Source organism: Xanthobacter sp. 126 (assembly GCF_000526175.1).
GTDB lineage: Bacteria > Pseudomonadota > Alphaproteobacteria > Rhizobiales > Xanthobacteraceae > Xanthobacter > Xanthobacter aminoxidans.
The window spans coordinates 3,978,057-4,033,505 of sequence record NZ_JAFO01000001.1; the positions used below are offsets into that span (position 1 = coordinate 3,978,057).

General features: G+C 66.7%; 61 protein-coding genes and 3 pseudogenes (2 of these 64 running past the window's edge). 23 read left to right on the forward strand and 41 right to left on the reverse strand.

The annotated features are described in order from the left end of the window. The 4 genes in view from XAN126_RS0118890 to XAN126_RS0118905 are tightly spaced (at most 7 nt apart) and all read right to left on the reverse strand, a layout consistent with a single transcriptional unit that may run on beyond the window. Positions 1-107, reverse strand: partial view of a TolC family protein gene (locus XAN126_RS0118890; protein WP_245272291.1) — the 5' portion only. The gene continues 1,489 nt to the left of window position 1, outside the view; the window shows 107 of its 1,596 coding nt (coding positions 1-107); its start codon is at positions 105-107; its stop codon lies off the left edge, out of view. A 7-nt stretch (positions 108-114) separates the two neighbouring features. Beyond that, positions 115-2,028 carry an FUSC family protein gene (locus tag XAN126_RS0118895; protein ID WP_024280138.1) on the reverse strand — a complete coding sequence of 638 codons (1,914 nt, stop codon included), beginning with the start codon at positions 2,026-2,028 and terminating at the stop codon, positions 115-117. After that, complete coding sequence (gene mdtN / locus XAN126_RS0118900) at positions 2,012-3,061, reverse strand: multidrug transporter subunit MdtN (protein ID WP_024280139.1); 1,050 nt, start codon at positions 3,059-3,061, stop codon at positions 2,012-2,014. The genes XAN126_RS0118895 and mdtN overlap by 17 nt, the downstream gene beginning before the upstream one ends. Positions 3,062-3,064: 3 nt before the next feature. Further along, positions 3,065-3,349, reverse strand: coding sequence for a YtcA family lipoprotein (locus XAN126_RS0118905; protein ID WP_024280140.1), 285 nt, complete (start codon positions 3,347-3,349; stop codon positions 3,065-3,067). Between the two features lie 250 nt (positions 3,350-3,599). Between XAN126_RS0118905 and XAN126_RS0118910 the strand changes: the two genes are divergently transcribed. From XAN126_RS0118910 to XAN126_RS27290, 7 genes and pseudogenes are all read left to right on the forward strand, one after another. Next, the gene (locus tag XAN126_RS0118910) at positions 3,600-4,700 is read left to right on the forward strand and encodes a linear amide C-N hydrolase (RefSeq protein WP_024280141.1); all 1,101 of its coding nucleotides are present in this window, start codon (positions 3,600-3,602) and stop codon (positions 4,698-4,700) included. Between the two features lie 112 nt (positions 4,701-4,812). Beyond that, positions 4,813-4,956, forward strand: a pseudogene (locus tag XAN126_RS29165) (IS3 family transposase); the annotation flags it as partial. A gap of 378 nt (positions 4,957-5,334) precedes the next feature. Beyond that, entirely contained in the window at positions 5,335-6,138 is an 804-nt protein-coding gene (locus XAN126_RS0118920; protein ID WP_155982456.1) for an ABC transporter ATP-binding protein, read from the forward strand. Further along, a complete protein-coding gene (locus tag XAN126_RS0118925; protein WP_024280143.1) occupies positions 6,131-7,030 on the forward strand; it encodes an ABC transporter permease subunit in 900 nt (299 codons plus the stop codon). The genes XAN126_RS0118920 and XAN126_RS0118925 overlap by 8 nt, the downstream gene beginning before the upstream one ends. Positions 7,031-7,070: 40 nt before the next feature. Continuing rightward, entirely contained in the window at positions 7,071-7,955 is an 885-nt protein-coding gene (locus tag XAN126_RS0118930; protein ID WP_024280144.1) for an MBL fold metallo-hydrolase, read from the forward strand. A 104-nt stretch (positions 7,956-8,059) separates the two neighbouring features. After that, entirely contained in the window at positions 8,060-9,076 is a 1,017-nt protein-coding gene (locus XAN126_RS0118935; protein WP_024280145.1) for an ABC transporter substrate-binding protein, read from the forward strand. 146 nt (positions 9,077-9,222) lie between these two features. Further along, entirely contained in the window at positions 9,223-10,008 is a 786-nt protein-coding gene (locus XAN126_RS27290) for a GntR family transcriptional regulator (RefSeq protein WP_024280146.1), read from the forward strand. A gap of 69 nt (positions 10,009-10,077) precedes the next feature. Here XAN126_RS27290 and XAN126_RS0118945 read toward each other — a convergent pair whose 3' ends face one another. The 7 genes from XAN126_RS0118945 to XAN126_RS0118975 all read right to left on the reverse strand — a co-directional run bounded on the left by XAN126_RS0118945 (position 10,078) and on the right by XAN126_RS0118975 (position 17,512). Next, positions 10,078-10,785, reverse strand: coding sequence for an ABC transporter ATP-binding protein (locus XAN126_RS0118945; protein WP_024280147.1), 708 nt, complete (start codon positions 10,783-10,785; stop codon positions 10,078-10,080). After that, positions 10,782-12,536, reverse strand: coding sequence for a branched-chain amino acid ABC transporter ATP-binding protein/permease (locus tag XAN126_RS0118950; protein WP_024280148.1), 1,755 nt, complete (start codon positions 12,534-12,536; stop codon positions 10,782-10,784). Before XAN126_RS0118950 ends, XAN126_RS0118945 begins: the two co-directional genes overlap by 4 nt. A gap of 10 nt (positions 12,537-12,546) precedes the next feature. Further along, on the reverse strand, positions 12,547-13,443 hold the full coding sequence (locus tag XAN126_RS0118955; protein WP_024280149.1) for a branched-chain amino acid ABC transporter permease: 897 nt from the start codon (positions 13,441-13,443) through the stop codon (positions 12,547-12,549). 116 nt (positions 13,444-13,559) lie between these two features. Further along, positions 13,560-13,925, reverse strand: coding sequence for an OB-fold domain-containing protein (locus XAN126_RS27295; protein ID WP_024280150.1), 366 nt, complete (start codon positions 13,923-13,925; stop codon positions 13,560-13,562). Between the two features lie 43 nt (positions 13,926-13,968). After that, positions 13,969-14,763 carry an enoyl-CoA hydratase-related protein gene (locus XAN126_RS0118965; protein ID WP_024280151.1) on the reverse strand — a complete coding sequence of 265 codons (795 nt, stop codon included), beginning with the start codon at positions 14,761-14,763 and terminating at the stop codon, positions 13,969-13,971. 32 nt (positions 14,764-14,795) lie between these two features. Further along, positions 14,796-15,959, reverse strand: a complete 1,164-nt coding sequence (locus XAN126_RS0118970; protein WP_024280152.1) for a beta-ketoacyl synthase N-terminal-like domain-containing protein — start codon at positions 15,957-15,959, stop codon at positions 14,796-14,798. Next, the gene (locus XAN126_RS0118975) at positions 15,956-17,512 is read right to left on the reverse strand and encodes an AMP-binding protein (RefSeq protein ID WP_024280153.1); all 1,557 of its coding nucleotides are present in this window, start codon (positions 17,510-17,512) and stop codon (positions 15,956-15,958) included. The genes XAN126_RS0118970 and XAN126_RS0118975 overlap by 4 nt, the downstream gene beginning before the upstream one ends. A 165-nt stretch (positions 17,513-17,677) precedes the next feature. Between XAN126_RS0118975 and XAN126_RS0118980 the strand changes: the two genes are divergently transcribed. After that, entirely contained in the window at positions 17,678-18,358 is a 681-nt protein-coding gene (locus tag XAN126_RS0118980; protein WP_024280154.1) for a TetR/AcrR family transcriptional regulator, read from the forward strand. 56 nt (positions 18,359-18,414) lie between these two features. On the opposite strand, the gene XAN126_RS0118985 is transcribed toward XAN126_RS0118980, so the two are convergent. The 17 genes from XAN126_RS0118985 to XAN126_RS0119065 form a co-directional block, all read right to left on the reverse strand. Continuing rightward, entirely contained in the window at positions 18,415-19,584 is a 1,170-nt protein-coding gene (locus XAN126_RS0118985; protein WP_081762702.1) for an ABC transporter substrate-binding protein, read from the reverse strand. 357 nt (positions 19,585-19,941) lie between these two features. After that, the gene (locus tag XAN126_RS0118990; protein WP_081762703.1) at positions 19,942-21,738 is read right to left on the reverse strand and encodes a sigma-54-dependent Fis family transcriptional regulator; all 1,797 of its coding nucleotides are present in this window, start codon (positions 21,736-21,738) and stop codon (positions 19,942-19,944) included. A 97-nt stretch (positions 21,739-21,835) separates the two neighbouring features. Then, a complete protein-coding gene (locus tag XAN126_RS0118995) occupies positions 21,836-22,837 on the reverse strand; it encodes a 2Fe-2S iron-sulfur cluster-binding protein (protein WP_024280157.1) in 1,002 nt (333 codons plus the stop codon). A gap of 17 nt (positions 22,838-22,854) precedes the next feature. Then, the gene (locus XAN126_RS0119000) at positions 22,855-23,847 is read right to left on the reverse strand and encodes an aromatic/alkene monooxygenase hydroxylase subunit beta (protein ID WP_024280158.1); all 993 of its coding nucleotides are present in this window, start codon (positions 23,845-23,847) and stop codon (positions 22,855-22,857) included. 16 nt (positions 23,848-23,863) lie between these two features. Next, positions 23,864-24,178 (reverse strand): MmoB/DmpM family protein, encoded by a 315-nt coding sequence (locus XAN126_RS0119005; protein WP_024280159.1) that lies wholly within the window; start codon positions 24,176-24,178, stop codon positions 23,864-23,866. Between the two features lie 114 nt (positions 24,179-24,292). Then, positions 24,293-24,628, reverse strand: a complete 336-nt coding sequence (locus tag XAN126_RS0119010) for a Rieske 2Fe-2S domain-containing protein (protein ID WP_024280160.1) — start codon at positions 24,626-24,628, stop codon at positions 24,293-24,295. A 6-nt stretch (positions 24,629-24,634) separates the two neighbouring features. Next, positions 24,635-24,895, reverse strand: a complete 261-nt coding sequence (locus tag XAN126_RS0119015; protein ID WP_024281450.1) for a toluene-4-monooxygenase system B family protein — start codon at positions 24,893-24,895, stop codon at positions 24,635-24,637. Positions 24,896-25,012: 117 nt separating this feature from the next. Continuing rightward, on the reverse strand, positions 25,013-26,509 hold the full coding sequence (locus XAN126_RS0119020; protein WP_029877423.1) for a YHS domain-containing protein: 1,497 nt from the start codon (positions 26,507-26,509) through the stop codon (positions 25,013-25,015). Between the two features lie 526 nt (positions 26,510-27,035). Further along, on the reverse strand, positions 27,036-27,743 hold the full coding sequence (locus XAN126_RS0119025) for an OmpW family outer membrane protein (RefSeq protein ID WP_081762704.1): 708 nt from the start codon (positions 27,741-27,743) through the stop codon (positions 27,036-27,038). A 71-nt stretch (positions 27,744-27,814) separates the two neighbouring features. Then, on the reverse strand, positions 27,815-28,870 hold the full coding sequence (locus tag XAN126_RS0119030) for a 2Fe-2S iron-sulfur cluster binding domain-containing protein (protein WP_024280162.1): 1,056 nt from the start codon (positions 28,868-28,870) through the stop codon (positions 27,815-27,817). A gap of 10 nt (positions 28,871-28,880) precedes the next feature. Continuing rightward, on the reverse strand, positions 28,881-29,249 hold the full coding sequence (locus tag XAN126_RS0119035) for a phenol hydroxylase subunit P4 (protein ID WP_024280163.1): 369 nt from the start codon (positions 29,247-29,249) through the stop codon (positions 28,881-28,883). A 62-nt stretch (positions 29,250-29,311) separates the two neighbouring features. Continuing rightward, complete coding sequence (locus tag XAN126_RS0119040; RefSeq protein WP_024280164.1) at positions 29,312-30,826, reverse strand: aromatic/alkene/methane monooxygenase hydroxylase/oxygenase subunit alpha; 1,515 nt, start codon at positions 30,824-30,826, stop codon at positions 29,312-29,314. A 22-nt stretch (positions 30,827-30,848) separates the two neighbouring features. Continuing rightward, positions 30,849-31,121, reverse strand: coding sequence for an MmoB/DmpM family protein (locus XAN126_RS0119045; protein ID WP_024280165.1), 273 nt, complete (start codon positions 31,119-31,121; stop codon positions 30,849-30,851). 26 nt (positions 31,122-31,147) lie between these two features. Beyond that, the gene (locus XAN126_RS0119050; protein WP_024280166.1) at positions 31,148-32,137 is read right to left on the reverse strand and encodes a hypothetical protein; all 990 of its coding nucleotides are present in this window, start codon (positions 32,135-32,137) and stop codon (positions 31,148-31,150) included. Between the two features lie 103 nt (positions 32,138-32,240). Beyond that, positions 32,241-32,591 (reverse strand): phenol hydroxylase subunit, encoded by a 351-nt coding sequence (locus XAN126_RS0119055; RefSeq protein ID WP_155982352.1) that lies wholly within the window; start codon positions 32,589-32,591, stop codon positions 32,241-32,243. 156 nt (positions 32,592-32,747) lie between these two features. Further along, positions 32,748-33,578: an alpha/beta fold hydrolase gene (locus XAN126_RS0119060; RefSeq protein ID WP_029877427.1), complete on the reverse strand. Its 831-nt coding sequence runs from the start codon at positions 33,576-33,578 to the stop codon at positions 32,748-32,750. Between the two features lie 130 nt (positions 33,579-33,708). Beyond that, on the reverse strand, positions 33,709-34,428 hold the full coding sequence (locus XAN126_RS0119065) for a GntR family transcriptional regulator (protein WP_024280167.1): 720 nt from the start codon (positions 34,426-34,428) through the stop codon (positions 33,709-33,711). Between the two features lie 390 nt (positions 34,429-34,818). Between XAN126_RS0119065 and XAN126_RS28765 the strand changes: the two genes are divergently transcribed. The 9 genes from XAN126_RS28765 (at position 34,819) to XAN126_RS0119110 (ending at position 41,922) form a co-directional block, all read left to right on the forward strand. Next, positions 34,819-35,148, forward strand: coding sequence for a 2Fe-2S iron-sulfur cluster binding domain-containing protein (locus XAN126_RS28765; RefSeq protein WP_024280168.1), 330 nt, complete (start codon positions 34,819-34,821; stop codon positions 35,146-35,148). A 66-nt stretch (positions 35,149-35,214) separates the two neighbouring features. Continuing rightward, positions 35,215-36,135, forward strand: coding sequence for a catechol 2,3-dioxygenase (locus XAN126_RS0119075; protein ID WP_024280169.1), 921 nt, complete (start codon positions 35,215-35,217; stop codon positions 36,133-36,135). A 7-nt stretch (positions 36,136-36,142) separates the two neighbouring features. Beyond that, positions 36,143-36,565: a heme-binding protein gene (locus XAN126_RS0119080; RefSeq protein WP_024280170.1), complete on the forward strand. Its 423-nt coding sequence runs from the start codon at positions 36,143-36,145 to the stop codon at positions 36,563-36,565. A 41-nt stretch (positions 36,566-36,606) separates the two neighbouring features. Next, entirely contained in the window at positions 36,607-38,118 is a 1,512-nt protein-coding gene (locus tag XAN126_RS0119085) for a 2-hydroxymuconic semialdehyde dehydrogenase (protein ID WP_024280171.1), read from the forward strand. Between the two features lie 18 nt (positions 38,119-38,136). Then, positions 38,137-38,940, forward strand: a complete 804-nt coding sequence (locus XAN126_RS0119090; protein WP_024280172.1) for a fumarylacetoacetate hydrolase family protein — start codon at positions 38,137-38,139, stop codon at positions 38,938-38,940. Between the two features lie 46 nt (positions 38,941-38,986). After that, the gene (locus XAN126_RS0119095; RefSeq protein WP_024280173.1) at positions 38,987-39,928 is read left to right on the forward strand and encodes an acetaldehyde dehydrogenase (acetylating); all 942 of its coding nucleotides are present in this window, start codon (positions 38,987-38,989) and stop codon (positions 39,926-39,928) included. Further along, entirely contained in the window at positions 39,928-40,962 is a 1,035-nt protein-coding gene (dmpG, locus tag XAN126_RS0119100) for a 4-hydroxy-2-oxovalerate aldolase (RefSeq protein WP_024280174.1), read from the forward strand. The genes XAN126_RS0119095 and dmpG overlap by 1 nt, the downstream gene beginning before the upstream one ends. Then, on the forward strand, positions 40,959-41,729 hold the full coding sequence (locus tag XAN126_RS0119105) for a fumarylacetoacetate hydrolase family protein (protein WP_024280175.1): 771 nt from the start codon (positions 40,959-40,961) through the stop codon (positions 41,727-41,729). The genes dmpG and XAN126_RS0119105 overlap by 4 nt, the downstream gene beginning before the upstream one ends. Before the next feature lie 4 nt (positions 41,730-41,733). Further along, positions 41,734-41,922 carry a 2-hydroxymuconate tautomerase gene (locus XAN126_RS0119110; RefSeq protein ID WP_024280176.1) on the forward strand — a complete coding sequence of 63 codons (189 nt, stop codon included), beginning with the start codon at positions 41,734-41,736 and terminating at the stop codon, positions 41,920-41,922. Positions 41,923-42,210: 288 nt separating this feature from the next. Here XAN126_RS0119110 and XAN126_RS0119115 read toward each other — a convergent pair whose 3' ends face one another. After that, positions 42,211-43,149, reverse strand: a complete 939-nt coding sequence (locus XAN126_RS0119115; protein WP_024280177.1) for a GlxA family transcriptional regulator — start codon at positions 43,147-43,149, stop codon at positions 42,211-42,213. 94 nt (positions 43,150-43,243) lie between these two features. On the opposite strand from XAN126_RS0119115, the gene XAN126_RS0119120 reads away from it, so the two are divergent. Then, positions 43,244-43,930, forward strand: a complete 687-nt coding sequence (locus XAN126_RS0119120; RefSeq protein ID WP_024280178.1) for a DJ-1/PfpI family protein — start codon at positions 43,244-43,246, stop codon at positions 43,928-43,930. 15 nt (positions 43,931-43,945) lie between these two features. Here XAN126_RS0119120 and XAN126_RS0119125 read toward each other — a convergent pair whose 3' ends face one another. The 11 genes and pseudogenes from XAN126_RS0119125 to XAN126_RS26535 all read right to left on the reverse strand — a co-directional run bounded on the left by XAN126_RS0119125 (position 43,946) and on the right by XAN126_RS26535 (position 50,663). Continuing rightward, complete coding sequence (locus XAN126_RS0119125; RefSeq protein ID WP_024280179.1) at positions 43,946-45,160, reverse strand: FAD-dependent oxidoreductase; 1,215 nt, start codon at positions 45,158-45,160, stop codon at positions 43,946-43,948. Positions 45,161-45,206: 46 nt separating this feature from the next. Beyond that, entirely contained in the window at positions 45,207-45,830 is a 624-nt protein-coding gene (locus XAN126_RS29320) for a GTP-binding protein (RefSeq protein WP_197024064.1), read from the reverse strand. Positions 45,831-45,844: 14 nt separating this feature from the next. Further along, positions 45,845-46,135 carry a GTP-binding protein gene (locus XAN126_RS29325; RefSeq protein WP_155982353.1) on the reverse strand — a complete coding sequence of 97 codons (291 nt, stop codon included), beginning with the start codon at positions 46,133-46,135 and terminating at the stop codon, positions 45,845-45,847. Further along, positions 46,128-46,592, reverse strand: coding sequence for an amidohydrolase family protein (locus XAN126_RS29390; RefSeq protein WP_348550914.1), 465 nt, complete (start codon positions 46,590-46,592; stop codon positions 46,128-46,130). Before XAN126_RS29390 ends, XAN126_RS29325 begins: the two co-directional genes overlap by 8 nt. Positions 46,593-46,610: 18 nt before the next feature. After that, positions 46,611-47,648, reverse strand: a complete 1,038-nt coding sequence (locus XAN126_RS26525; RefSeq protein WP_348550915.1) for an amidohydrolase family protein — start codon at positions 47,646-47,648, stop codon at positions 46,611-46,613. 85 nt (positions 47,649-47,733) lie between these two features. After that, a pseudogene (locus tag XAN126_RS0119140) lies at positions 47,734-48,057 on the reverse strand (ABC transporter substrate-binding protein); the annotation flags it as partial. Continuing rightward, positions 48,003-48,500, reverse strand: a complete 498-nt coding sequence (locus XAN126_RS27960; protein ID WP_081762707.1) for a hypothetical protein — start codon at positions 48,498-48,500, stop codon at positions 48,003-48,005. The gene XAN126_RS27960 and the pseudogene XAN126_RS0119140, both read right to left, overlap by 55 nt. Before the next feature lie 12 nt (positions 48,501-48,512). After that, positions 48,513-49,270 (reverse strand): IS5 family transposase gene (locus tag XAN126_RS27965; protein WP_197024055.1). Its coding sequence is split into 2 segments (ribosomal slippage): positions 48,513-48,958 and positions 48,958-49,270, totalling 759 coding nucleotides; the frame shifts between segments, so codons are not numbered across the junction. 69 nt (positions 49,271-49,339) lie between these two features. Then, positions 49,340-49,933: a Glu/Leu/Phe/Val dehydrogenase dimerization domain-containing protein gene (locus XAN126_RS26530; RefSeq protein WP_197024065.1), complete on the reverse strand. Its 594-nt coding sequence runs from the start codon at positions 49,931-49,933 to the stop codon at positions 49,340-49,342. Next, entirely contained in the window at positions 49,933-50,139 is a 207-nt protein-coding gene (locus tag XAN126_RS28770; protein WP_197024066.1) for a hypothetical protein, read from the reverse strand. The genes XAN126_RS26530 and XAN126_RS28770 overlap by 1 nt, the downstream gene beginning before the upstream one ends. Then, positions 50,139-50,663 (reverse strand): DJ-1/PfpI family protein, encoded by a 525-nt coding sequence (locus XAN126_RS26535; RefSeq protein WP_197024067.1) that lies wholly within the window; start codon positions 50,661-50,663, stop codon positions 50,139-50,141. Before XAN126_RS26535 ends, XAN126_RS28770 begins: the two co-directional genes overlap by 1 nt. 124 nt (positions 50,664-50,787) lie before the next feature. Here XAN126_RS26535 and XAN126_RS0119170 point away from each other — a divergent pair, with 124 nt between their 5' ends. Next, entirely contained in the window at positions 50,788-51,561 is a 774-nt protein-coding gene (locus XAN126_RS0119170) for a helix-turn-helix domain-containing protein (RefSeq protein ID WP_245272292.1), read from the forward strand. Between the two features lie 23 nt (positions 51,562-51,584). Here the strand turns inward: XAN126_RS0119170 and XAN126_RS0119175 are convergent, their stop codons facing one another. Beyond that, the gene (locus XAN126_RS0119175) at positions 51,585-51,833 is read right to left on the reverse strand and encodes an Lrp/AsnC ligand binding domain-containing protein (protein WP_024280183.1); all 249 of its coding nucleotides are present in this window, start codon (positions 51,831-51,833) and stop codon (positions 51,585-51,587) included. A 254-nt stretch (positions 51,834-52,087) separates the two neighbouring features. Between XAN126_RS0119175 and crcB the strand changes: the two genes are divergently transcribed. From crcB to XAN126_RS0119195, 4 genes and pseudogenes are all read left to right on the forward strand, one after another. Continuing rightward, positions 52,088-52,576 carry a fluoride efflux transporter CrcB gene (gene crcB, locus XAN126_RS0119180; RefSeq protein ID WP_245272293.1) on the forward strand — a complete coding sequence of 163 codons (489 nt, stop codon included), beginning with the start codon at positions 52,088-52,090 and terminating at the stop codon, positions 52,574-52,576. Between the two features lie 273 nt (positions 52,577-52,849). After that, positions 52,850-53,956: pseudogene (locus XAN126_RS0119185) on the forward strand (cupin domain-containing protein); the annotation flags it as partial. Positions 53,957-54,168: 212 nt separating this feature from the next. Further along, entirely contained in the window at positions 54,169-54,819 is a 651-nt protein-coding gene (locus XAN126_RS0119190) for a DUF1275 family protein (RefSeq protein ID WP_024280185.1), read from the forward strand. Between the two features lie 156 nt (positions 54,820-54,975). After that, positions 54,976-55,449, forward strand: partial view of an ABC transporter substrate-binding protein gene (locus tag XAN126_RS0119195; RefSeq protein ID WP_024280186.1) — the beginning only. The gene runs 753 nt beyond the window's last position; the window shows 474 of its 1,227 coding nt (coding positions 1-474); its start codon is at positions 54,976-54,978; its stop codon lies beyond the right edge, outside the window.

Consider the following 55,449-nt stretch of genomic DNA (forward strand, 5'->3'; position numbering starts at 1 on the left):
AGCGCGTTGAGGGCGCAGGCCGCCAGCAGCATGCACGCCAGCATCAGGAGCGCGTGGCGCGCGATATCCTTGAGGGCCGTTGGCTGTGGGCGAGGTGGCTGACGCATCATTCCGTCACCCTGCCGCCAGCCGTTCGATGCGACGCACGAGCGCCGCGAGCACGCCGGGATCGCCGTCTGCCTCGCTCATGTCGGGCAGGTCCCCGCCGCTGCCCTGGGCGACCTCTTCCGCGGCGCGGGCGAAGTGCGCCGTGATCTCCGGCGAGGGCGCTCCGGCGAAGAGGAGAACCGGCAGCGCCGCGCGCACGTCCGCGATCAGTGCGTCGAGACGCGCGATCCTCATCCGCGTCGGGCGCTGCAACGCCGGCTCGAACGGCAGCAGCAGCAGTTGCTGCCGCGCCTTCTCCGCCTCGGTCTCCACGAGAGACGCGTCGTCCATCGCCAGCGCGCGCTCCGCAGGCTCCCGCGCCGCGAGCCGCGCGAGTGCGTCGAGAGCACGTGACAGCCGAGCCCGGACGTCGAGGACGGCGCTCTTCGGCCAGATGCCGGTGAAGATGAGATAGACTACGAGATTGCCGAGCAGGATGCCGACGATGCGATCCCGCCCCGCCGACATGTCCAGGCTCGGTGCGAACCCGTTGAGGATGGTCAGCAGGAAGGCGAGCCCAACCTGCACGCCGGCGTATGAGATGCGCTCGTTGCCCGACGAGATCCAGGCCGCCGGGAGGATACCGAGGAAAACCAGCACCATCAGCCCGCCCACCGACTCCAGGTGGGGGATGACGAACAGGATGGAAAAGAAGCCCAGCCCGGCACCGAGGAGGCATCCGGAGATGCGCAGCGCCAGCTTGTGGACGGTCTCCGCCGTCGTTCCGAGGGCCGCCACGTAGCAGGTGATCATCGCGGTGTGGATGCCCTGCCAGCCGATCAGCGAGTAGGTCAGGTAGCAGATGATCGCCGCCGCCGTCGTCTTCAGGGCATAGCGCTGGTAGTCGGGATTGGTGAAGGCGTCGACCGCGAGGAAGGGGGGCTTGGGTGCCACCGCGCGGGTGCCGCCGTCCGCCCGGGCGAGGCCGGCGAGCGCCGCAGTGACGGCGGCTTGGGCGGCGGACACCGGCGTCGGGTCCACCGGGGTCTCGCTCTCGGGCGCGGCATCCGTCTGCGGTGCCTCGGGTCGACGGCCCGCGCTGACGTGCCCGGCGGCCTTGCGGCAGTGATCGGCGAGGTGAGCGCGCGTCCCTTCCGCCATCCCGGCCGGCAGGGCGGCGACGGCGAGCAGCAGCTGGTAGCTGGTGCGCGCGGCCCCCGACAACCACGTCACCTCGGCGGAGGGAGCAGTGTGGAACAGGCGGGCCAGCATCACTTTCTGGCCGTCGGCGCCGATGCCTTCGGCGAGGGGCGCCGCGAGCCGTCCCGGTGCTGCGGCCGGCGACAGCGCCAGGGCATCGGCGGCGGCCAGCAGGCGTTCCGCCACCGTCCGGCGCAGCAGGCGGTGGGGTGGGGTGCCGAGCACGATGTTGAAGACGATCATCAGCGCCATCGGCATGGCTGCCATCTGCCAGGCATAGAGCAGGCCGCGCGTCGCGATCTCGCCCGCCGGAAGCTGGTCCACAAGGGTCAGTACGAAGGCGATGACGAGGCCGATGATGGAGCCGATCTCGCCCAGTTGCGAGGCCGCGCCGAGGAACACGAAGACGAAGGAGAGGAGCGCCAGGATCGCGATGCGCAGCATCGGATTGTCAGCCGTCGCCGCGATCAGGGGGGCCATGGCGAGCACGACGACGCCGGCGAGAATGATAAGGCCGATGCCCTGCCCGATGCACTCCGCTCCGTCGGGCCGCGCGATAAAGATCACGAGATAGCAGCCGATAGCGGCTTCCGGCACCTTGTAGAGCATCGCCACGGCAGCCACGAGCGCGCACAGCAGCGCCACGCGCCATGCCAGTCCGAAGCGGCCCGGAAAGGGCAGCAGATCGCGCCATGCCTGGCGCGCCATGGCCGGCCACGGCCGGTCAGCAGCGGCTGCCATGGTGCACCGTCGCAGTGGCGGAGGCTCCGATGCGCATGAGGCCTTCGGGCGGATCAATGAGGCGGATGCGCACCGGGAAACGCTGGGCGACACGCACCCAGTCCAGCGACTTCGGCACGATGGGCATCGTCCGCGGCAGCTTGATGAGCTCCTCCGACGCGACGCCCCAGCCAATCCCCTCCACCCGGCCGCTGATGGGCCGGTCGCGGTCCGCCAGCGCATAGACGGTGGCGCAATCGCCGGGAGCGATCCGTGGCAGCTCGGTTTCGAGGAAGGCGGCGGAGACGTACCATGCGCCGGTGTTGATGAGGGTGAAAATCGACTGACCGGAGATGACGAACTCGCCCGGTGATACGGCGAGGCCCACCACCTTGCCGTCGAACGGCGCGCGGATATCGGTATCGGCGAGCGCCCTCTGCGCCAGCCCCAGCGCCGCCCGTCGCGCGTCCACCAGGGCCGCGGCGGCTGCCGCGTCGCTCACCAGGGCGTCGGCCGCCGCCTGCTGGTGCAGGGCCTGCCGGAGGGAGATTTCGGCGTCTCGCTTGGCGGTGGCCGCGTCGTCCACCTGCTGGGCGCTCACATAGCCCTTGGGCCTGAGCGCCTCCAGCCGCGAAAGAGTCTGGCTGGCGAGATCCAGGTTGGAGCGGGCGCGCGCCACCTGCTCCTGCGCGATCACGGCGTTGGAGCGCGCGGCCGACACGGCGCGCTCCCGGTCCGCCAGCGCCGCCTCAGCGATCCTGAGGTCCGCGGCAGCCTGGTCGGCTTGCAGCTTGTAGGAGGTGGCATCGAGCGCAAACAGGAGCGCGTCCTTGCCTACGCTGCCATTGTCCTTCGCCTCGATCCGCGCGATGCGCCCCGGAACGGCGGGCGCGACGTTGACCGTATCGGCGGTGACGACCGCGTCCTGGGAGAGGGGATTGAGTTCGGCATTGCGGACATAGCGCCAGCCGAACACCACCGCTGCCGCCACCGCGACGAGGCTGACGACGACACCGACCGCGCGCCGGGGATGGGCCTGCTCCGACTCTTCCACGACCTACCGCCCGAAGCTGACAATCGAGACCAGGAAGCCGATGCCCGCCGCCACGCAGACATAGACGGCAAGACGCGCCGGAATGACGTCGTCGATGCCCAGGCGGACCAGCACCACCCGCACCAGCAGCGCGCCGATGATTCCGATGACGGCGCACAACAGCCAGGACGGAAAGTAGGCGCCGAAAAAGGGAATGGACGGCGCGCCAGCCGGCACGCAGCCGCCGAGCGCCATGGCCATGACGACGGTGACGGGGAGGCTTTTCATGCCGCCGATGCCCCTGCCCATATCGCGGATCAATCGATGGGACACTCGGGACGATCCTCCACCGTTGAACCCGCACAGGGATGGAGGTCGCCTCAAGGCGGTATTCCCGTGCGTCGTCCCATCTTCAAGTCTTAACAAACGGTTAACTGTAAATCAAACGGCAAAGACGTCGAAGCGCGGTTGTACGCGGCCTTTGCGCGCGGCACGAAATATGCCACCAAATGTCGTGCCCCGCGCGGTGCGAGGCTTCAGTTTCGGGGGAAACGCCGGCATGTGCACAGCGCTCGTCTACAGCGACTCAGCCGGGCGGAAGTACCTCGGCCGTACGCTCGAGCTGACCGTCGAGCTGCCGTACGAGCTGGCCTACTTCCCGGCCGGCTTTTCGGTGAGTTCGGAGGTCTCCGGCCATCCGTCTCTCGCCTATCAGCTTGATCATGCCTTTCTTGCCATCACCATGCCCTGGCGGTTGCCGACACCGGAGGCGCCGCTCGGCATCGCGGACCTGAAGGTCATCGAGGGGTTGAACGACAAGGGCGTCACCTTCAGCGTGCTGTCCTACCCGTCCGCCGCGGGCCGGGGGCAGGCGGTGGAGATGACGCGCGCCGTGCTCGCCGCCTCCGACCTCGGCAGCTGGGTGCTGGGCCGGTTCGCGTGCGTCGCGGAGGTGAAGGCGGCGCTCGACACGCAGCCGGTCGTCCTGGAGGCCCTGTCCATTCTGCAGGGGGCGGTCTCGCCCTTCCATTATGTGGTGAACGATGCTTCGGGCGCCTCGCTCGTGATCGAGTTCCACAAGGGCGAGATGCAGCTCTACGACAACCCCGTCGGGGTGATGACGAACGGTCCCCGCTTCGACTGGCACCTGACCAATCTCGACAACTACACCTTCCTCAGCAACGTCGATCGCTCGGCCGCCACCTTCGGCGGCTACGAGGCGCGCCAGCCGGATTCCGGCATTGCCACGGCCGGTCTCCCCTCGTCGAGCACCTCGGTCGGGCGCTTCGTGCGGGCCGTCTATTATACCCAGTTCGCCGAAAGGGCCGACACGCCCGATGCCGCGGTCTGCGCGCTCGCCCACATGATGAACAATTTCGATCGGCCGCGTGGCGTCTCGATCGATTCTTCCGGCGGCGGCCATATGGAGGTGGCTGGCCTCAAGGACGATGGGGCCCACCCCTACGCCACGGAATTTACCTGCTGGACCAGCCTTTCGGACCTTGGCCGGCGGCTGTTCTTCGTGCGCGACTACGCCGGCATGAACTACACGCGCCTCGACCTCGGCGCGCTCGCGGGCGTGGACGCCCCGAAGGTCATCCCGCTGCGCCGGCTGAGCGGGCTTCCGGCGGATGCCACCGGGGCACTCAAGGACGCGTAGTCCGGTCCGCGAGCAAACAGGCGGCCGGCGTGGTATCAGTGCTGGTTCCAGCCCGCCGCTTTTCCCACCATCGTCGGCGGGATGCGCCGGCGCGAACCGCCCCGCTCATCGCGGCGGCCCGGTGCGTCATGGCAACCGCAGCTCGCGACAGGTGAGCATCCGCGACACCCAGCGCCTTGCGAAGGCGGGCATCACGCCCGCCGGCGGCAGCGTCGGTGACAGCTATGACATTGCTTGCGCCGAGACGATCAACGGCCACACAAGGCCGAGGTCCATCAAGCCGCTCGACAATGAGGACATGGCCCGCCTTTTGCCGGCACGGCGACGCGGGAGTCCACTTGATCCCCATGCGCCCGAATTCCGCCCGGCTGCGCACCTCGGCCTCGGAGAACGGATGGCCTGCCGGCGCGCCTTCCACGCCCGGTAACGCCCTGGGCGAATGGAACCATCCGCCGGCACCGCGGCCGTTCCGCGCCATTCGGGCGCCGCTACAGCTCGCTTGACAATATACTATATAGCATTTTATCTTTCACTACATATCACAAATGCAATTCGCCGCGCGGCGTCCCGTTCGGACACTGTCGAAGGCGAAACCAGAGCCGGAACAACGAGGGGGCCGATGAACGCTGCCGCCATGCATCCGAAAGACCAGACGTATCCGCCTTCACAAACGAGGCCATTGCTGGAGGTGTCCGGGGTCACGCTCCAGTACAAGACCCGCGATCTGCTCGTCACGGCCACCCGCGACGTGAGCTTCGAAGTCTATCCGGCCGACCGCTTCGTGCTGCTCGGCCCTTCCGGCTGTGGCAAGTCCACCCTGCTGAAAGGCGTCGCCGGCTTCTTGAAACCGGTGGCGGGCTTCATGCGGCTGAACGGCCAGATGATCGACGGCGCCGGCCCCGACCGCATGATGGTGTTCCAGGACTTCGACCAGCTGATGCCCTGGAAGACCGTGCTGGAGAACGTGATGTTCCCCATCCTGGTGAGCCGCCGCTTTCCCCGCGCCGAAGCTCGCGCGCGGGCCATGGCCAGCATCACGAAGGTCAAGCTCGGCAAGTTCGCGGATGCCTATCCGCACATGCTGTCCGGCGGCATGAAGCAGCGCGTGGCCATCGCCCGTGCCATGGCCATGGAGCCCGCCATCCTCCTGATGGACGAGCCCTTCGCCGCCCTCGACGCCCTGACGCGCCGCCAGATGCAGGACGAACTGCTGCAGCTTTGGGACGACACCCGCTTCACCGTCCTGTTCGTCACCCACTCCATCGAGGAGGCGATCGTGGTCGGCTCGCGCATCCTCGTGCTCTCGCCCCATCCCGGCCAGGTAAAGGCGGAGCTGAACGCCCACCAATACGGGCACGACCATCAGGGCGGCAGCGATTTCATGGCCCTGTCCCAGAAGATCAACACCATGCTTTTCGCCGAGGGGCACCATGGCTGAAATCACCCCCTTGCCGGTCGCCCGGCTGTCTCCGCCGATCCGGCCGGAATTCGAGCGGACGACGCCCCCCGTGAGCGATGCGGCCGAGATCGAGCGCCCGCTCTCGCTCTGGGAGCACCTCGCGAACATGGAGGGGGTCAGGCGCGGTGCCATCGTCGTGGCGCTGATGGTGGCCTGGCAGGTCTATGCCATCTGGCTCTCCAACCCGCTGATGTTCCCCACGCTGACGGATACCCTGCGCGCCTTGTGGGATGGCCTCATCCACGGCGTCCTGCTCCAGCGTATCGGCGCCACGCTCCAGGTGCTCATGACGGGCTATGCCATCGGCATCGCCCTTGCGGCCATGCTGACCACCTTCGCCGTCTCCTCGCGGCTGGGCGCCGACCTTCTGGCGACCCTGACCGCCATGTTCAATCCCCTGCCCGCCATCGCCCTCCTGCCGCTGGCGCTGCTGTGGTTCGGACTTGGTATTCCGAGCCTCGTCTTCGTCATCGTGCATTCCGTGCTTTGGGCGGTGGCCCTCAACACGCTGACGGGCTTTCTGGGCGTCTCCGAAACCCAGCGGCTGGCCGGCCAGAACTACGGCCTGCGCGGCGTGCGCTACGTGGCGCTGATCCTGATCCCGGCCGCATTCCCCTCGATCCTCTCCGGATTGAAGATCGGCTGGGCCTTCGCCTGGCGCACGCTGATCGCGGCGGAGCTGGTGTTCGGCGTGTCCTCGCGCTCCGGTGGCCTCGGCTGGTTCCTGTTCGAGAAACGCAACCAGCTGGAGACGGATCAGGTCTTCGCCGGGCTCACCTGCGTCATCATCATCGGCCTGCTGGTGGAAGGACTCATCTTCCGCACCATCGAGGCCCGCACCATCCGCCGCTGGGGCATGAGCCGCGGCTGACCTCACCCTGCACATACAACCCAAGGAAAAGAGCAGCCCCATGCGTATTCGCCTTCTCGGCACAGGCACGCCCACGCCGTCCCTGCGCCGCATGTCCTCCGGCTATGTGATCGAGACCGGCAACGACGTGATCGTCATGGACCACGGCTTCGGCGCCCATCATCGCCTGCTGGAGCTGGGTATCCCCGCGACCAAGGTGACCCACCTCTTCTTCTCCCACCTGCACTATGACCATTGCGGCGACTATGGCCGCCTGCTGCTGACGCGCTGGGACCAGGGCGCCGACCGCATTCCCGAGCTCAAGGTGTTCGGGCCGGCGCCCATCGCCGACATCACCGAGCGCCTGTTCGGGCTCGATGGCGTGTACAATGCGGATCTGGTGGCGCGTACGTCGCACGGTTCGAGCCTCGATCTGTTCAAGGCCCGCGGCGGCACCCTGCCCCGGCCGCGCCCTGCCCCCGAGGTCACGACACTTTCGCCCGGCGACGTCATCAAGGGGGATGGCTGGACGCTGGAGACGGATCAGGTGAACCACTTCCAGCCCTTCCTCGTGACCCTCGGCTACCGCCTGACGACGCCCGAAGGCGTCTTCGTCTATTCCGGCGACAGCGGGCCGGCGGAGAGCATGCACGTGCTGGCAAGGGATTGCGACGTGCTGGTGCACATGTGCCATTACCTCTCGGGCACCAATTACAGCCCGGATTTTTCGCACAGCTGCATGGGGCATATGGAACTGGCGGAGCTGGCGCGCGATGCCCGGGTGAAGAACCTTGTGCTCACCCACATCACCGAGCAGTTCGACCGGCCCGGCCTCAGGGAGCGTGTGGTCGCCGACATCTCGCGTGTCTATGGCGGCAACATCTTCTTCGGCGAGGATCTCATGGAAATCCCGCTCAAGGGACCGCAGAACGACCGCCTGCTCTGAGACGTTGAAAATGGGAACGCGGCGCCTGCGGGCGTCGCATTTCATCGATCGCAAAACGAGACGCCGAACTGGCGCGGAACCTTCCAGACAATGAGGGGATCCAGATGAAACATTTTGCCCGGCTGGCCGCATTGGCCGTCGCTCTTGCCGCCAGCATCGCCCCGCCCCTCGCGAGGCCCGCCGCGGCGGCCGAGGTGCGTGTCGTGAGCGGTCTCGGCCTGTGCTATTTGCCCATGATCGTCGCGGCGGAAAACAAGCTGATCGAAAAGCATGCGACGGCCCTCGGCCTGCCCGATGCCAAGGTGGTCTACACGCAGCTGACCAGCGGCCCGGCCATCACCGATGCGCTGATCTCCGGCAATGCCGACATCGCCATGGCCGGCACGTCGGTGATGCTCAATCTGTGGGACAAGACGGTGAAGTTCGCCCCCGTGAAGGGGATGATGGCGATCTGCGATTCCCCGATCTATTTCAACACCATCGATCCCGCGATCACGTCCATCAAGGACTTCAAGCCCACCGACCGGATCGCCATGGCCGCCGGCAAGGGCACGCAGCATGCGCTGATCCTGGAGATGGCCACCGCTCAGGCCTTCGGCTTCGACCAGCGCAACAAGTTCGACACGCTGGCCATCACGATGTCCCATCCCGACGGCGTCGCCGCGCTGCTCTCGGGCGGGGCCGTCGCCAGGACGCATGTGACGACTGTGCCCTTCATCCAGATGGAGCTCGCCAATCCGAACGTGCGCACCATCCTCAGCTCCTATGACGTCACCGGCGGCGCCAACACGCTGATCACCGCCTATGCCAATGACAAGTGGCGGGCGGCGAATCCCAAGCTCTACGCCGCGACCTATGCGGCGCTGACCGAGGCGATGGGCCTCATCGCCGCCGACAAGACCGCGGCGGCGGAGGCGTTCAAGCGGTTCGACAATTCGAAGCTGTCGGTGGCCGAGATCGTGGCGATCCTCAATGATCCGAACATGATGACCTTTTCGCCGACGCCCCGGAAGGTGATGGTCTTCGCGCAATACATGCACAAGACCGGCTTGCTGAAGAACCTGCCGACCTCCTGGAAAGACGTATTCTTCAGCAACGTCCATGATCTGCCCGGCGATTGACCCCTCGTGGCGGGCACCGGACACGCCAAGTGCCGGCGCCTTGCCTCCTTGGGGGAATGTCAGTACCACCGCCCTCTCACCTGCGTTCGGAATCTCCCATGACAAAGCCTCGGGTTCCGCGTGCGACGCACGACAAGGCAGATGCCGTGACCAAGGCTCCGGCGTCCCAGGCGGGCCACGACTTCTGGCGCCGCTTTGCGCCGAAGGACCCCGGCCAGTCCCCCAAATACCTCCAGCTGCGGGATGCGGTGCTGGCGGGAATTCGCGAGGGATACTGGAGCCTTGGTGACCGCCTGCCACCGGAGAAGGATCTGGCGCTCGCCACCGGGCTCAGTCTCGGCACGGTGCAGAAGGCCTATCGCGAGTTGGTGCAGGATGGGGCGGTGGACCGCAAGCAGGGGCGGGCCGGCAGCTTCGTCAATCGCGAGCCGCGCCAGGTGGACACGGTCTGGCACTTCCTCTTCAGCGACGAGCGGCGCGAGAACTTTTTCCCCGTATTTCCCCAGGTGGACCGCATTCACCGGCACAGGAGCCGCGGTTCCTGGAACATGCACATGCAGTGGGTGGAAGACGAAGTGGTCGAGATTGACCGCATCGTCGACATCGGCCACGAATTCCTCGTCTACAGCCAGTTCATCATCGATGCGCGGGTTTATGACCAGGCGCGCAAGGACAAGCGGACGGCACTGGAAGGCGTCAATCTGCGCCGTGAGCTGAACCTGACGGTCCAGCGCATGACGTATGACATCCGCATCGAGCCGCTGCCGCGCGACATCTGCTCCAAGATCGGAGTGGAAGCCAAGACCATCGGCATGGTGGTGGAAATCTTCAGCTCGGCGAGCCCGGCGCATTACGGCTCGTTCCAGCGCATCTTCGTCCCGCGCACCCAGTTCTTCATGCGCATCGACAGCCAGGCGCCCCGGTCCGCGTGAAAGCTCCCTCAGGCGAGGGGGGAGACGCGGCGGCGGCGTCCTGTGACCGGCAAAGGCGGAGATCGGGAGCTATCCCAGATAACTCTCGATCACCGCCCGGTCGCGGCGCAGTTCTTGGGCCGGTCCGCTGAGGGCGACGCGCCCGCGCTGCAGCACATGGGCCTCGTCTGCCGTATCGAGCGCGAGCAGGGCGAGTTGCTCCACCAGCAGCACGGCGAGACCATCGTCGGCAAGGTTCCGCAGCGCCTTGAGGATGGTCGTTACCACCTGCGGCGCGAGCCCGAGGGACGGCTCGTCCAGCAGCAGCACCTTCGGCCGCATCATCAGCGCCCGGCTCACCGCGAGCATCTGCTGCTCGCCGCCGGAGAGGTTGCCGCCGAGGATGTGCTGGCGCTCCTTCAGTACGGGGAAGCGCGCGAACTCCCGCTCCAGCCCCTGCGCAATGGTGTCGGCGTCGAGACCGGCCACGCGGTCGGCGCCGATCACCAGATTGTCGCCCACCGTCAGGCCGGGAACGATCTGGCGCCCCTGAGGCACATGCACCAGTCCCGCGCGCGCCAGAAGATGAGGCTTGATGCCGGCGCTCGGCTTGCCGCCGAAGCGGATGGTTCCCGAGCGCGGGCTGACGATATTGGAGAGCGTGCGCAGCAGCGTGGTCTTGCCCGCGCCGTTGGCGCCGATCACCGTGACCAGGCGGCCGGGCGCGAGGCGGAGCGACACGTCATGCAGGATGCCCACCGGCCCGATGGCGACAGCGATGTGATCGACCTCGATCATGCCGCATCCTCCACGGCGCCGAGATAGGCGCGAATGACGTTGGGGTCCTTCTGCACCTCAGCCGGCGTGCCGCAGGCAATCCGGTTGCCGAAATCGAGCACGGTGACGCGATCGGCAAGGCCCATCACGAACTCCATGTTGTGCTCCACCAGCAGCACGCTGATGCCGGCGTCCCGGAGCTTTCCGACGATGCGCGCCACCTCCCGCGCCTCCTGCGGGTTCACGCCCGCCACCGGCTCGTCCAACAGCAGGATGGCGGGCTTCTGGGCGATGGCGCGGGCCAGCTCCACCAGCTTGCGGTGCCCATAGGACAAGTCCTTGGGCTTCATGTCCGCAAGGGTGCCGATGCCGAGGAAGGCGAGGATGGAGGCGGCCTCCGCCCGTTCGCGGGCCTCATGGCCCCTGCCACCGAGAAAATCGAGCACGTCGGCAAGGAGGCCTCGGCGGCGCTCCATCCCCAGCATCACGTTCTCCAGCACGCTCACGCCCTGGATGAGCTGAAGGTTCTGGAAGGTGCGCACCAGCCCGAGGCGCGCGCGGCGATGCGCCGGCAGTTGGGTCACGTCCGTACCGTCGATCAGGATGCGGCCGGCAGTGGGCGCATAGAGGCCCGCCACCACGTTGATGAAGGTGGACTTGCCGGCCCCATTCGGGCCGATCAGCGCATGGACCGTGCCGGGCTCGACCGAGAGCGTTGCGTCGCGCAGCGCCACGACGCCCGCATAGCTCTTGGTCACGCCCTCCACGTCGAGCCGCTCGGCAGCCCGGCCGCGTGCAGCAAGGGCCGGAAGGAAGGCCGAAACCGCATCCGCCGCGACGCCGCTCTTCGCCCGCCGCCGGCCGAACAGGCCGATGGCGCCTTCGGGGAAGAGGAGCAGCACCACCAGCAGGATGCCGCCATAGAGCATGAGCCCGATGTCGTGGACGGCGGCGATGGCTTCAGCGATGCCGATCAGGATCGCCGTTCCGAGCAGCGGCCCCGCCGAACGCCCAAGCCCGCCGATGACGGTGGCGATCAGCAGCGAGATCGTGAGGCGGATGTTGAACGCATCGGAAGAGATGAACCCGCTCTGATGTGCGAACAGCACGCCCGCCAGCCCCGCCAGCGCGGCACTGGCCGCAAACACGCCGATGCGCCAGAGCGGCACATTGAGCCCGACCGTCGCGGCGAAAGATTCGCTTTCCTTCACCGCATTGAGACGCCGCCCGATGGAGGATCCGAACACGTAATCGCTGGCGATCTGCACCAGCAGCAGCAGGCCGGCGGCGAACCAGAAGAAATAGGTTGGCCCCATGCGGAAATTGCCGAAGTCGACCTGCGGCACGCCCATAAGGCCCATGGTTCCACCGGTCACGCTCACCCAGCGCTGGGCCACGATCTCCACGATAAAACCGAAGGCGAGCGTCGCCATGGCGAGGTAGAGCCCCCGCGTGCGGAGCGCCACCGCCCCCACCAGCAGCCCGACGACAAGGCACGCGGCGAGCGCCATCGCCATGGAGACGGTGAGCGGCCAGCCATAGGTGGTGGCAAGGATGGCGGAGACGTAGGCACCCACGGCATAGAAGCCGCCGTGACCGAGCGACATCTGCCCGGAGAGCCCCAGCAGGATGTTGAGGCCGATCACCGCGATGGCGGTGTAGGCGAAGGTCTGCCCCACATGGACGAAGAAGGGGTTCGGAGCAACCAGCGGGAATATCGCGATGGCGGCGGCGGCAAGGCCATAGACGGCGAGGCGGGGAATGCGATGCATCTGGGCCTCCTCAACGCACGTCGGCACGTCGCTCGCCGAACAGCCCGGACGGGCGCACAGCGAGGAGGGCCATGACGAAGAGCAGCGGGTAGAGGTCGCCGAAGGCGCTGTCCCAATAGTTGGAAAATGCCTCCGCGACCCCGAACAGCAGGCCGCCGACCAGGATCCCGACGGGATTGGTGAAGCCACCCACCGCCGCGACCGCCAGAGCCTTGATGGTGAAGATCAGCCCCATGTGCGGATGCACCGACACCAGCGGCCCGACGAGCACGCCCGAGATGCCGGCCATCAGCGCGGCGAGCACGAACACCAGCACCACCACGCCGCGCACATCGATGCCGAAGAGGGAAGCCGCCTCCGGATTGAACGCCACCGCATAGACGGCCTTGCCCCAGCGCGAGCCGAACAGGAACCAGTAGAAGGCGCCCACGACGACGAAGGCGGTGATGATGATCGCCGCCTCCTCGAAGAAGATGCCGACGCCGAAGATGTTGATGACGTTGTCGCGGGTCTTGGAGAACAGGGGCGGCGCATATTGCGCGGACTTGCCGAAGCCGAGCTCGACGATGTTCTGGAGGATCAGCGCCGATCCCGCGGTGGTGAGCACCCAGGAATAGGCCCCGGCGCGGTCGCCGAGCCGGTCCAGGGGGCGGATGGCGAAGCGCTCCAGCAGATAGCCGAGCACGCCCATGATGACGAGCACGCCGAGCACCGCGAGGGGCGCCGGAACGCCCGCGGTGAGCATGCCGATGGAGGCGAAAGCGCCCACCATGAGGAAATCACCCTGGCCGAAATTCAGTCGGTGGGTGGCAAGATGGGTGATGAACAGGCCCTTGGCGGTGAGCGTGTAGATGGCGCCCATCGCGATGCCGCTGACGAGGAGCTGGAAGAAGTTGAGGAGGGTCATGACGCCCCTCCCCGGCCGGGCGGAAGGGACGGATGCGGTTCGGGCGGTCTCGTGTGCATGCGTTCTCCCGGAGGCTTTCTCCGGCCGGTCTTGCGCCGGCCTCGTCGTGCGAAAACTCAGCGGCCGGCGTCGGCCGGCGCGAACAGCGCCATGCCAGCGGTTCCGCCGCAGACGCGCATGCGGGCACCGAGCGGCGGCGCTTCGGCCTCCTCGAACGGCACACTCGCAAGGCGCCCGGTCAGGCGCACACCGCAGTCGAGGTCCACCACCGCCACCGCATAGGGTCCATCCGCCTGGAAGCGGGTCGGCGGGCGGCGCACCAGCGCCCAGGAGACGAGCACGCCGTCGCCGTCGACCGTCACCGGTTCCATCCTGGGGCTGTAGCAGGAGGCGCAAAGCTCGCGCGGGCCCGGATCGAGCTGGCCGCAGTCGGCACACCGCAGGATCTCGATGGCAGGCGAGGCGGAAAGGACGGAGGACATGGGCGGGTTGTGATCCAAATGGCTGTGATCGATTGTGAAGAACTCAGCGACCCTGGAAATCGGCCTCGCGCTTCTCGCGGAAGGCGGTAGTGCCTTCGACGATGTCCTGGCTCTGGCCGAGATCGTAGAAGGAGCGGGATTCGAGCCGCAGGGCCTCGCCCATGGGCATGCCGACCGCACGGCGCATCACCTCCTTGGCGAAGCGGTGGGAGAGGGGCGAGCGCTTCGCCAGCATCTGCGCATAGTCGAGGGTGAAGGCCACCAGGTCTTCGGCCGGCACGATGCGATTGACGAGGCCGATGCGGAACGCATGCTCGGCGTTCACGCGATCGCCGGAGAGGATGATCTCCATGGCATGGCCCAGCCCGACGATCTGCGGCAGCCGGATGAGCCCGCCGTCACAGGCATGAAACCCCCATTTGGCGTCCTGCAGGGCAAATTCCGCGTTGGGCGCGCAGAAGCGGAGGTCGCAGGCGAGCGCCAGCTCGAAGCCGCCGGAGATGGCGAAGCCGTTCACCGCAGCGACGATGGGCTTGTCGATCTCCACGGAGCGGGTGATGCCGCCGAATCCCGGGCCGTTGGTGTAGCGGGTGCGGAACTCCGGGGCAGGCGTGCGGGCGAAATTCACCGTGTAGGTCTTGAGGTCGGCGCCGGCGCAGAAGGCCTTGTCGCCCGCGCCCGTGACGACCGCCACGTGGGCACCGTCACCTCGGTCGAAGTCACGAAAGACTTCAACCAGTTCGTCATTGGCGGCGAAGTCGAGGGAGTTCATCACCGCAGGGCGGTCGATGGTGATGAGCCAGACCTTGCCGTGGCGGTCGCAGCGAATGTCGCCCATGGGATGTTCCGATGCTGTTGCGGGGGGCGCGCTCAGGCGTCGGTGGCGCGCAGGATATTGACGGTGCAGGCGACGCCCGTGCCGCCGAGATTGTGGGTGAGGGCCACCTTCGCCCCCTTCACCTGGTTGGGGTGCGCGCCGCGCAGCTGGAGCACGCTCTCATAGATCTGGCCAAGGCCGGTCGCCCCCACCGGATGGCCCTTGGCCAGCAGCCCGCCGCTGGCGTTGATGGGCCTGTCGCCGTCGACGGCGGTGCGGCCCTCGGCGGCATAGGCGCCCCCCGCACCACGCGGCATCAGGCCGAGATCCTCGGCATCGATGATCTCCGCGATGGAGAAGCAATCGTGCAGTTCCACGCAGCTCACCTCGTCGGCGGTGATGCCGGCCTGCGCATAGGCCGCCTGTGCGGCAGCAACGGTTGCCTCGAAGGTGCAGAGGTCCGGATGGCCGGCGAGGCGTGCGCTGCCGCGCGCCTGCGCCGAGGTCAGCACTTGCACCGGCTGCGGGATCACGTCGCGCAGGCGATCGCCGGCGACGAGCAGCACGGCAGCCGCACCGTCGCTGGCCGGGCAGCAATCGTAAAGTCGCAACGGATCGCAGATGAGGCGGGCGTTGCCGATCTCCTCGACGGAGAGCTGCGCGCCCATCTGGGCGAGCGGGTTCCGCAGGCCGTTGCCCTTGTTCTTGCGCACGACGGCAGAGATGTCGTCCCGCGTCGCGCCGTAACGCTGCTCATAGAGGCGCCAGGCGAGGCCGAACAGGCCGGGGAAGGTGAGCCCGCTCACCCCGTCACTGCGGAAATCCATGGCGCAGTTGAGCGCCGAGGTGACGGCCGCCGTGTCGGCATGGGTCATCTTCTCCGCGCCCACGGCGAGCGCCATGTCGCACATGCCGGTCGCCACCGCGAGATAGGCGTGGCGGAAGGCGATGCCGCCGGAGGCGCAGGCACCCTCCACCTTGGTGCAAGGAATCTGCGGCAGGCCGAGCCCGTCCGCCACCAGCCCCGCCAGCACCTCCTGCCCGAGCAGCGGCCCCGCGACGAAATTGCCGAGATAGAGGGCTCCGACGTCACCACGATCGAGCCCGGATTCGCGGATTGCCGCGTCCGCCGCGCGGATGGCGAGGGCCTCGATGGACGTTTCCAGGTGACGGCCGAAGGACGAGGAGCCGATGCCGGCGACGAAGACCGGCCTCATGAGGTGGCTCCCTTATCCATGACAGGCGCAGCGGCATCGGCCTCGGCAAGCTGGCTGCGCAGCTCGGTCTTGAGGATCTTGCCGTAGTTGTTCTTCGGCAGCGCCGCCTCGAAGCGGTAGCGCTTGGGTCGCTTGAAGCGGGCGATGTTGTCGAGGCAGAGCTGGTCCAGCTCCGAAGCGTCGACCTCCGCCCCCGGGCGTACGGCGACGAACGCCACCACCTCCTCGCCCCAGTCGGGATGGGGTGCGCCGATGACGGACACCTCCAGCACGCCTTCATGGCGTAGCAGCACCTCCTCCACTTCGCGGGGATAGATGTTGCTGCCGCCGGAGATGATGAGGTCCTTGGAGCGGTCGCGCAGCGTGAGGTAGCCGCGCGCGTCAAGGCTGCCGACATCGCCGGTGTAGAGCCAGCCGTCGCGCAGGGCGGCCGCCGTACCGGCGGGGTTGTTCCAGTAGCCTTCCATCACGCAGTCGCTGCGGGTGATGACCTCGCCCACCTCGCCGGGCGGAAGATCATGCCCGTTCTCGTCGACCACTCGCACCTCCTGCCCAGAGCGGGGGAAGCCGCAGGAGCCCAGCACGGCGTCATCGGCCGGAGCACCATCGGCGCGCACATGCAGCGCCTTCGGCAGCAAGGTGATGGTCATGGGGGACTCGCCCTGGCCGAAGATCTGGCACACCTTCGGGCCGATGACGCGCAGGGCCTGCTTCAGGTCGGCGACGTACATGGGCGCGCCGCCATAGTAGATGGTCTTCAGGTTGGACAGATCCGCGCAGAACGTCGCCGGATGGTTCACCATGCGCGTGAGCATGGTGGGGGCCGCGAAAATCGCGACCTTGCTGTAGCCCGCGATGGCCTCCAGAACCTCCTCCACATCGAAACCCGGCAGAACCACCTGATGCGCGCCCTTCATCAGGAAGGGCAGAGCATAGAGGCCCGCGCCGTGGGAGACCGGCGCGCATGCGATGTGGGTGTCATCGGTGTCGATGGGATCGACATCGGCATAGTAGGCGAGCGACATGGCCAGGAGGTTGCGATGGCTGAGCATCGCACCCTTGGGCTTGCCGGTGGTGCCGGAGGTGTAGAACAGCCAGGCGCGTTCTTCCGGCGCCGCATCCTCGCAGGCGATCGGCTCGGCGGCGACAAGGCGTGCATAGGCCTCGGAGCCGGTCGTTATGATCGCGAGCTCGGCGAGGGCATCTATCTCGGCCGCAAGGGCCTCGGACAGGCCGGGGGTGGTGAAGAGTGCCTCGGCCTCCGCATCTGCCGCGATGCCGATCACCTCGCGCGGATGCAGCTTGGCGTTGACCGGCACGGCGCACAGGCCGGCGATCCAGCAGCCGAGGAGGCATTCGAAGAAGGCACCGGTGTTCTCCATGAACAGCACGACACGCGCGCCCGGCTTGAGATCCATCGCGCGCAAACCGCCGGCGATCCGGGCCGGCCGCTCGGCGAAGGCGGCGTAGGTGAGGGTACCGTTGGCGTCGGTGATCGCGGATTTGTCCGGCAGGCGTCGCGCGGGCTGCAGGATGAGCGTGGCGATGCTCATCGCCCCCTCTACCATTTAGTAGTTATATTTACTTATGAGTCAGGATAGCTGTTTTGCGAGTTTTATGCAAGCATGCGACACAGTATTTGTTCGAAGGTCGGTGAGCCGGATGCGTTCTCCGGGAAGCCGGTCCTTGTTATCGCCGAAAGCAGGACCTGCCAGTTCATGAGTGACACTCCCAGCGCGGCGACCCGCGCTCCCGCGCCGGGGCGTGCGGCCTTCGACAGAGACGAGCAGCGCCGCCGCAAGCGCGAGGCGGTGCTGCGGGTGGCGGCATCCGCCTTCAACCGCCGCGGCTTCGCCAACACGTCCATGGATGATGTGGCGTCGGTTCTCGGCGTGTCGAAGCCGACGCTCTACCAGTATTTCAAGAGCAAGCAGGAGCTGCTCTACGCCTGCCACCAGGTGGCAATGGACAATGGCGAGGCGGGCCTAGCCCTCGCCGCGGCCCATGACGGGACGGGCCTCGAAAAGCTGATCATCTACCTGCGTCGCTACATGGAAGGTATCTTCGGCGACCTTGGAAACTGCACGGTACTCACCGACGTGGATTCGCTGGCACCTGAAGATCGCGCGAACGTCGTGGCGCGCCGAAAGCGCATCAGCGCCGCCACGAAGGAACTGATCGCCCTTGGCGTCGCCGACGGCTCCATCGGCCCCTGCGACCCGAAGCTCGCGAGCCTGTTCGCCCTCGGCGTGGTCAACTGGATTCCGGCCTGGTACCGGGACTCCGGCCCCAACACGCCGGAGGAGATCATGGAGAGCTTCGCGGCGCTCCTGATCTCCGGCCTTGCGGCCCCGGCGTCGCCGAAGCCCACGCGCAAGAGGTCGAAGCCACAGGCCTGACCCCCTCCCCCTCGCGCCGCCGGACCGTGATCGACCCGGCGGCCAGAAAGGCGCGGCTACTTCTGGGGCATCACTTTCGGCGCGGGCACCACCGTGTCGCCCTTCCAGATACCGAGGAAGATGTCGCCCTGGCCGAGGCATTCGTGATCGTTCGGCCCGAACGGCTTCGCCGGCGTGGCGGAGACCGCCTGGACGCCTTCGATGTTCTCGATGGCGTCCCGCAGCTTCGCCGGGTCCGACTTGCCGACCTTGTCCACGGCGGCGAACATGATCTGGCCTGCGTCATAGCCGAGCGCGGCGACAACCGGCCAGCGATAGTCCTTGCCGTATTTCTCGGTCATGCGCTTGTTGAAGGCCTGCGCCTTGGGATCGGAGAGGTCGAGAGCCTGGCCCATGGCGGTGCCCTGGATAGCTTCGACGCCCACGATGTCCTTCACCTTCAGCGAGGAGAGGCCCCAGTTGCCGGCGAAGGTCGGCTTGTAGTCGAGACGCGGCAGGGGCCGATAGGGCAGCTCGAACGACTCGTGAAAGTGCAGGATGAGATCGACGCCGGCATCGCGCATCTTGATCATCTGTGGCGTCAGGTCGTTGACGCCCGGCGCCGCCGCCTCGACTGCCGCAAGCTCCACGCCGCGTGCCTTCAGGCCGGCGGTCGCCTCCTGTGCGGCGAATTTGCCGTAGCCGGTGGTCGAGTGCAGCAGGCCGATCTTCTTGTAGTTCTTCACCGCCCAATCGAGGATCGCGTCGATCTGATACTTCTCGATCATCGAGCAGCGGAAGATGAAGCTCGGTTTCTGGTCGATGAACTTGGTGGTGATGTCCGTGGCGGCTGACGGCCCGGCGATGAGCGGCACGCCGGCGCGCTGGAGCAGGGGGGCAAAGGCCATGACATTGCCGCTCGACACCGTGCCGATGACGCCAGCGACGCCATCGTTCTGGATCAGGCGCTGGACCACCGAAACGGCGCGTTGGGGATTGGCCTCGTCGTCATAGACCACAAGCTCGATGGGCGTCTTGCCGCCCTTCGCCTTGTAGTCTTCCAGCGCCAGCTTGACACCTTGCAGGTAGCTCTCGCCGAAGTCGACGATGGCCGGCGGTCCGCTCAGGCCTTCCACCACACCGATCTTGACCGGCGTCTGGGCCCGCGCGGCGCCAACCGGCGCGAGCAACAGCGCCATGGCGGCGCCCGCGAGCAGCGCGCCTCCTCCTGATCCCGTCCGAACCATGCCCGCTCCTCCCCATCAAAGCTCATCGGCTCCGCAGTTCAAAGCGACTGCAAAACTCGTGAGTAAGTTTTATATCTTTATAGTAGGGGGCATCGGATCAAACTGCGCACCGCAAGGGGGAAGTGCCCCCGAACGCAAACCGGCCGGAGCTCGGTGCGGTCCGGCGGGCATGTCGCAGTGTCGATCTCGCTGGCGCAGGTTTCCTGTCCAAGGGACGCGCCTCGGCTGGACACCGGCGGAGGGTACGGTGCGAGCCGATGGTGCTCCCGCCGATCACGTCAGGGCGCTTGAACCTGAGATCGGCCGCTGGCGGAATTTGGCTTCAAGGGAGGAGGAGCACGGCCGGCCCGAGGGCCGTCAAATGATGTTGTGCTTTTTCAGCCGATAGGCGAGCGTCGGGCGGCTGATGCTTAGGAGGCGCGCCGCCAGGGACAGGTTGCCTTTCGCCTGTTCCAAGGCGAGACGCAGTATGCGGGCCTCGGTATCTGCGAGGGGCCGGAGCGCATCGCGCTCCTCTCCCGCGTCGGGATCGTCCGCCTGCGAGCTCCGCAGCAGCGCACCGTTCTTCTGCACGACGAAGGTGGTGTCCGTCACCTCCTCGCCCGTGGTGAACAGATGGCACAGGTCGAGCGCCCCCCCCTCGTCGGCGAGGATGACGGCACGCTCCACCAGGTTTTCCATCTCCCGCACGTTGCCCGGCCATTGGTAGGTGATGAGGGCGTCCACCGCCCGCTCGCGGAAGCCGGTGACGCTCTTGCGGTGCTTCGCGCACGCGCGGCGCATGAACCAGTTCATCAACAGGGGGATGTCGTCGCGCCGGTCGCGCAGCGGCGGCACACGGATGGGGAAGACGTTGAGGCGGTAGAACAGATCCTCGCGGAAGGCTCCCTCCTTCACCGCGTCGCGCAAATTGACGTTGGTGGCCGCGATCACCCGCACGTCCACCTTGCGTACGCGGGAATCGCCGACCCGCTCGATCTCACCCTCCTGCAGCGCACGCAGCAGCTTGCCCTGCGCCGTGTAGCTGAGGGTGCCGATCTCATCGAGAAACAGGGAACCGCCGTGGGCGCGCTCGAACCGCCCCGGCCGCGACACCGTCGCGCCCGTGAATGCGCCGCGTTCAACTCCGAACAGCTCGGATTCGATCAACTGCTCGGGGATGGACGCACAATTGACCGCCACGAACGGGCCCTTGGCGCGGCTGCTGAGGCGGTGGAGATTGTGGGAGAATATCTCCTTGCCCACACCGCTCTCACCCAGGAAAAGCACGGTCGCCTCGGTGGGCGCGACCTTCTTCACCAGATGGCAGACAGTGTTGAAGCCGCTGGAAATGCCCACCATGCCGAAATCATTGTCAGGCAGCGTCCCATCAAGGGCCGCGAGGCGGGCCGTGGCGGGCAGCTTTCCGCCCTCCGTCGGATTGAACTTCACGAAGTCGCCGATCTGCAGGAAGCGGAGATCCTCGCGCGCGTCCTCGCCCCATTCCTCGGCCGGGCGGCCGATGACCCTGCAGCGGGTGTGGCCGGTGCATTTGCATTCCATCTCGCGCCAAAGGATCGGCCGCCCCATGAAGGTGCTGGTGTAGCCGCAGGCATAGCCCACAAGCATCCAGCAGGCCGGCTCATCGCCGAGACCGTAGCTTGCAATATGGGCTTCCGCCTCGGCGCTGTCGATGAGGTAGAAATCGCCGAAATAGCGGCCATTGCCCACGTCGATATCGAGCGCCACCGGCTCGCAATGGACCATGCCCTCGAGCGAGACGAGCTGTGGCCCGGCGAGGAAGCTATCCAGCGTGCTCGATCCGGAGCGCAGCTTCTTCGCCATCTTGGCGTCGTTGGCACCCGCCTGGTAGCCGATGCGGGTGATCAGCCCGCGGGCAGTCTCCTTGCCGAGGCTCTCGATCAGTTCCTGGCGCAGGGCTCCCAGGGAACTGACATGCATCAGCATCATGCGCTGGTCGTCGAGCCGGATGCGCCCCTGCTGGGGCGCAAAGCGCAGGCGATCGGCGAGGTCGTGGATCTCCGGGACATGGATGTCGGAGAGCCCGGCCTCCGCCCGCGCCCACACGTCCGGCTCAGCGGCCTGCACATCCCTCGGCAGACCGGGCTGCCGGTGGGGGCGACGCTTCAGTCGCGCGCTCCGCTCCTCTCTCATGGCGATGCGTTGTCTCTCCCTGGTCAGCTTCTTGTTTTGACGCCGGCAGTGCAGCCGGTCGCTTTCCTCACCCCGTCCCGGCCGCGGATCGAAAAGCTCAGAAGAAGCGATCGAAATGAATCCGTGCGATGGGAACGGTCCACTTGACGACCAGGAGCTTCTGCAACGCCTCCGTCATCGGCGGCGGGCCGGCGAAATAGAACTCGCTTTCCTCCGCGCGCGGCCCCACCGCACGTTCCACCTCCTCATGGACGAAGCCACGCACCCCATCCCAGTCGCTGCCGTCCGCCTCGGCGGAGAGAACGGGCGTGTAGACCGTAACGCGATCCTGCGCTGCGCCCATGAGAGCGGGGAAGCACAGATCCTCGCGCGTGCGCGCCCCTTCGAAGACGAACAGACGGCGCCCGGGCGAGGCCGCGACCACAGCCCGCGCCACCGACACCACCGGGCCGATGCCCGAGCCGCCGGCGATGCACACCACGTCACGCCGCGCCTCGGCTCGAAAATGAGCGTGGCCGTAGGGGCCGTCAAGTTCGAGCGTATCACCGATCGCCAGGGTGTCGAACATGGCATTGCTGCCCCGTCCGCCGGGCACCCGGCGGATGACGAAACGCCACTCGCCCTCCCCGTTGGGCAGGTTCGACATGGAATAGGCCCGCGCCCCGTCCGTCCCAGGTGGGCGGAACACGGCGTATTGGCCAGCGATGAAATGCGCCGGCTCCGCCGTCTTCAGCACGAACTCGGCCATGCTGGCGGTGACGGGGCGGCGCGCGACGAGGACCGCCGTCATCGGGAGCGGCGGGACCGGCGGGCGATATTCCTCACCAGTACGCACTTTTATGGTGCAGTCGGTACGCGGCCGCGACTGGCAAGCGAGGCGCTTGCCTCGACGCCGGTCGCGCTCGGAGAGGCCCGGCGCCCCGTCCCACAGACTCTCCATCTCGCCCGAGACGAGGTCGAAGCGGCAGCTGCCGCATCCGCCCACACTGCAATCGTAGGGGAACCCAACGCCTGCGCGCAGCGCGCCCCTCAGCAGCGTGTCCTCGCCGGCACAGACGTCGAAACCGTCCCCGCCCTCAAGTGTGATGCGATGGCTCATGGACCCGAAGCCCCCTCTCAGGCGCCGAGGCCGAGGCCACGGCGATAGGCGGCCACCGCCCCCTTGGCCGCGTTCGCGCCATCGCGGGCGTCGGGCAGGCGGGCGCTGTAGGCGTCGATGGCGGCATCGCCGAGCGGAGCCCATTTGGCGAGCCAGTCGTTGAGCACCTGCCGGTTGCCGTCTGCCTCGAGCATCATAGCGACCAGCGCCGAGGTCCAGCGGCGGTGCCGGTCGGCATCGAGCAATTGCGCGTCGCACAGCAGGCCGAGGAGGGTGTCGCCATTGTGCCGCGCCGCCTGCCCGAGCCCGCGCAGCACCGCTTCCTCCAGCGCCGGGCGGGCGACGAGGTTCATGGCCACGAAGTGCTCGCCCCAGTCATAGGTGGCAAGGCCGGTCTCCACCAGCTCGCGGAACCCCTGCCAGGCGGAATCGGTCTCCCAGATCGCCCGTTCGCCGATGCCGAAGCCATGGTCGCCGAAGCTCTTGGCCAGCTCCCGGGTGCGGTAGGCGGTGTGGGTGAGCCAGCGCAGGGAATCCGCCGTCTGGTAGGTGGCGACGTTGGAGATGGTGGAGGCCGGCGCCATCTGGCACAGATAGGCCGAGCCCATCTGCAGCGTGTGGAAGAGATAGCGCACCGGCGCGTAGATGCGCGCGAGGTGCCGCACCCACGAACGCTCCAGCATGGCGTCGTGGCCGCGCTCGGAGAACTGGTCGAGCAGGCCGAAGACATAATTCTCCTGGCCGTCCTGAAGCATGTTGTAGGTGCGGTAGACCATCTCGTCGGGGTCCCGGAAGGCATTCCAGTCGGGATGCTTCAGCGGGCAGTCATTGCGATAGGTCTTGTACCATTGCGCCGGCGGAAAGTTCGGGTCGAGCTCGAACGGCGCGTCCGGCCGATCGGTCGTGTAATGCAGGTTGGTGGAGACGATCTCGTACTCGCTCGGCTTGCGGCGGCGGGCAGCGAGGTGGCTCCAGGTCTTCAGCGGCTGGGCGATTGCGGGCTGGTTCATCGTCTTCCCCCCGGGTTCAGAGTGTTTTTTCGTAGTAGAAGCGGACGTGATCCTCGGTCATCTCGATCCGTCCGGCGAAGGAGCCGAGGTTGATCTCCAGTTCCTGCATGCGGAACGGCCGCCCGAGAGTGCGTTCCAGCGTCTCCCGGCGCAGGATCATCTCGCCCTCGGTATCGATGCGCACGTAGGCGAGCTTGTCGTCCACGTTGATGGTCTTGCCGGGATTGTCCTCTTCGGCCGCCTCGATGACGCCGGCCGTGAGCGGACCGGCGCGCAGGATGGGGCCGACCCGGTTGTTGCGGTAGCCATTGGCCACGTCCTTGACTGTCACGTTGGTCTCCTCCCGATGCATTCGTTGCAGCCCTCGGCGATCGGCCGGAGCCATGGGTCTTGGGGCGACGTCGGTACGCGGTGTGCGTTGCCTTGCGACGGCGCCGCGCGGGCTTCAGGTGTGGGCGAAGCGGGGCTCGACGCCTTCGGTCGAAACGAGGATGGATTCGCCCACCACCTTCACCGGATATTCGGCCAGGTGGCAGTCCTTGGGATTCACACCGCGGCCAGTGCCGGCATCGAAGGTCCATTGGTGGGCGCGGCACATGAGAACCCCACCCTCCAGCCTGCCTTCCGACAGGGGAATGTCCTGATGAGGACAGATGCCCTGAAAGGCGCGGATGTCCCCGCCCTCCGGCCAGACGAGCAGGATCACCTGCCCGTCCACCTCTACCTCCGCCATGTCACCTTCCCAGAGGTCGTCGAGCGTTGCAGCGAGCTTGAAACTCATGATCCCTCACGCATCGCAAAAAATGAACTCAAGGGTTTCCATGGGGCGGATGCCGCTCTCGGCGAGCCGCATGTCGCGCGGGAAGAAGTCCTCGGCGCCCTGCCGACGCACGCGCACCACCTTGTCCGGCCGCGGCGCCACGCGCACGCCCACCGAATGCCCGGCGGCGGTGGCGGCGACCTCGTCCATGGTGTTCTCGGTGTCCACGGGAACGAGCAGCAGCACGAAGTCGTGCTGGAAATTGGAGATGACGGGAAACAATGCCATGACGGGCTCCTGATCCGGCCGATGCGGCCTATCGGTTGGAACGCGCGCACCTTCCCTTGCCGCGGCGAAGACCGCCGCGGCCGCAATGGCACCCGCGATATTCGTGCTCGAAAACGCCTACTCGGCAGCCATTCGGCCGCGGTAGGCATCCACCCACGCGTAGCCGTGGGCATCGTCGCCAGATTCGCCGGGCTGGAGGTTCATGTAGGTGAGAGCGCCCAACAGGTCGGCGGGCTGGATCTGACCCGCGAGGAAGCGATCCACCAGTGACATGTGTCCGCGGTAGCGCTTCGGATCCTGCTCGAAGATCCAGCGATCGATCTCGGAATTGAAGTGGTAGAGCCTGCCCTCATAGTCGAGTGGATAGTCCTTCACGTTCCAGCCGTTGCCCGGAATGGCGCAGATCGGGATCTGGCTCATGTTGCACACGATGGGCAGTGTCTGCGGCATGGTGCGTTCGGGATGGCTGGCCACCAGATTGTCGATGATGACGTCCCAGGCCTTGCCGAAGGTGTCGTTCCAGCCGGGATACTTCTCCTCCAGCCAGTCGCGGCAGTCGGGCGTAACGCCCGCCGCCGGGTTCCACCACAGCGTCGGCCGCCAGAACCACAGGCCCATCTGGTAGGCGTGGTGCTGATAGTCGAACTCCGCGATCATCTTGTCCCAATACCAGGGCAGGTCGAGACCGAGGTCGATCAGCGAGCGCTCGAACTGGTCGACGATCCACTCCTGCATGAATTCCTTGAACGACTGCTTCCGGTGATGGAGCGGCGTGTTGTAGTCCATCGACGGGCCGGTAAGGATGCAGAAGATCCGCCAGGCCCGGCCGATTGCGATGTCCACCAGCTTCTGCGCTTCCGACTTGCGGCCGTTGGAAATCAGCACCTGGAGTGCCGGGCCGCCGATCTGCGCGTGGCGGGATTCGTCGGTCTGGATCGAGGAGATGAGGCTCGAGAAAGTATAGTCGCCGGCCTCGGCCGCATCAGCCGCGAGCCCGAGGAACTGCATGTTGGTGAAGCCGGTCTCAAAGGCGAAGGTCAGCATGACCGCAATCTCGGTCGCGCTTCTCGCCATGAACAGGTCGTCGAAGGCGTGGCGCGCGGCGATCGCAGCCCATTCGTTGGTGTGGTAGGCCTTGTGGCCCCAGTCGAACTGGCGGTCCTTCGGGCAGTATTCGTGCGGGAAGAACAGCTGCAGTTGGGCGTGGCGGTTCTCGTCCATCATGCCGAAGGTGGCCATGTTGCGCATGCCCGGCGCGCGGCCGAAGCGGGCCATGCGGGCCTCCGCGCTCATCGCCGCATATTCGCCCAACGCAATGGCGCCGTAGTGCGATTTCAGGATCGAGCGCCAGCCCGGATCGGCATCCTCGAAGATGCGGCTGCGCTGCAGCGCAGCCTTAACCGAATAGGCGCCGGCATCCTTCTCGCGCTGGACGCTGACATATTCGGGGAAGGATGTCTTGTAGGGCTCGTCATAGACCTCCCACTTCTCCCCCGGCACCCCCTGCGCCCCGGTCATGACGTCCGGGAAAAGGTCTTCATCGGTGACGAATTTCGGCGTCCAGTTGGTGGAACGCGCGATGTCGTACCACTCGGATCGATCGAGCAATGCCATGGCATCTTCCTTGGGCTTGTCTGTCATGCAGACGGGTCGGTTGTGCGGACTTGTTTTTTATTGGCGACCGGAGAGCTTCCGCCACTACGCCTCCTCCGTTCAGCAAGATGAGTGCCAGCATCCAGATCAGACTGGCGATACCGCTCTGCAGCATTGCTCCTGCTGCGCTACCGCTATTCCATTTCAATACTTTTTTTGGGACGCAAGGCCCGTCTCGGCTGCATCGCGGGGCCGGCGGGTGCGCCGCACACAAAGAAGACCCGCCGCGCCTGGACCCCATCTCGTTGAATTGGTGAAAACCCCTGAGATTGGAGTTGAGGCATTTCACCATTTCGTCAAATAGACAGATCATCTATCAGGTCGCCCGATCTACAAGGAGGCGCCACTCCGAATGTCTATCTATCGACAAGGGAGTGAGCCCAGCCTCAAGCACAGCTCCGCGCAGAATTACAGAGAACGCAAGGTGCCATTCTGCGGACATTGCTGCACGCCCGCAGGGCAAGACTCTGGCCTTCCGCCATCGACCTCAAAAGCGGTAAGTTACACCCGTGAAGAGCACCAGGGGATCGAGCTTCACATCAGCCGAAATGGGCATGCCGCCGAGCGTGCCTGTGGCGTCCACCGACAGGTAGAGCTTCTTTACATCAACGAACACCGCCCAGTTGCGGGCGAGGATGTAGTCCACGCCGGCCTGAAGCACGAAGGCGGGCGCGCCGTTCACCGACAGGTTCTGCACCGTGCCGGACGTGGAATTGAAGATGAGGCCATAGCCGAGGCCGACACCCACATAGGGCTGTATCGGGCCGAAATTCTTGAAATGATAATGCGCCGTCAGGGTCGCCGGGCCATACGTGACCTTGCCGAGGGTGCCGAGCGCCGTCGCAGTGCCTGTCCCGGTGAGGCTCGTGGTGGGCGGATAACCTCCGGTCAGGCTGACCGCGATATTGTCGGTGAAGAAATAGCCCACCTCGAACAGCGCGGTGACATTGTTGTCCGCGTGTGCGGACGCGCCGGTCACGGGGCCCATGGAGGAGTTGATGGTGGCACCGGAATCGAACAGCACGCCGCCGACACCGAGCCGCACATACCAGGACGGGTCCGGCAATGCCGTTGCGGCGGGTGCGGGCGCCGCCGCAAGATCGGCCGCGTTGGCGCCGACCGGAACGGCCACCGCGGCAGCAAATCCCGCTCCGGCGAGGAGCGACCGCCATCCTGTGTTCGACGTATTTCTCATATCCCCCTCCAAGTTCGTTGCTTTGCCGCGCCGTGCGTGATGCCGGCCCGTGCCAATTGAACCCACGCCCCTCAGACGCCCCGGAAGACCGGGCTTTTCTTCTCGGCTCCGTCGGATGCGGTCAGGAACCGTTCGGTGAAGATGTGTTTCTCGAAGAGCCGCCCGCGCATCAGAGCGCCGATGGAGGCCTCGATCATGGGAGGCGGACCGCACAGATAGGCGCTCTGCCCCTCGAACCTGCCGTCGAACACTTGCTCCGCCACCTCGTGCACGAAGCCCCGCGCGCCTGCCCAGGCGCTGTCCTCGGGCTCAGAGGAGAGCGCCGGCACGTAGCGGAAGTTGGCGTGGTCGCGTGCGAGGCTCTCGAACAGCTCGTGATCGTAAAGGTCGCGCTCGGCCCGCACCCCATGGACAAGCGTGATGGGGGCGCTCCAGCCTTCTGCGAGAAGGTCGAGGATCATCGATCGCGGGCTCGACACGCCGGTGCCTCCGGCGAGGAACAGCAGCGGCCCTCCGCGGCTCTTGCGCACGAAGAAACGGCCGTAGGGCCCGGAGAAGCGCACCCTGTCCCCGACCTTGAGCTGGTCGTGAACCCATCCGGTCCCCTCCCCGCCCGGTACGCGACGGATCTGCAGGTCCACGTGCCCGCCCTCATGCGGGGGATTGGCGATGGAGAAGGCGCGCGTGCCCGCCACGGCAGGAATCTGCAGGTTGATATATTGCCCCGCCTGAAACGCGATGGCGTCGTCGAGGGCGAGACGCACGCCTTTCACGTCGTGCGTCAGGTCCTCGATCCGCGCGACGGTGGCGCTATGGTCGGCGACGGGGTTGCGGCGCTGGTCCGGATCCTCGTCGATCTCCGCCTCGATCACCACGTCCTCCACAAGGCGCGCGGTGCAGGCCAGCGTCTTGCCGTTGGCCCGCTCGAAATCCATCAGGGCAAAGGGAGAGGCCTCGGCATGGTCGACCTGCCCGTCCACTACATCCACCTTGCAGGTGCCGCACAGGCCGTGTCCACAGGCGTGGGGCAGCCAGATGCCGGCCCTGAGGCAGGCGTCGAGGATGGTCTGGCCGTCCTCGACGGTGATGACCTCGCCCAGCGGCTCGATGGTGAGCTGATGCCCCATGGCCGCCACCTCAGCTCGCCGTGCCCTTCCAGCCGTGAAGGCCGGGAGTCTTGAAGCGCACGAGGGACTTGTGGCCGAGGCCGTTGGCCTCGAGGGAAGCGGAGAGGTCGGGCACCATCCTCAATCCGTCGATCTGCCACTCCGCCTTGCTCCAATCGATGCGCGCAGCATCAGAGTGGGCGGCATAGGCCGGCGCGATCACGTCCGACACCAGTGCGCCGAACGGCATGACCGGCGGCAGCGGGAACGCAATGGCGGCGCAGAAGGAGAGATGCTCCTCCCAGTGCACGTAGACCAGGATGTTGCCGTGGAAGTTCTTTCGCGCATCTCGGACCGTCACATGGTCGAGGTATTCAGCATTGTCGAGTGCGTTGAGCATTATAATCCTCCCTGCGGACGCCGCGGCGCGCGGCATCCGCGCGCGCTTCGGCTTTTGCCTGCTCAGCCGGCCGCGCGGGCGGCGGCTGCGTGCCAGTCGTTCCAAAGCTTTTCGTCGGGGGAGCCCACATAATCCATGTTGTCGGCGCCGGCATTCAGCCGGTACCAGGCCAGCACGTCCGGGATACTGGCGCCCCCGCAATTGCCCTGGAAGATCTGCTGCACCGGCATCCAGGCCTGCACATACTTCTGTGGCTCGGCGTCGAAGATGTCCTTGCAGCCATCGGAGCAGAAATGATAGTTTTCGCCCTCCACCTGCGAACAACGGAAGGCGATTTTCGTCGGGTCGCCCGGCTCCGTGTAGACCATCGGAATCTGACAGACCTGGCAGAGCTGCGGCAGGGAGTTGTTGTAGAAGCGCTGCCCCTGCTTCTCCATTTCTGCCCACATCTCGAACCGCGGACGATAGTATTTATCGAAAGTGTTCGGATATTTTTCCGACAGCCAGTCCATATGCGCGCGGTCGGGCATCCAGGTGTGGAAGGCCGCAGCATGGGTATACTGGTAGAAGGTAGCCCAGTTTTGGTGCGAGATATGCTCGGCGTCGGCGGTGGCGACGTCGGCATATTTCGGCACTTTCAGGCCGTAGCGGGCGAGATCGGTGAAGAGGGAGCCGCCGGCCTCGGTGAAGTAGATTTCCCAGGCCTCCTTCCAGCTCATCACCTTCTTGGGCAGCATGTAGTCCATCATCATGGCCACGAGGCCGAGCACGCGGTGGCCGCGCCAGAACCACTTGTCCACCCAGCGCTGCACGATGGGCAGATTGTCCGCATCCTGCTCCAGCAGGAACTTGATGACCTCGATGCCGAGCGTCATGTGGCGGCTCTCGTCCGACTGTGCGGAAAAGCCGAAGGTCACGGTGGACATGTCACCGTTGTACGCCGCCCCCGACATGAACGGCACGAACAGAAGGTTGGTCAGCACGTACTCGAAAGCAAATCCAATGGCGATCATGTATTCGAATGGACCTGCCGTGCGCGCGTCGTCGAAGAACGATTTGGGCACAGAGAGATACCACACACGGTCGTGCATGTGGCGGAACTCGGAAAGGCCATCGAAATATTTGTTATAGTGGCTGATGGTGTGGATCTGCGTCTGCACATGACGCAGCTCATCCAGCGACTGCATCTGCGCGGCGACGCGCGGGCCAACGCCGCGCAGATGGCGACCGGTGAAGGCGAAACCGCGGTGCGCCTGGTATTCGAGCGGAGAAACGCCGGTGAGGAACAGCTTCAGGACGTTGGTATAGCGCGCATCGGAGATGCCGGTCTGCCCGTTATTCTGTGCAAAGGCGTCGAGCACAGCATAAAGCTTGCGTTCCTTCTCGCCCTGGAACTTCCAGTAGGCGTCCATGGTGAGCCGGAAGGGATCCTCCCAGGCCGACCAGTCCTTGATCTTGATGCCCTCGAAGCGGTCGTATGGAAACACCTTGTCCATGGGCTGGTAAGTGGTCTCCCAATCCAGCCCCCGGGTCATCAGGGCGTAACGCTGCTTCAGGCCGAGCTTTTTCGGTGTCATTCCTTAGTCCTTCCGCAAAAGCTCAATGCTTCCAGCTGAGGGTGAAATGGTCGTCGTCCTCGTCGAGGTTTCCGGCCATGGAGACGATGACGAGCTGCAGCTCCTGCGGATCCCAGGCGCGCCCGATGCGCGCTTCGACCGAGGCACGGCGCACCACCAGCTCGTCGTCGCGGTCGAGCTTGACGGCACCTGGCATGTTGAGCACCCGGCAGCCCGGATTGTCGGCGAGGATCGCCTCGATGATCGGGCGGGCGTCGTCATTGTGGAGAAGAGTGATGGAGGCGATCTGGGCCATGAGCGGTGATCCTTGGCGAGCGTTCGTCAGAGGGTGAGGCCGAGCCGGGCGGCGCGCGCCCGGGCGGCCGAGGCGGCAGCCACGGCCGCGGCACCCTCCCCCGTAAGCAATCCCGACAACGCCACGCCGGCCGCCTCCGCGCGATCGATCCAGTAGCGCGCCCAGGCCGAGACAAGGGCCGCGTTCTCGGCGCTCTCGGCCGCCACGACCTTGATGACGTGATCGGACCACTTGCCCTCTTCGGCGGCCCAATCGGCCATGAACTCGGTGAGCATCGCCACGGGGATCGCGACCGGGCCGAAGGCCGCTTCGGTGCGGGCGTAGACGAGGTCCAGCAACACCGCATTCACGCCCAGCGCCTGGGCCACGAACAGCTGGAACCAGTCGCGCTCCACCAGAGTATCCTCGATAAGCTGGCGCACGCCTTGCCATTCGGGTGCGTTCATCCAGGCAGCCTTGGCGGTGTCAAGCGACGTGCCGGTGTGGCGATCGATGACGAGGCCGATGCGCGATACGATCTGAGCCATGCCGAGGTGATCGCCAGCGGAGAAGATGCTGGGCGCTGTCACCGCCGTGCCGTAGCCGCGCTGGCAGATCTCGGTCATGTTCATGTTGGCGCCCCAGTGCAAGTGGCGCACCGGCAGCAGCCCGGCCACGAGCTTCGCCTTCAAGCCGTCATCCGCCTTGGCGAAGAGATCGCGTTCCTCGACAAAGACGAAATTGCGCTCCACCGCCTGGTTCATGTTGGCGCGGGCAATATTGTAGGCGCCGTAATAATATTGGCGCGGATCAAGCAGCGCATACCAGTCCCGCATCACGACCTCGGTCTTGCGCGGGTCGTAGATGTTGAACTGGGGCTCCCACAGGGGCCGGTAATGAAAATGATCGGTGGGCTGGAGGTCGAAGGTTGCCTCCTGGTAGCGCGACGCCGGCTTGTCGCCGCCGAGGCGCCGCGCCACATGGCCGAACGTCTGCCGCTTCGGCTCGAGGTCGATGGTCTTGATCTGAACAGTCACCGCGTCCTCCAGTAGGGCCACTCAGGCCCCCTATATTACTTTAATCCGGCGTCTTTTCGCGCGCAGTTTACTTCCATTATCTCTGGACGAGAGCGATCTATATTCACTCGTCTTGTACAGCGGCCGCCACCGTGCGCTGCAAGAGCCCCGGATGGCCGGCCCGCCATGCCATCTGCTCGATGGCATCGGATGTCTCCGCGTCGAGCGCCGACACCGCCGCGCCGCGCCGCTGACAAAATTCCTCGAAGGCCCTGGTCGGCAGGATCAACTCGACGGCCAGATCGCCGCCATAGAGGGCGAACTCGAACTCGACGAAACGACCAAGACGCGTACCCAGGATGCGGACCTGCGCCTGCATCGGATCGCCCGCCGGAGTTTCAGTGGAGGTCGCGGCGCCGGCAACGGGAGCGTCGGCAGCGCCGGAGCCACAGCCCTGCGAGAGGGAATGAGCCAATGTCCCGCCTCCCCGGAATGAGCGGGGCCCACCTTTTGGGGGCCCATCGTTGTTGTTCTGGTTATCGACGTCGATGATTTCGATGTCAACGAAAATTTCGAGAAAATGAAAATTACCGAACTTATGCCCATTACTCGAAACACGTCCGCCTTTGCGTCACGCCTCCTCGGCCAAGAAGTCTCCGACGAGGCGATTGAACCGGACGGCATGCTCGATTTGTGTCCAGTGGCCGCAGCGGCCAAACACGTGCAGCTGCGCGCGGTCGATGAGGTCGGTGAGGCGCAGCGAGACGTCGAGGGGAATCACGCGGTCCTCACGGCCGTGGACGATCAGCACCTCGTGGGGCAACGCGCGGATCTCGGCCTCGTAGCTCGCCAGCGCATCGAGATGCCGCTGGCGCGGTGCCGGGAACATGGCGGAGAAACTCTCCTGGAATCCGGGACGGGTGGAGGCCCGGAAACGCAGCTCGGCGAGTTCATCGGTCACGAGGCCACGGTCAAACGCGAAGATGTCGAGCAGTTCCCGCATGGCCGAGAGCGAGGGCTCATAGCCCCAGACTTTCTCCAAGCCCTCGGAGATGGGAAAGGACAGCCCGACGCTGCCCATCAGCACCAGTCGGCGAACCCGCACGGGATGCGCCACCGCCAGCGCTAGCCCGATGGCCCCGCCGAACGAATTGCCGACGATATCCACCCGCTCCAACCCCAGCGCGTCCATCAGGTCGAGCACCTGCCGGACCCAGATTTCGCGGGTCCACCGAATGTCGGACGGCCGGTCGCTGAAACCGAAGCCAACCATGTCGGGCGCGACCACGCGGAAGCGTTCCGACAGCGCGGGGATGACACCGCGCCAATTGGCCCAGGCCGACACCCCTGGACCCGAGCCGTGGATCAGCAGCACAGGCGTGCCATGGCCGCGATCATGCACATTGGTGGCGAAGGCTCCGGTGCGCACGCTGGCGCCGATCTCCGGGTTATCGTGAGGCATAAGGAGACCCTTTCTTGTCGCGAAGTCAGCCGACGGCACGCGCGCACCAGCGCGCCCCGTGCACCGTCCGGCGCCGGAATAGGTCGAGAAACGAAAGGGTCGGATGGCTCGCCCCGCGCGGGGCAGCAGCTCAGGCGAGCGCGGGCAGGTTACGGCTCAGCAGGGCAAGGGTCTTGTCGATGTGCTCCGCCTCGAGGCGGCAGGCCAGATCCACATCGCGGGCCAAAGCGGCGTCGAGGATGGCCTTGTGCTCGGCATGCACGTCGCGCGGCTCGAAGCGGGCGGCGAGCGATATCCGGCGATAGCGCTCCGACTGCTGGAAGAGGATGCCGTGCATGTGCTTCACCCAGCGCGACGGGCAGGCTGCGATGAGCGTGAAATGGAAGTCGCGGTTGCGCGCCTCGAACTCGTCGCGCAGCTCGCTGGTTTCGGGTTTCTCCTCGGCCAGCTTCTCCTCGACCTTGGAGAGCCGATGATAGGCGCCGACCAGAGCCCCCTCCCACGCGTCGTCACCGAATATGATGGACTGGCGCAGTGCCTCGATCTCCACCAGCTTCCGCGAGGCGGTGAGGTCGGCAAAGTCGTCGAGCGAGATCTCCGCTACCCGGAAGCCGCGCTGCTCCTCCGACGTGACCAGCGCCTCGCCCACAAGCCGCGTCAGCGCTTCGCGCAGGGTGGAGGCGCCGACGCCATAGCGCTCGCGCAACATCTCGAAGCGCAACTTCAGGCCGGGCGGCAGCGCGCCGGTCAGGATGTCCTGGCGGAGCGTCTCGTAGGCTGCCTCGACGAGGCTGCGCGCGCCGACCACCTTCGCCTGGCGGCCGGCGACCTCCGCTGCATTCTTTTCCATGGTGAACCTGTCCTCGGCGGGCGATCGCGTCGGAGCGTCGATCGCGCCTGACGATAGCGTGCGTCGATTTTTTTCTCAAGATCGCGCTATAGCTATAATCACGAATATTCAATAAAAAACGTTAAAATGTAAAATCTCGAAAATTTATTGACACCCTCGCCGGAGCCGGCGCATATGCAGGGCAACACGGCCCGAAAGTGGCCGGACCCGAGGAAACGGAGGGGTGCGATGACCGATCTACTCCCAACCGCCGGACGCCATGGCGAATCCACAAGTGCAACGCGGGGCAGTTGCTTCGGCGGATGTGCGGAAAGCTGCCCCCTCGCCGGTCTGGGCCGCTGTTCCGGCGGCGCGTCGGCGGCTTCGGAAGCGCCTGCGGCGGCGCGTCGGGTGACTGTCACCATCGAGGGCCACGGAAGCGCGTCCGTCAGCACGGAGGAGCGGCTCCTGGTGGCGCTGGAGCGGGCCCGGGGGCTCGGCCAGATCACCGGACTTCCGCGCAAGCTTCCGGTGGGCTGCCGGCGCGGAGGCTGCGGCGTCTGTCGCGCCCAGGTAATCGCCGGCGACTATCGGCGCGCGCCCATGAGCCGGGAGCACGTCTCCCCATCGGAGGAGGCCGAGGGCGTCGTCCTGACGTGCGCAATCTACGCGCAAAGCGATTTGATGCTGCGGCTCGACGCCCGGCTGCCCGCCAAGCGGAGTTGCGACGGCAACGATTAGCTGGCGGGTCGGGCCACCAAGATGCGCCAGTCACATTTGGCGACAATACGAGGGAGGAGAGCATTCATGGCGCACACGGGCGTTCTGAGACCTGGCTTCATCCAGCTGCGCGTGCTCGACATGGCAGCCGCGGTCGAGCACTACACCAAGCGGATCGGCCTGCATCAGGTTTCCGAGGGTGCGGACGGCCGCGTCTACCTGAAATCGGCAGACGAATTCGACCATCACAGCTTCGTCCTCCGCCGCGCCGACACCGCCGGCTTTGATCTCATGGCCTTCAAGGTCCGCGCTGACGCCGACCTCGACGCATTCGAGAAGCGCATCGTCGCCTACGGCTATCCGGTGGATCACGTGCCGGCCGGCGAGCAGCCTGGCATCGGCCGCCGCATCGGCTGGACGCTGGCTTCTGGCCACCGAATCGAGCTATTCGCCCAGGCTGACCAATCCGATCCCCAGCCCAACGTCCACAATCCGGACGTCTGGATCGCCGAGCCGCACGGCATGCGCGCCCGCCGTTTCGATCATGCGCTGCTCTACGGGCCGGAAATCGAGAAGAACCTCGAATTCTTCGAGAAGGTGCTCGACTTCTCCTGCGCCGAGCGCCTCGACATGCCCGATGGCGTGCTGGCCATCTGGCTCACCGCCGGCATGAAGGCGCACGACATCGCGTTCGTGAAATATCCCGAGCCCGGCAAGTTCCACCATGCCTCGTTCGAGCTGGAGAACTGGAACGACGTGGGCCACGCAGCCGATATCATCGCCCGCTACGACATCTCGATCGATATCGGTCCCACCCGTCACGGCATCACGCGCGGGCAGACCATCTATTTCTTCGACCCCTCCGGCAACCGGAATGAAGTCTTCACCGGCGGCTATACCTATTATCCGGACCACCCGACCCGCACCTGGGATCATGAGCAGGTGGGCAAGGCCATCTTCTACTACGAGCGGGAGATGAACGAAGCCTTCCTCTCCGTGGTGACCTGAGACGGAGATGACGATCTCCCACGGCATCCGCAGCATCACTGCTGCGGCGGCAGCACGCGCAGCCGAAGCGGCCCTCGCCTGCGGGGCCGGACGGGGAGCGGCGGTGGTCGCCGCGGTGGTGGACCATGGCGGGCACCTCCTTGCCTTGCTGCGGGCGGACGGGGCGTTCACCGCCTCACTCGACATGGCCCGCGACAAGGCCTGGACTGCCGCCACCTTCGGCATGTCGACCGACCGCCTGTGCGCGCTGGTGGACGGCCATGGCGTGCTGCGCGACGGCATCGGCCGCCGCCCGGGCGTCATCCTGTTCGGCGGCGGCACGCCCCTCCTGGAAGAGGGCCACCTGATCGGCGCCATCGGCGTGTCAGGTGGATCGGAAGACGACGACCGCGCGTGCGCGGAGGCCGGGATCAAGGCTCTCGGTCTGTGAGGGCGGCTGGCGGCCGCCGGGTTCCAATTGGAGAGGCAAGAATGTCCGTCCACCCGCTGCTCGAACGCAGGCCCCTCTCGCAATCGAGCGCGCGCCGCGATGCCGCGCACTTCATCGACGGAGAGTTCACCCAAGGCGCGACCGGCAGGGGCTGGGACAATATCTGCCCGGTGGACGGCAGCCGCATCGGCCGCGTCCCCGAAGGCGGTCGGGCCGAGGTGGATGCGGCGGTGGCGGCGGCCGCCTCCGCCCTCGATGGCCCCTGGGGCCGGATGACGGTCACCGAGCGCACCGACCTCCTAGCAGAGGTGGCCGCGGGCATCGACCGCCGGTTCGACGACTTCCTCGAGGCCGAATGCTTCGACACTGGCAAGCCCATGTCACTGGCCGCGCACATCGACATCCCGCGCGGCGCGGCCAACTTCAAGATGTTCACCGACGTGGCCAAGACCATCGCCACGGAGTGCTTCCAGACACCCACCCCGGACGGCGCGGGGGCGCTCAACTACGCCCTGCGCCGTCCGCGCGGCGTCATCGCCGTCATCTCGCCGTGGAACCTGCCGCTGCTGCTGATGACCTGGAAGGTCGGGCCGGCGCTGGCGCTGGGCAACACGGTGGTGGTGAAGCCTTCGGAGGAGACCCCGCTCACCGCCACCCTGCTCGGCGAGGTGATGAATGCAGTGGGCCTGCCGCGCGGGGTCTACAACGTGGTCCACGGCCTCGGCCCGCAATCGGCCGGCGAGTTCCTGACGCAGCATCCGCGCGTGAACGGCATCACCTTCACCGGCGAGACGCGCACAGGCGAGGCCATCATGCGGCAGGCCGCCCACGGCATTCGCCCCGTATCGTTCGAGCTGGGCGGCAAGAATGCGGCCCTCGTCTTCGCCGACTGCGACCTCGACAAGGCTGTGGAGGGCACGCTGCGCTCCGCCTTCTCCAATTGCGGGCAGGTCTGCCTCGGCACCGAGCGGGTCTATGTGGAACGGCCCATCTTCGACACCTTCGTCGCCCGGCTGAAGGCGGGCGCCGCAGCCCTGCGCCCTGGCCGTCCCGAGGACCCCGCGACCGGCATCGGTCCGCTGATCTCGAAGGAGCACCAGGACAAGGTGCTCGCCTACTACGCCCGCGCCGTGGAGCAGGGTGCAACCGTGGTGACGGGCGGCGGCGTGCCGCCCATGCCCGACGACCTCGCCAACGGCAATTGGGTCGAGCCGACCATCTGGACCGGCCTCGCCGACGACGCCGATTGCGTGACCCAGGAGATCTTCGGCCCCTGCTGCCACGTCCGCCCCTTCGATACGGAAGAGGAGGCGGTGCGCCTCGCCAACGCCACGCCCTACGGGCTCGCCGCCGCGGTGTGGACGGAAAACCTCGCCCGCGCCCACCGCGTCGCGGCGCGCATGGAGGTCGGCATCTGCTGGGTGAATTCCTGGTTCCTGCGCGACCTGCGCACCGCCTTCGGCGGCGCCAAGGCCTCCGGCATTGGCCGCGAGGGCGGCGTGCACAGCCTCGAGTTCTACACCGAGATCAGCAACGTCTGCATCAAGCTCTGAAGACCCGGAAATCCTCCAATGACCACATTGCAAGAGGCAGCCACCCAGGCGGCGATCCGCGAAGCCGCCGATCGCCTCCACGCCGCGGCGGCTAACGGCACGCCCACCGGTCCCATCCGCGACCTGCTGAGGGAAGGCGACGTGGACGCCGCCTATGCGGTGCAGCGGATCAACACCGAGCGAGCGCTTGCCGCCGGCCGCCGGCTGGTCGGCCGCAAGACCGGCCTCACCTCGGTCGCGGTGCAGCGCCAGCTCGGGGTGAACCAGCCCGACTACGGCATGCTGTTCGCGGACATGGCGCGGCCCGAGGGGCTCGACATCGCCATCGCCGACGTGCTCCAGCCGAAGGCGGAGGCGGAGATCGCCTTCGTCCTCGGGCGCGACCTCGACGGCGAGCAACTCACCGTGGCGGACCTGTTCCGTGCGGTGGAGTATGCGGTACCGGCCATCGAGATCGTCGGCAGCCGCGTCGCCGGCTGGGACATCCGCATCACCGACACCATCGCCGACAACGCCTCTTCAGGCCTTTACGTGCTCGGCTCGCGGCCGACGCGGCTCACCGACTTCGATCCGCGTCTGTGCGGGATGGTGATGGAGAAGAAGGGCGAGCCGGTGTCGGTGGGCGCTGGCGCGGCCTGCCTCGGCTCGCCGCTCACCGCCACCCTGTGGCTGGCACAGGTGATGGCGCGGGTCGGCCTGCCCATGCGCGCCGGCGACACCATCCTGTCCGGCGCCCTCGGGCCCATGGTCGCGGTGGAGGCCGGCGACGTGTTCGACGTGCGCATCGACGGCCTCGGCTCGGTGCGCGCGGCCTTCGCCTGAGGCGCGCGACGCCGCCCCCCCTTATCAATTGCGAGGAGTCGAGTGCATGGCAAAAATCAAGGCCGCGATCATCGGGTCGGGGAATATCGGGACGGACCTGATGATCAAGATCATGCGGATGTCGCGCCATCTGGAGATGGGCGCCATGGTGGGCATCGATCCCGCGTCCGACGGCCTCGCCCGCGCGGCGCGGCTCGGGGTGCCGGTGACCCACGAGGGGATCGAGGGCCTCACCCGCCTGCCTAATTACGCCGAGATCGGCGTGGTGTTCGACGCCACCTCCGCCAAGGCCCACATCGCCAACGACGCGGTGCTGCGCAAGGATGGCAAGAAGGTCATCGACCTCACCCCCGCCGCCATCGGCCCCTTCACCATCCCCGCCATCAACGGCGAGGCCAATCTCGACGCCTCCAACGTCAACATGGTCACCTGCGGCGGCCAGGCCACCATCCCCATGGTCCATGCCGTGCGCCGCGCCACCGACCGGGTGATCTGGGGCGAGATCGTCGCCTCCATCTCCTCGAAGTCCGCCGGCCCCGGCACCCGCGCCAATATCGACGAATTCACCGAGACCACCTCGAAGGCCATCGAGGTGCTGGGAGGTGCCGAGCGCGGCAAGGCGGTCATCATCCTCAATCCGGCCGAGCCGCCCCTCATCATGCGCGACACCGTCTTCACCCTGTCCCAGGGCGGCACGCGCGAGGCCATCGAGGCCTCCATCCTGGAGATGGTCGAGACCGTGAAGGCCTACGTGCCCGGCTATCGCCTGAAGCAGAAGGTGCAGTTCGAGGAGATCGGCAACAACGCGCCGGTCCGCATCCCCGGCGTCGGTCCGGTGTCGGGCCTCAAGACCACCATCATGCTGGAGGTGGAGGGCGCCGCCCACTATCTGCCGGCCTATGCCGGAAACCTCGACATCATGACCTCGGCCGCTTTGGTCTCCGCCGACCGCTGGGCCGCCCGTTTCCTTGCGAAGGAGGCCGCGTGATGGCCCGCCCGAACCCGGACAAGCTCTACATCCAGGACGTCACCCTGCGCGACGGCATGCACGCCATCCGCCACCAGTATTCGCTCGATACGACCCGGGCCATCGCCCGGGCGCTGGATCGGGCCGGCGTGGACGCCATCGAGATCAGCCATGGCGACGGCCTCACCGGTGCCACCTTCAACTACGGCTTCGGCGCCCATGACGACCTGGAATGGATCGCGGCCGTTGCGGAGGAATGCAGCCGGGCGGTCGTCACCGTGCTGCTCATCCCCGGCATCGGCACGGTGCATGATCTGAAGGCGGCCTATGAGGCCGGCGCCCGCTCGGTGCGGGTGTGCACCCACTGCACCGAGGCCGACGTCTCCCGCCAGCACATCGAGGCGGCGCGGGCGCTCGGCATGGACACGGCGAGCTTCCTGATGATGGCGCACATGATCCCGGCCGAGAAGCTGGCCGAGCAGGCGCAGCTGATGGAGAGCTACGGCTCGGAATGCGTCTACGCGACGGACTCCGCCGGGGCCATGCTGCCGGAGGACTATACGCTGCGGGTGAAGACGCTGCGCGATGCGCTGAAGCCCGAGACGGAGATCGGCGTCCACACCCATCACAACCTCACCCTCGGCGTCGCCAATGCGGTGGCGGGCATCGAGGCGGGGGCGGTGCGGGTGGATGCGTCGCTGGCCGGCATGGGCGCGGGCGCGGGCAACGCGCCGCTGGAGGCGCTCGTCGCGGTTCTGAACCGCAAGGGCATCGCCACCGGCTGCGACCTCAACATCCTGATGGACGCCGCCGATGATCTGGTGCGCCCGCTGCAGGACCGCCCGGTGCGGGTGGACCGGGAAAGCCTCTCGCTGGGCTATGCCGGGGTCTATTCCAGCTTCCTGCGCCACGCGGAGGCCGCCTCGAAGACCTACGGCGTCGACACCCGCGACATCCTCGCCGAACTCGGCCGCCGCCGCATGGTCGGCGGACAGGAGGACATGATCCTCGATGTCGCCCTCGATCTCCTCAAGAGCCGGGGGGAAGCGGCATGAGCAGCCTTGCGGGCCTCGCCCAGATTGTCGACGAGGCGGCACGCACCGCCACTCCCATCCCCCAGCTGACCGACAGCCAGCCCAGCCTGACGGTCGATGACGCCTATGCCATCCAGGCCCTCTCCGTCGCCCGACGCCGGGGGCGGGGGGAGCGGCGAACCGGGTTCAAGATGGGGCTCACCTCAAGGGCCAAGATGGCCCAGGTGGGGGTCAGCGAGGTGGTCTGGGGCCGCCTGACGGACGCCATGCGGCTTGAGGAGGGCGCCGTGTTCCACCGCGCCCGCTACGTGCACCCGCGCGTGGAGCCGGAGGTCGCCTATATTCTGAAGAAACCGCTTGAGGGCGATGTTTCGGCGGCGGAGGCCCTCGCCGCCGTAGAGGCCTTAGCCCCGGCCATGGAGATCATCGACAGCCGATACCGCTGCTTCAAGTTCGCCCTGCCGGACGTGATCGCCGACAACTCCTCCTCCTCGGGCTTCTATGTAGGAGGCTGGGCGCCGGCGACGAGCGACGTTGCCAATCTCGGCATCCTCATGGAGGTCGACGGCCGCCCGGTGCAGGTGGGCTCCACCGCCGCCATCCTCGGCAACCCCATCCGCAGCCTCGTCGCAGCGGCCCGGCTGGTGGCCAAGGCGGGGGAAAGGCTGGAGGCGGGCGATATCGTGCTCGCCGGTGGTGCCACGGCGGCCTATCCGTTGACGCCGGGCCAGTTCGTCCAGACCACGTTCCAGTCCCTGGGACGGATGTCCTTCCACGTGGAGGCGTGACGCCATGCCCATCATCGAGATCACCATGATCGAGGGACGTCCCTTCGAGAAGAAGAAGCGCATGGTGAAGGAGGTGACGGACGCCATCGTCGCCTCCCTCGATGCGCCGCGCGAGGCGGTGCGCATCATCATCCGCGAAGTACCCGCCTGGCACTTCGCCGCCGCCGGCGTCGTGAAGGGCGAGCCGCAATAGGGCGTCCCGCACGGGCGCCATACCCTCTTCCGGTGCGTTGGGCCGCGTTTCGGCGACGGGACGAAAGCGCAGGCCAAGTTCGCGTTCGCTCTTGGCCGGGACCTGGCGCGACCGCCCGGCGTTCCGCCCCAACGCCGTCGGGCGACGAAGCCGACAGTCCGCCGCGGCTCCATAAGCCCGTTGGCCAGCGCTTTGACTCGCGCTCGGGATTGGACGGCATTCACGCCGGCCGCGTCTTCCCGAACCTGAGACGCTGATGCAGGCCGAGGGAAGAGCGTCAGCTTGGTCCTAAATGGTCCGAGCCGCTCGCCGCAGTGACTGCGGGGCTTGGCCGAAGGCGCGGACGAAGGCGCGGCGCATGCGCTCCGGATCGCGAAAGCCGGTCACTTCAGCGACGCGTTCGATGGGGTCCGAAGATGACTGCACGTGCTCTCGCGCAACTTCCAGGCGCAAGCGCTCTATGGCATTGGAGGGCGTCGTCCCGGTCTCGGCGGTGAAAATGCGCGCGAAATGGCGGGGGCTCAGCCCCGCCCGGTCGGCCAGCATGTCGACGGTGAGCGGCTTGTCCAGATGCTCCCGCACCCAGGTAAGCAGGGTGCCGAACCGTCCGTTCGGGGTCTTCAGTTCCAGCAGCGAGGAGAATTGCGACTGCCCGCCGCTGCGGCGATGGTAGAGCACCAGCTGGCAGGCGATGTCCTTTGCAACCGCATCCCCGTGCTCCTCCGCGGCGATGGCCAGTGCGAGGTCGATCCCGGCGGTGATGCCGGCAGAGGTCCAGACGTTGCCGTCGCGCAGGAAGATGCGATCGGGATCAAGCCGCACCTTCGGATAGCGGGAGACGAAATCCTGGGTGCGGCACCAGTGGGTCGTGGCCTTGCGGCCGTCCAGCAGTCCCGCCGCCGCCAGGACGTAGGCGCCGGAGCACACGCTCGCGACCCGCGCGCCGCGCGTGGCATGGCGGCGGACGAAGGCGAGGGTCGTCCGGCAGTCGATGGCGGCCTCGACCCCCAACCCGCCGGCGACGACGAGCGTCGTGATCGACTTGGCCGACTTGAGGCTGGAGGCCACCACCTCCACGCCACAGGAGCTGCGTACCGGCCCGGGCTGTGCCGCGATCATCTGCACGTTCGGCGCGGTGGGAACCAGGCGGCGCGCGATCTCGAACACCGATGCCGGGCCCGATGCGTCCAGAAGCTGGAAATCCGGGAAGATCAGGATGCCGATCAACGCCATGGCCGAAAACGAGGGAACCATGACATTCTACATATGATCGCACCATGCCATGCTCGGCGGGTCAAGATCGGACCCCGAAGGTCGTAGAATGTCCTCATCCCTGAAATTCGGCTTGCTCGTTTTTCCCCGCATCACGCAGCTCGACATGACCGGCCCCCTGCAGGTGTTCTCCAGCCTGCCCGGCGCTGAGGTCCATCTGGTCTGGAAGCGCATCGAGGCGGTGCAGAGCGATACGGTGCTGTCCATCCTGCCCACCACCGCCTTCGCCGATTGCCCCCAACTCGACGTCATCTGTGTTCCGGGCGGCTACGGCACCGACGACCTGATGGGCGACGACGAGGTGCTGAATTTCCTGCGCGCGCAGGCCGCCGGCGCCAAGTTCGTCACCTCGGTCTGCACGGGCTCGCTGGTGCTTGCCGCGGCCGGGCTGCTGGAGGGCCGCAAGGCCGCCACCCACTGGAGCGCCATCGATGTCCTGCCCATCTTCGGCGTGACCGCGAGCCGCGAGCGGGTGTGCATCGACGGAAACCGCATCACGGGCGGCGGCATCACCGCCGGCATCGATCTCGGCCTGACTGTGATTTCCGAGCTGGTGGATCGCAGGACCGCCGAGGCCATCCAGCTGCGCCTGGAATACAACCCCGCGCCCCCGTTCAATGCCGGATCGCCCGAGACGGCTCCGGCCGACGTTCTGGCGCTGCTTCAGGAGAGGATGAAGGTGGCCAAGGCGCGCCGGCTCGACCTTGCCAGAGCGGCAGCGGCTCGCGGGCGGTGAGCCGGCCATCGGCGGCTATTTTACCCCGCGGTCGAGACCGTCGACCGCGGCCGCATCGCCGTCAATGGCCCGTGCCAGACGCTCCGCCGTGACAGGCCCAAGGGTAAACCCCTGGTGGCCGTAGCCGAAATGGAACCACAGGCCGGTGTGGCGCGTCGCGCGGCAGGCGAGCGGCAGCAGGCCCGGCAGACAGGGGCGCGTGCCGGACCAGGGCGTTGCTTCCACGGGCGACCCCAGATCCACGAGGGACCGGGCTGCGGCCTCGCCCCGCGCGAGGTGGCGCGGACTGGCGGCGGGCGCAGCGGCGGACAGCTCTGCGGCGGTCGCAATGCGCAGGCCATCGCGCATGGGCGACAGCACCACGGAGTGGTCGGCGAGCAACATGGGCCGGGTGAGCCCGTGGGTGCCACCATAGTGGCGATGGTAGCCGCGCTTGCGCACCATCGGCACGCGATAGCCGAGGGGCCGGAGCAACTCCGGCGACCAGGGCCCGAGCGCCACGACGACGATTTTCGCGTCCATTCCCGCGACCTGCCAGCCGGCGCCGGAGCGCTGGAGGGTACGTGCATCGCCGGTGACGATCCGACCGCCGCGATCCTCAAACAACCGCGCGTAGGCGTCGACCAGCCCTCCAGGGGAAAGGCAGGTCCAGGGCGCCGTCCAGTGAATGGCCCCTGCCGGCGCGCGCCGCAAGGCAGGCTCGGCTGCGGCAAGCCCCGCCCTGTCGGCGACGGAGAAGGTGACACCATGTTCACGCCCCTTGCGCTCCGCCTCCCGCACGGCGGCTGCAAGGCCATGCCCCGTATCATGGACCTCCCAATAGCCGTCCCGGCGGATCAGTTCGTCGGCGCCCGCCGCCTCGATGAGGGCGGCGTGACGGGGCACGGCCTCCGATACCAGTTGGCGCCAGAGCGGAATGACCCGGCCCAGCGGACCGCGCAGGGATGATCGCCAATAGCCGAAAAGCGCGGGGGCCTGCCCGGGCAGAGACGGCCAGTGCAGGTTGACGGCGTTCCTGGCGCCTCCCGCCATCGCGAGAAGCGCCAGCGGACTTGTCGGCAGCGCGTACGGCTCGACAGCTTCCGCCTGAATGATGCCCGCATTGCCGTAGCTCGTTCCCGAGCCGGGTGGCGCGCGATCGATGACGACACAGTCGTGTCCCCGCTCCTGCAAAGCCAGCGCCGTGGCGACGCCGACCATGCCGGCACCGAGAACTGCAATTTCAGCCATGCTGCTTCCCCGAGATCCGCCCGCGTGAGGGCCGCAGGCTGTACTGTTATTCCTGAGCCATCGCTTCGAGTTCGGCCGTTGCCGCGGCTGCGTCAAAGATGCCCGTGCGTCCGATGAGCACCAGCCGCGCGCCCTCCATGGGCAGATCCGAGGGCAGCAGGCTTGCGCGGCGGCCCACGAGCTGGAACAGGAAGGTCTGGCCCGGCCGCTCGGCGACGCGGATCAGGCCCTTGGCCCGCACGAGACGCTGCGCGAGGGACGCGATGACGGCCCTGAACCGCGCGAGGACCACGGCACGCGGCGACATCCATTCGACCTGGACGAAGCGATCGTCGCGGATCACAGGGGCCTCGGCGGGAGCAGCCGGCTCGCGCGGAAAGGGCTGGCCGAGAAGAAGCTCCAGCGGAATGCCGCCGCCCTCGTCCGCGACGAAGACCAGCGACTTGCCCATGCCCTCCAGCCTCGCCCGCAAGCTTGCGTGATCGGCGGCGGCCGTCTCGCCGACCTTGGCGAGGACAATGATGTCGGCAGCCCGGAGCTGGGCCTGCCAGAGGTCGTCGGCAACATCATGCGCCTCGGCATCCACCACCGTCACCACGACGTCGAGCCGCACGGCCTTCTGCAAGACGGGATCATGCAGCGCCTCGATGATCCCGCGCGGGTCGGACACGCCGCTTGCCTCGATCACGAGGCATCGATTGGCCGGCCGGCCGACAACACCCCTGCAAGGGTGCGCAGCAGGTCGCCCTGCAACGAGCAGCAGATGCATCCGTTCTTCAATGCAAAGACCGGAAGGCCGGTGGCGGAGAGGATCGTCTCGTCGGTGGCGATGGCGCCGAAGTCATTGACGATGACAGCCAGGGACAGCTTCAAGTCACCGCCCAGCATGGCATTGATCAGGCTCGTCTTTCCGGCTCCGAGCGCGCCCGCGACGACGACAACGGGAACAGGACGCGCGGCGCGGTCCTCATGCATGCGCCGGCCCTCGGCCACGCAGCGCACGCCCCGGCCGGGCGCGCGCGTCGAGCCGGCCGTCCAGAATGACCGGTCGCCCGCCCACCAGCAGCGCCTCGACCCCTGCGGCCGGCGCCGTCATGTCAGAAAAGCTGGCCCGGGCGGCGATGGTTGCCGGATCGAACACGAGGACATCCGCGTCGCAGCCTTCCTGGAGGCGCCCCTTCCGCTTCATTTCGGGCAAGCAACTTTCGATGAGGCGGGCCGGCAGCACCGTGCATTTGGCCAGCGCTTCCACGAGGCCGATATTGCCGCGGTCGCGGCAATACTCGCCGACGAACTTGGTGAAGGTTCCGGCTGAGCGCGGGTGGGACGACAGGCGCCGGGGCAGCGGCCATTCCTCACCGTGATAGATGGCGCCGTCGGGTTCCACCCATGGCATTCCATCCGAAGCGATGATGCCGCTGGGGTAGAGCACCGACAGGTCGAGAAGGTCCTAGAACGCCGGTTCGCTCTCGATATCGAGGAAATGCCACGCCACCAGCGCGGCGGGGTCCGCGTCCCGCGCCGAAAGGAGGTCGGCCCTGTCCCTCAGATGCTGACGATTGTGGATCAGTTCGATGCCGTCATATCCCGACCCGGTCCGCTCCGGAAAATCCGTGGCTGCGAAGAAGCTCGCCGAAATCACCGTTGAACCTGTCCCGTAGGGATAGGCCTCCACCGTGACCGGCAGACCGCGCGCCTGTGCGTGCTGGATCAGCACCCGGCAACGCGCGATGTCGTGCAGCGATGTCGAGTTGAGGTGGCAGATGTGCATGTGCGCACCGGTGGCGGCGGCGAGGCCGATGATGCGGACATAGGAGTCTTCGGAACTCAGGGGATCTGCATTGGCCATATGGGCGATGTGCGTGAAGGTTGGCGCCGCATGGCGGGCGGCGAGGTCGCAGACCCGCGTCATCTCCTTGATGCCGGCGCCCGGCGCGTAGCCGTGGGCGATGCCGATGCCGATCCCCCCTTCGCGCAGTCCGGCCTCGATGACGGAGCAGATGTCCTCGACCACGCGCGCCTCCGCAACCTCGCTCGACCGCCCGCCGCGATTGTCGGCCCCCTCCCCCATCATTTCCATCGGGTGCCGGCCCGGATCGGGCACGATGCCGGCCATCACCTGCTTGCGGGCGAAGATCCAGCTGGCGGAAGCCCCGTAATTGAGCACCCGCCCGGCATTCTCCTGCCAATCGTACCAGGCGCCGACCGGAAGCACGCCAACCTCCAGCTCGAGCGTCGTCGTCACCCCGTCGAACGCCTGCATCCAGTCCGCGGCGACGCAATGGCCGTGGGCGTGGAGATCGATGAAGCCGGGGCACACGACGCGTCCGGTCGCATCGATCCGGCGCATCCCGTCCGCTTCCGGGATGCGTCCGATCCGCACGATCCCGCCGTCCCTCACCCCGACATCGGCGACCTCGTCGCGGCCGGTCTCCGGATCGATCAGCCGCCCTCCGGAAATAACGCAATCGAAAGCTTCGCTCGGCACGACGTTCCGCCTCCGTCCGTGTTCAAATGCCCGCCCGGCCCCGACCACTTTTGCAGGGGCCGGGGGCAGGAGTGGCGCGCTCTGTCTATTTCGGCTTGCCGGCAACCAGCGGGCAGTCGCTCTCGCTTAAGGGGCGATAGGCGACATCGGCGGTGATCGTCTCCAGGACCTTGTAGTAGGCCCAGGGCTTTTCCAGTTCCTTCGGCTCCTTCACCTGCACCAGATAGAAATCGTGGATCAGCTTGTTGTCGGCCCTGAGCCTGGCGCCCGGGGCGTAGAAGTCGTCAACCGGCGTCGCGCGCATCTTCTCGATCACGCGATCCGTGTCGTCCGAATTGATGGCTGCCACGGCCTTCAGATAGTGGAACACGGCGGAATAGACCGCGGCCTGCGGCGCCGTCGGCATGGCGCCGTGGAGGGCATAGAAGCGCTTGGCGAAGGCGCGGGTGTTGGCGCAGGCGACGTCCGGCTTGCCTCAGCGCGGTCGAGCAGCTGCGAGAGGCGGCCGGGAATGCGGTGCACGGCGTGATGGACCATGCCGCGGTCGTGTCCGAGATATTCTGCCGCGACGTCGATGATGCCCCCGGCATTTGCGACGAAGTCGGGCACGTAGAGAATGCCCCGCTCGTGCAGGAGGGCGGCATCCGCCTCCGTTGCGAGCTGGTTGTTCGCCGCACCAGCGACGAGACGCGCGCGCATCTGCGGAATGGTGACCTGGTTCAGCCCGGCACCGAGCGCGCAGGGCGCGAAAAGGTGGACGTCGGACGCATGGATCGCCTCCGGCGACACCACCTCCACGGGGATCGTCGTGCGCAGGCGCTCCGCCGCCTCCGGGTGCACGTCGGCGACCACTAGGCGGCTGACTCATAACGCATTGATCCAGATGCGGACGGCAGCGAGCTTGAGGGCTGCGAGGAAGTTGTCCGGACGGCGATCGTAGCGCGTGGCGAGGCCGCGCATCTGCTTGATACGGTTGAAGAAGCGCTCGACAAGGTTCCTCTGGCGGTAGAGCCACGGACTGAAGGCGAAGGTGCGCTTGCGGATCGTGCGAGGCGGCACATTGGCGAAAGCGCCGCGTTCCGCCGTCTCGGCGCGGATGGCGTCCGTGTCATAGGCCTTGTCGGCGAGGAGGATGCTGCCGGGTGCGAGCCGGGCCAGGAGTTCGCGCCCGGCCGGTGCGTCGCCGGCCTGCCCTGCGGTGAGCAAGAGGTGGATCGGACGGCCCTCCGCATCGACCAAGACGTGGATCTTGGTTGTCAGTCCACCCCGGGAGCGTCCCATGCAACCATCGTCATCGCCCCCTTTTTGATCGCGGCGCCGTGCTGGTGAACGCGAACGCAGGAGCTGTCGATCAAGACGATGTCCCCGTCATAGGCGGCCGAGACCGCTTCCAGCAGCTTGTCCCAGCCCCCCGCGGCCCTCCAGCGCACGAAACGGTTGTAGAGGGTTGTACGCGGTCCATAGCGCTCCGGCACATCCCGCCACGGCGCACCGGTCCGAAAGCGCCAGAGGATGCCGTTGATCACCCGGCGGTCATCCACCCGCGCCACGCCGCGCACCTTGTTCGGCAGCAGCGGCGCGATGATCGCCCATTCCTCGTCGGTCAGCTCGTGGCGGCGCATCTGTTAGCCTCCCAGTTCGGGAGCTTGAATCATGACACGCTCAGGCGCGCAAATTTATGGGGCCACTGCCTAGCGCGGCGCCGGCCTCGTGCAGGCGCCGGCAGAGGTCCGCGCCGACGCTGCCGAGGCCCTGCACCGCGATCCGGCTCTCCGAAAGCGGACGGCCCCCCGAGCGCACACATGGGCAATGCTGAGGAACACGCCGAGGGCAGTCCACGGCGAGGGATCGCCGCCGGCCTGGCCTGCATCGGCCGGAAGCCCGAAGACGAAAGGCGTCTGCGAGCGCACGACTTCCATGTCGCGCGGCGTCGTGCCCACGTCCTCGGCCGCCAGATAGTCGCCGCCGATCTCCTCCAGAACCCGCCCGAACGCACGGAACAGGGCGGCGCGGTCGAAGGCGCCATCGGGCCGCCGGATGACGGACTTGCCTCCGCCCAGCGGCAGGCCCGCCATCGCGTTCTTGTAGCTCATGCCGCGCGCGAGGCGGCGGGCATCCGAAAGCATGGCGGCCGCATCGTCATAGTGCCAGAAGCGGCAGCCTCCGGTCGCCGGCCCCAGCGCCAGCGAGTCCACCACGATGACCCCCGACAGGTCGCAGTCGGGATTCTCGAACCGGAAGATGAGCTGGCCGTCTTCCTCCATACGGCTCAGTTGCAAGGTCATCACGATGCCCGGGTGCTGGACGGGAACGCGGCGGGATGAGCCTCCTGCGGGCCCCTGCCCTGCTGCACCCGCGCGACGGCCCGCTGGCTGGGGCGAAGCCGCTCCTCGAGCAGCGGGCGCGCGGCGGACCGGACCTCGGCCAAAAGCTCGGCCGGAGCGTTGTCCTCGGTGATGTCGAAGGGCGGCTTTGGGTCATACTCCAGCATCAGCTGGACGCGCTTGGCGACATCATCGCCGCACAGCTCGGCCGCGACCTGGAAGGGAAGTCGATTCCCGCCGTGACGCCGCCGCCGGAGATGCGGTTGCGATCCACCACGATGCGCTCCTTGACCGGGATGGCACCGAGGATTACGAGCTGATCGCGCGACAGCCAATGGCACGCGGACTTGTAGCCATCGGGCAGCCCGGCACCCGCGAGGATGAAACACCCGGCGCACACGGACGTCACATAGCGCGCACCCGCGCCCGCCCGGGCGACGAAGGCCATCACCTCCTCGTCATCCATCAGCGCCATCTGCCCTGGACCACCACCGACGCAGAGCACATCCAGTTGCGGACAATCCGCGAAAGTGGTCGTCGGCATGAGGGTAAGCCCCACGTCGCTCGTGATCGGCTCGATGGACTTCCAAAGCAGATGCATCCGGGCGCCGGGCAGGCGGGCCAGGACTTCGAATGGTCCCGTGACGTCCAGCTGGGGCATGCCGGGGAAAAAGAGAAGTCCGATGTCCAATGTTGTTTTAGTCACGTCGTTCCCTCTCGATGCTGCGGCATGAGATTGGGCATGACAGGGCGCGGCGGAAACGACATTCTACCCACCTTTCCTGCCAACGACCGGCAACGCGATGGAGGGCGGCTTGCAGCAGCGACACGTCGTCTTCGTGGTGTTCCCCGACGCCCTGGTCCTCGACCTCTCCGGTCCCCTGGCAGCGTTCGAGCTGTCCTGCGAGACCTCCGAAGGCGCCGCGCCGCCCTACAGCCTGACCGTGGCGTCGGTGGCGGGCGGCCTGGTGCGAATGTCGTCGGGGCTGGAGCTGATGAGCCAGCCGCTCCCCGGCGTGGGTGAGGTGGATACGCTGGTGGTCGTCGGTGGGCCGGGGGTGCACATGGCCGCGCGCGAGCCCCACCTGCTGGCATGGATCTCCGATCGCGCCGGGGGCATCCGCCGGGTCTGCTCCGTCTGCACGGGCGCCTTCGTGCTGGCGGCAGCGGGGCTTTTGGGCGGACGGCGGGTGGTGACGCACTGGGGCTCCTGCCGGCTACTCCTGGCCTTGCAGGCGGCGGACGACGGCGGCTTCGAGGCCCTGCACAGCTGGATCAGCGACCACCTCGACCAGGACCTGCGGGTGGAGACGCTCGCCGAGCGTGTGTCCATGAGCCCGCGCACCTTCGCCCGGCTCTATGCGGCGCGGACCGGCCGCACACCGGCGAAGGTGGTGGAGGAATTGCGGCTCGATGCCGCCCGCCGGGCACTTGAGGAGACACGGCAGAGCATCAAGGAGATCGCGGTTCGCTGCGGCTTCGCCGACGAGGAGAGGATGAGGCGAGCCTTTCGCCGGAGGTTGGGCGTGAACCCGCAGGACTATCGCGGCAAGTTCGGATCGATCGAGGCCGGCGGCGTGGCGCGCTGACCCCGATCCGTACACCGCACCAATCACGGCGCGGGCGAGAATTCCCGCTTCAGGCACTTCAGCGCGAAGCAGGAGCGGCTGTGCCGGATGCCCGGCAGATTGTAGAGCCGCTCCCTCAGAAAGCGCTCGTAGCCCGCAGTGCCATCCACCGCGACCTTGATGAAGTCGTCGTATTCGCCAGTGGCCAGGTAGGCCTCCAGCACCTCCGGGAGGTTAGCGAGCGCCTTTCCGACCTTCTGCAGCAGGTCGTCGTCATGGCGGTCCAGTGTCACCTCGATGATGACGGCGTCACCAATAAAACCACCGTCACCCCAACCGCCTTAAACAACTCACCATTGATTTCACGGGACAATTTCAGCGCCTCCGAGAAACGCACCCTCAGCTATCTATCGACGACAATAGGTCAAAAAAGGTGGTCCTGGCGTCAGCTTGACCCTCTCCCACGCGACCTCATAGTCCGGCCCAGGGCACATACACTTGGGTTGTCCCGCCAGTCGATGGTTCAGGCGCCGGACACGGATGTAGAATGTCCGCCTTCGCCTGCCCGTGGAATGCTTTCCACATCGATCGCGCCGGCAACGCGCAGATCGGCTTCCCGGCGAGGTGGACAATGCTTCTTTATACTTACGTTGCGCTTGGCGGCGCACTCGGGTCCATCCTGCGCTTCGGATTGAACCGCTGGTTCACCCTCTTGTTCGGCAGCGCCCTGCCCTGGGGGACCATTCTCATCAACATCGCCGGCTCATTCATCATCGGCGCACTCGCGGCGACCTTCCAGCGCGCCGGGTCGTCCACGCCGAACGACGTCCGCCAGTTCCTGCTGGCCGGCCTGTGCGGCGGCTTCACCACGTTCTCGTCCTTCAGCCTCCAGACGCTCGACCTGCTCCAGGCAGGCGAGCCCGGGCGCGCGGCGCTCAATGTGGGCCTGTCGGTGACGCTCGGCCTGACCGCGGTTGCACTGGGCTTCATGCTTCCGGGCGCCGTCGCCACGGTCTCGCGAAGCGTCGGTGCGTGAAGATCCCGGCGGCGGGCTCCCATACCAGCATATGACCTCGCCATACCAAGTCCGCACCGCAACTTCCCCACGTCTTATGGCGAACTCAGCGCATCAGACGGCAGTCTACAGCGATATTCGACGGCACGCTTCGAGGTGCGAAGCAACGCCGCGCGTTTTTCTCAGGCAAATCATAAAGGAGCAGCCATGACCACGTCCGACAACCCGCCCACCGGGTTCTACAGCGCCCTCGCCTAGGAAACCGCCACTGCCGAGCGCGATGTCTCAGCGAGCAATCCCGGGCCGAAGAACCGCGCCCTGATGGCGATCAACCCCAATTCGGATATGCCCCCGCCCACCGATCACGGCGTGGTCGAGCCCTTCTGGTACTCCTTCGATCTCACCCATCGCCGCATCCAGGACGGCGGCTGGACCCATCAGGTCACTTCCCGCGAGCTTCCGGTCTCCAAGGACATCGCGGGCGTCAACATGCGGCTGACCCGTGGCAGCTTCCGCGAGCTTCACTGGCACCTCGCGGATGAGTGGGCGATCATGCTCTCCCGCCGGGCGCGCGTGACGGTTTTCACGCCGGACGGCGCCATGTTCGTGGACGACGTGGGCGAAGGCGACCTCTGGCTCTTCCCTGCCGGCGCGCCGCATTCCATCCAGGCCCTCGGCGAGGACGGCTGCGAGTTCCTCCTCGTCTTCAACCAGGGTGATTTTTCCGAAGAAAGCACGCTGCTTCTGTCCGACTGGCTCAAGCACACCCCGCCGGAGATACTGGCGAAAAACTTCGGCCTTGACGCCGAGGCCATCGCCCGCCTGCCCAAGGGCGAGCCCCTCTACATCTTCTCCGCCGAGGAACCGACCAACACGCTCGCGCAGGACATTGCCGAAGTGGCGCGCCACGCCGAGACGCCGAACGCGTCCTACACCTTCAAGGCGAGCACCATGACGCCCACGCGGGAGAGCGCTTCGGGCACCGTGAAGGTGATCGATTCCCGTAACTTCCCGGCCTCGCAGAAGATCGCATCCGCCATCGTCACCGTGAAGCCGGGCTGCATGCGCGAGCTGCACTGGCACCCCAACGGCAGCGAATGGCAATACTGGATCAAGGGGCGCGGCCGCATGACGGTGTTCCCCGGCCAGGAGGCCGCCCGCACGATGGATTTCAGATCCAACGACGTGGGCTTCGTGCAAAACATGGCCGGCCATTACATCGAGAATACGGGTGACGAGGATCTAGTGTTCCTGGAACTGTTCGTGGCCCCGGAGTTCCGCGACATCTCGCCGAACCGATGGCTGCGCGCGCTGCCGGAGCAGGTGGTGATGGACCACACCCACCTCACGGCTGAGGACATCCGCAAGATTCCCACCGGCCACCACCCCCTCCTTCCGTGACCCGAAAGGATGACCGGCGGTCTTCGGACCGCCGGCCGCCCCGTGCCTTGGGGCCGCCGTGCACAGACGGGCGGCAGTAACAGCTCGATCCCGCCAGGTCTTCGCCCCCCCCGTCCGAATAAATCCGCGAGGACGCAATGATGCTTTCTGCTCATCCGCCATCCCCGTCAGTCAGGCCATTCCCGGCGACTCCGGCGCTGCTGACATCCCCAATGGCCACTGCCGCGCCGCTCGATCTCGCCCATCCGGCGGCTTTCGGGGCGCTCCTCACGGCCAGCGCCGGATTTCTCGACGTTGTCGCCTATGTGACATTCAGCCATCTCTACGTTTCCTTCATGAGCGGGAACAACATTCACCTTGGAATGTCTCTCGCGACATTGCGCGTTTCTGATATCGCAGCCATCAGCGGGGTCGTCGCGGCGTTCGTCTTCGGCGCGGCGGCCGGGACGCTGCTTCAGGATCACGCGGGCCCGCGCCACCTACCGCTCGCACTGGGCATCGAAGCCGGACTTCTCCTCATCGCCGCCGCCGCGTCCAGCGTCACGCACTCCACGCTCTGCCTTCTGCCGGTCGCGATGGCCATGGGCCTGCAGAACGTGCTGCACCAGATGTCGGGTAAGACTTCCGTCGGCAAGGGCTTCGTCAGCGGCGCGCTGGTGCACCTCGGCCAATCCATCGCCCGGCTGCGTTCGCGAGAGCCGGATCCCTCCGGCACGACGACCCTTTTTGTGGGCTGGATGGCCTTCGTCGCCGGCGCGGCCGGCGGGGCGCTTCTGATCGTGCCGCTCGGCCTCGTCGCCTGCCTGCTGCTCGCAGCGGCTGTTCTGGTGGCGCTTCTGATAGCCGATTTCCTCTTTTATTGAAGTCTCTTGCACGTTCCATCGCGCTGCCGACAGAAGACGCTCCACGCCGCGCCACGGCGCCGCCGCGTCGCATCTCGTCGCGAACCGCCTTGACGCAGATCACCTCCCATGCGAATAGTGATCGAACGATAAATAAAAATCGTCCGGGAGGATTACATGATCTCAAGGAGAGGATTCCTGGGAGCGACGGCGGCTGCCGTCTCCTATGGCGCGCTGCCCGCAATGGCCCAGCAACAGCCCATTCGCATCGGCATGCTCACGATCAAATCCGGCGCCCTGGCCGCCGGGGGCCGGCAGATGGAGGACGGCTTCCGACTGTTCCTGCGGGAGCGTGGAGACCGCGTCGCCGGGCGGCCCGTGGAATTCATCGTGGCCGACACGGGCGGCCAGCCGGCGCTTGCCAAGACGCGGGCGCAGGAGCTGGTGCAGCGCTCGGGCGTGCAGATGGTGGTGGGGCCGGTCGCGGCTTTCGAGGCTCTGGCGATCAACGATTACTTGCAAGAGGCGGAGATTCCCTTCCTGTGCTGCTCGGCTGCTGCGGAAGATCTCACCCAGCGCCGCCTGAACCCCTGGTTCGTGCGCACCTCCTCCACCTCCGCCCAGCCGTGCCATCCGCTTGGCGACTATGTG

Coding starts and splice junctions, on each gene's coding strand:
- XAN126_RS0119085 (WP_024280171.1), top strand. CDS start 36,607: ATGTCCGTCCACCCGCTGCTCGAACGCAGGCCCCTCTCGCAATCGAGC.
- XAN126_RS0118905 (WP_024280140.1), bottom strand. CDS start 3,349: ATGGGCAGGGGCATCGGCGGCATGAAAAGCCTCCCCGTCACCGTCGTC.
- XAN126_RS0119000 (WP_024280158.1), bottom strand. CDS start 23,847: ATGAACCAGCCCGCAATCGCCCAGCCGCTGAAGACCTGGAGCCACCTC.
- XAN126_RS0119030 (WP_024280162.1), bottom strand. CDS start 28,870: ATGGGGCATCAGCTCACCATCGAGCCGCTGGGCGAGGTCATCACCGTC.
- XAN126_RS0118995 (WP_024280157.1), bottom strand. CDS start 22,837: ATGAGCCATCGCATCACACTTGAGGGCGGGGACGGTTTCGACGTCTGT.
- XAN126_RS0119075 (WP_024280169.1), top strand. CDS start 35,215: ATGGCGCACACGGGCGTTCTGAGACCTGGCTTCATCCAGCTGCGCGTG.
- XAN126_RS0119010 (WP_024280160.1), bottom strand. CDS start 24,628: ATGAGTTTCAAGCTCGCTGCAACGCTCGACGACCTCTGGGAAGGTGAC.
- XAN126_RS0119080 (WP_024280170.1), top strand. CDS start 36,143: ATGACGATCTCCCACGGCATCCGCAGCATCACTGCTGCGGCGGCAGCA.
- XAN126_RS0118970 (WP_024280152.1), bottom strand. CDS start 15,959: ATGAGGCCGGTCTTCGTCGCCGGCATCGGCTCCTCGTCCTTCGGCCGT.
- XAN126_RS27295 (WP_024280150.1), bottom strand. CDS start 13,925: ATGTCCTCCGTCCTTTCCGCCTCGCCTGCCATCGAGATCCTGCGGTGT.
- XAN126_RS0118945 (WP_024280147.1), bottom strand. CDS start 10,785: ATGATCGAGGTCGATCACATCGCTGTCGCCATCGGGCCGGTGGGCATC.
- dmpG (WP_024280174.1), top strand. CDS start 39,928: ATGGCCCGCCCGAACCCGGACAAGCTCTACATCCAGGACGTCACCCTG.
- XAN126_RS0118920 (WP_155982456.1), top strand. CDS start 5,335: ATGCATCCGAAAGACCAGACGTATCCGCCTTCACAAACGAGGCCATTG.
- XAN126_RS0119035 (WP_024280163.1), bottom strand. CDS start 29,249: ATGCTCAACGCACTCGACAATGCTGAATACCTCGACCATGTGACGGTC.
- XAN126_RS0118950 (WP_024280148.1), bottom strand. CDS start 12,536: ATGCATCGCATTCCCCGCCTCGCCGTCTATGGCCTTGCCGCCGCCGCC.
- XAN126_RS0119105 (WP_024280175.1), top strand. CDS start 40,959: ATGAGCAGCCTTGCGGGCCTCGCCCAGATTGTCGACGAGGCGGCACGC.
- XAN126_RS0119065 (WP_024280167.1), bottom strand. CDS start 34,428: ATGGAAAAGAATGCAGCGGAGGTCGCCGGCCGCCAGGCGAAGGTGGTC.
- XAN126_RS0118955 (WP_024280149.1), bottom strand. CDS start 13,443: ATGACCCTCCTCAACTTCTTCCAGCTCCTCGTCAGCGGCATCGCGATG.
- XAN126_RS28770 (WP_197024066.1), bottom strand. CDS start 50,139: ATGCTGGAGTATGACCCAAAGCCGCCCTTCGACATCACCGAGGACAAC.
- XAN126_RS0119020 (WP_029877423.1), bottom strand. CDS start 26,509: ATGGCATTGCTCGATCGATCCGAGTGGTACGACATCGCGCGTTCCACC.
- XAN126_RS0119190 (WP_024280185.1), top strand. CDS start 54,169: ATGGCCACTGCCGCGCCGCTCGATCTCGCCCATCCGGCGGCTTTCGGG.
- XAN126_RS0118985 (WP_081762702.1), bottom strand. CDS start 19,584: ATGGTTCGGACGGGATCAGGAGGAGGCGCGCTGCTCGCGGGCGCCGCC.
- XAN126_RS0119090 (WP_024280172.1), top strand. CDS start 38,137: ATGACCACATTGCAAGAGGCAGCCACCCAGGCGGCGATCCGCGAAGCC.
- crcB (WP_245272293.1), top strand. CDS start 52,088: ATGTCCGCCTTCGCCTGCCCGTGGAATGCTTTCCACATCGATCGCGCC.
- XAN126_RS0118930 (WP_024280144.1), top strand. CDS start 7,071: ATGCGTATTCGCCTTCTCGGCACAGGCACGCCCACGCCGTCCCTGCGC.
- XAN126_RS0119015 (WP_024281450.1), bottom strand. CDS start 24,895: ATGGCATTGTTTCCCGTCATCTCCAATTTCCAGCACGACTTCGTGCTG.
- XAN126_RS0118980 (WP_024280154.1), top strand. CDS start 17,678: ATGAGTGACACTCCCAGCGCGGCGACCCGCGCTCCCGCGCCGGGGCGT.
- XAN126_RS0119095 (WP_024280173.1), top strand. CDS start 38,987: ATGGCAAAAATCAAGGCCGCGATCATCGGGTCGGGGAATATCGGGACG.
- XAN126_RS0119025 (WP_081762704.1), bottom strand. CDS start 27,743: ATGAGAAATACGTCGAACACAGGATGGCGGTCGCTCCTCGCCGGAGCG.
- XAN126_RS0119045 (WP_024280165.1), bottom strand. CDS start 31,121: ATGGCCCAGATCGCCTCCATCACTCTTCTCCACAATGACGACGCCCGC.
- XAN126_RS0119060 (WP_029877427.1), bottom strand. CDS start 33,578: ATGCCTCACGATAACCCGGAGATCGGCGCCAGCGTGCGCACCGGAGCC.
- XAN126_RS0118910 (WP_024280141.1), top strand. CDS start 3,600: ATGTGCACAGCGCTCGTCTACAGCGACTCAGCCGGGCGGAAGTACCTC.
- XAN126_RS26530 (WP_197024065.1), bottom strand. CDS start 49,933: ATGACCTTGCAACTGAGCCGTATGGAGGAAGACGGCCAGCTCATCTTC.
- XAN126_RS0119040 (WP_024280164.1), bottom strand. CDS start 30,826: ATGACACCGAAAAAGCTCGGCCTGAAGCAGCGTTACGCCCTGATGACC.
- XAN126_RS29325 (WP_155982353.1), bottom strand. CDS start 46,135: ATGCATGAGGACCGCGCCGCGCGTCCTGTTCCCGTTGTCGTCGTCGCG.
- XAN126_RS0119125 (WP_024280179.1), bottom strand. CDS start 45,160: ATGGCTGAAATTGCAGTTCTCGGTGCCGGCATGGTCGGCGTCGCCACG.
- XAN126_RS0118925 (WP_024280143.1), top strand. CDS start 6,131: ATGGCTGAAATCACCCCCTTGCCGGTCGCCCGGCTGTCTCCGCCGATC.
- XAN126_RS0118990 (WP_081762703.1), bottom strand. CDS start 21,738: ATGAGAGAGGAGCGGAGCGCGCGACTGAAGCGTCGCCCCCACCGGCAG.
- XAN126_RS0118935 (WP_024280145.1), top strand. CDS start 8,060: ATGAAACATTTTGCCCGGCTGGCCGCATTGGCCGTCGCTCTTGCCGCC.
- XAN126_RS0118965 (WP_024280151.1), bottom strand. CDS start 14,763: ATGGGCGACATTCGCTGCGACCGCCACGGCAAGGTCTGGCTCATCACC.
- XAN126_RS0119120 (WP_024280178.1), top strand. CDS start 43,244: ATGTCCTCATCCCTGAAATTCGGCTTGCTCGTTTTTCCCCGCATCACG.
- XAN126_RS0118895 (WP_024280138.1), bottom strand. CDS start 2,028: ATGGCAGCCGCTGCTGACCGGCCGTGGCCGGCCATGGCGCGCCAGGCA.
- XAN126_RS0119110 (WP_024280176.1), top strand. CDS start 41,734: ATGCCCATCATCGAGATCACCATGATCGAGGGACGTCCCTTCGAGAAG.
- XAN126_RS0118975 (WP_024280153.1), bottom strand. CDS start 17,512: ATGAGCATCGCCACGCTCATCCTGCAGCCCGCGCGACGCCTGCCGGAC.